Origin of the sequence: Streptococcus suis (assembly GCF_016743335.1) — a bacterium.
GTDB lineage: Bacteria > Bacillota > Bacilli > Lactobacillales > Streptococcaceae > Streptococcus > Streptococcus suis_Y.
Map to the genome: position 1 here is coordinate 1 of NZ_WCJE01000017.1, position 42253 is coordinate 42253.

A 42253-nucleotide genomic window follows, 5' to 3' on the forward strand; every position below is an offset into this window, starting at 1 on the left:
GATTTTAAACTGTATTCTACACGAATTTTGTATCAATTAAAACCAATACTAAAGAAGAATATAATCCCAAGTTTATGGTTATTGACAAGTGGTATTATCGGGCTTGCAATTGCGTTATTTACACGTAAACGTAAATTATAATAATCACCTAACTGATACAATTCTAAAGGATGAGAACAAGCCCTGTACTGCTTCTCTAGATTCGCATCAACATCTCCACAACTTCCAGAGTGTGACAGACTTAAAATCAACCACAAAGCCCTCGCTAAGCTTATACATCTAGCGAGGGCTTTATATTTATTTTTTATAATCTTTTAGTTTTCGGTTAGTATAGCCATTTCGTTTGCTTTTAGTACTCGCTTCAAAGGTTCAGGTAACCTTTGAAGGCTGGAGATAGTCGAAGCAAGTTTACCTCAATAGCTACAGGTTGCTAGAACAGCCTAAAGGTTGTTCTAGGTTGGAAATATTTCCTCGCTCGTCGAAGTAATAAAAGATAAACTAAATGATTATAATGTTTGATAGAGTGAGGGGGCGGAGTAATAAGATATCTTATCCGACTACTCCCATATTTATCACTTAGTTGATTTCCGTACTTTGATTCCGTGGTTAAGAACTACCTCACGGTTTTCCAACTCTTCCTTGTGCATGATTTTGGTAAGCATGCGCATAGCAATTGCACCAATATCATATAGTGGCTGATTGATAGAGGTCAGGTTTGGACGGGTAAACTTAGTCACTAGGGAATCATCACTTGTGATGATTTCAAAATCTTCCGGAACCTTGATGCCCATATCACTGACACCGTTCAATAGACCTGCAGCAATCTCATCTTCTGCAACATAAGCTGCAGTTGCTCCGGCATTCAAAATACGTTCTGCTAGAGCGTAGCCTTCCTCGTATTTATACTTGGATTCAAAAACCAATCCTTCGTTAAACTCGATTCCGTTGTCCTTCAAGCCTTGTTTGTAGCCTGCAAAACGAACTTTACCATTGATGTCATCTACAAGCGGCCCTGATACAAAGGCAATTTTCTTGTTGTTCTTAGCTAATAGATTGACTGCATCAACACTAGCGGCAGCATAATCAATATTGACGCTAGGTAATTGGTGCTCCAAGTCCACGGTACCAGCTAAAACAATCGGTGTACGTGAGCGTGAAAACTCCGCACGAATCTTGTCTGTCAAATGATAGCCCATGAAAATGATTCCGTCCACCTGTTTTGAGAATAGGGTATTTACCACATTGATTTCTTTCTCATCATTTTCATCACTGTTTGCTAGGACGATATTGTATTTGTACATATCGGCAATATCATCGATACCTTTGGCCAAGGTTGCAAAATAGGCGTTAGCAATATTTGGAATCACAACCCCTACAGTGGTAGTCTTCTTGCTGGCCAATCCACGTGCAACAGCATTTGGACGATAATCCAAACGATCGATGACTTCTAATACTTTTTTACGAGTATTTTCCTTTACGTTTTTATTCCCATTTACCACGCGCGATACTGTCGCCATGGATACACCTGCTTCACGGGCGACATCGTAAATCGTAACCGTATCATCAGTGTTTAACATAACTTTTGTACTCCCTTTCAATATTCTATTTCTATGAAAATTACGCTTTCACTCGATTATAGTGTATCACTTTTTGAAACCACTTTCAAGAGAAAAAACCTATTTTTTTGATAATACTTGCAATTTTTTTCATTTTTTGGAACAATAGTCTATATAATAAACGAAATTTTCACTTTTTTTACCACTACATGCTAGAAAGGGCTCCACTATGTCAAAATTACATCATGTTAAATCCTACTTAGAAGCCAACAAAATGGACTTGGCCATCTTCTCTGATCCAGTTAGCATCTATTATCTGACTGGCTATCATAGTGATCCTCATGAGCGCCACATGATGCTCTTTGTTATGCCTGACCACGACTCACTACTCTTTCTCCCTGCCTTGGATGTAGAGCGTGCGGTTGCGACTGTTGATTTTCCTGTAGCCGGCTATATGGACTCAGAAAATCCATGGCAGATTATCAAGAGCAAATTACCACAAAAAACATTCTCTGCTATCGGTGCAGAATTTGATAATTTGAATTTAACCCGCTACCATGGTCTTCAGTCTATCTTTAGCCAACCATTTTCAGACATTACGCCTCTGATTAATACTATGAAATTGATCAAGTCTCGTGATGAAATTGAAAAAATGCTGGTTGCTGGAGAGTTTGCAGATAAGGCTATGCAGGTTGGTTTCAATAACATCTCACTCGATGTAACCGAAACTGATATTATTGCTCAGATTGAATTTGAAATGAAAAAGCAAGGCATCTCAAAAATGAGCTTTGAGACCATGGTCTTAACAGGTGACAATGCCGCAAATCCACACGGTATTCCCTCAACAAACAAAATCGAGAATAACGCTCTGCTATTGTTCGACCTAGGCGTGGAAACTTTGGGCTATACGTCTGATATGACACGGACTGTCGCTGTCGGTAAACCTGATCAGTTTAAAAAAGATATTTACAACTTGACTCTGGAGGCTCACATGGCCGCGGTCAATATGATCAAGCCTGGTGTGACTGCTGGTGAGATTGACTATGCCGCTCGCTCTGTGATTGAAAAAGCAGGTTATGGCGAGTACTTCAACCACCGACTCGGTCACGGTTTGGGAATGAGTGTCCACGAGTTCCCATCTATTATGGAAGGCAATGATTTAGTCATCGAAGAAGGTATGTGTTTCTCTGTCGAGCCAGGTATTTACATCCCTGGAAAAGTTGGTGTTCGTATCGAGGATTGTGGTTACGTTACCAAAAATGGCTTTGAAGTCTTTACAAAAACACCAAAAGAATTACTGTATTTTGAAGGGTAAAAAACAAGCCTCCTACGATTTTGTAGGAGGTCATTTTGTTTAGAAATTTCTACCGTTTTTACCGTAACCATATTTTTCCATAAAGTCTTGACGGAATTCCAAAAGGTTGTCATCCATGATTGCTTGACGGACATTTTTCATCAAATTAATCAAGAAGTAGAGGTTGTGATAACTTGTCAAACGAATACCAAATGTCTCGTCGGCCTTAAGTAAATGGCGGAGATATGCACGTGTATAGTTTTTACATGTGTAGCAATCGCACTCTGGATCTAACGGTGTAAAGTCCTCAGCGAACTGAGCATTTTTCACTACAAGACGTCCACGACTGGTCATACAGGTTCCATTACGCGCAATACGTGTTGGTAATACACAGTCAAACATATCAACCCCACGAATCACGCCATCAATCAAGCTATCTGGTGCTCCAACGCCCATGAGATAGCGTGGTTTATTCTCCGGTAAAAGAGGGGTCGTGAAGTCCAGTACAGCATTCATTTCATCGTGTGTTTCTCCAACAGCCAATCCTCCAATGGAGTATCCAGGAAAATCCATGCTAACCAAATCATGGGCTGATTGGCGACGAAGATCTTCAAAACCAGCACCTTGGACAATACCAAATAAACCTTGGTCATGCGGACGGCGGTGAGCCTTGAGACCACGTTCTGCCCAACGACTGGTTCTTTCAATCGATTTTTTTACATAGTCATAAGGTTGATAGAACTGCGGACACTCATCAAAGCTCATCATAATGTCAGAGCCAAGATTGTTCTGAATGGAAATTGCTTTTTCAGGTGACAAGAACATTTTACTACCATTGAGATGATTTTTAAATGTAACACCTTCTTCAGTAATATTTCGGCTATCTGCTAGAGAGTATACTTGGAAACCGCCTGAGTCAGTCAGAATTGGTTGATCCCAATTCATAAACTTGTGCAAACCACCTGCACGCGCCACTAAGTCGTCACCTGGACGAAGCCACAGATGATAGGTATTGGATAGGATAATCCCTGATCCCATCTCTTTCAATTCTTCAGGCGACATGGTCTTTACCGTTGCCTGAGTCCCTACGGGCATAAACATGGGGGTTGGGAAGGTCCCGTGGGGTGTGATAATCTCCCCTAAACGAGCACCTGTGTGCTTTTCTTTCTTAATCAAGCGGTACTTGATTGGTACATCTGTCATAGTTACCTCCAACTAGGAAAAACAGTCCTAGGAATTTAGTCTTGTATGGTCAATCAGTTCATTTTACAAAATAATTACCAATCTCCACAGCATCTTCCAGTCTATCAAAAAAAAACTTTCTTGTCACTTAGAATTATGTTACAATGTTTTGGTAAGGAGATTATGTAGATGTTTACAATTTATAATATACGTGAGCGGGCTCGCCAAACACTAAACGAGACACCTGGTATCTATCAAGTGGCCGTCATCCCCGTCACTATTTCTGTTATCGTTCAGTTAATTTCTTTCTCTCGCAATAGCCTTGCTGGAGTAACAGCTGAGGAACTTGCTAGTCCTAGCTACTTTATTTCTACCTCCTTGTTTCCAATATTTTACGGATTGCTATTAGGACTACTGCACTTATCCATTATATGCACTATATTTCATCTTATCAAAGGGGTAAAAACTTCCACATCATTTAAAGATGTGCTGATGATTTTCAATCATAAAGATTTCTGGAAAATCTTTCGAACCTACATTTTAAAAAGTTTCTTGCTCTTCCTTTGGGGACTACTGTTTTACCTTGGCATCGGTCTACTTATCGGTGCTGGAACGATGATTACAATCATAGCTGCATCCAGTCAATCCTTAGACCCTGATGCACTTCCTATGGAAATCCTTGCCATACTAGGGCTAATGGCCATGGGAGGTATCCTACTTATGGTTTTAGGAATTGCTCTTTATATTCCACAATTCTATGCTTATTCACAGGTAGAATATATCTTGTTTGATCAATTAGAACGCGAAGAATATACAGGCGCTTTTTCAATCATTCGGTCTAGTCGAAAGTTGATGAAAGGCTACAAGTTTAAACGCTTTACACTTGATTTATCCTTCATTGGCTGGTTCCTTCTTGTCATTATTACATTTGGCCTGGCTGGTTTATATGTATGGCCGTATCACTATGCTGCACAAATACACTTCCATGAAGAAATTTTAGATGAGCAGGCTAAGAAAATGAGTTACGTATAAAAATAAGAGCGATATATGCTCTTATTTTTATATACACTTTTATGTCTATATTTAAGAAAAAAATATAGTAATAATTGGTAAAAACATTTGGATTGTGTTATACTATGACTGAGGAGCAACAAAGGACTATTTTAGCCTGCTTGGTATTGGAGCAGATTTCTTCCTTTCTATTTTTTACGCCATGTGTAGTAATTTGTTCCAATTCTAAGCGCTCCTCCTTAGAGTCATCCGGCAGTTCAATGGTTCATTGAACTGCTTTTTCGATGAAAAAGGGAGTGGGAAAGAACTCGACCAGTCTAAAAAGAGTTCGTCAACAAGTCCATATTTCTAGTTGTTGAGCTGAAACAGTCTATTCCCAGACTGTTTCACTCCCACCCCCGCATAGCTCCAACAGTCAGAGTAGTGACTGTTGGAGGTTGGAAATGAAGCGAACTCTGTTCGCATCAGTCATATAGGTCAGATTTGGAGTGTGAAACACGAACTGCTGAGATTTGCTTTGCAAATCTTATCTCCTACCTTTAACAGTCCACTGGACTGTTAAACCCAATCAACCACTGCGCTGAGATGTTGACACGAACTCTGAGAAGCAAGGATGGACTTTCTGCCCAGCCTCTATTAGTATTGTTCTTTCATTTCAAGATATTCAATCTTGATACATTTATTCATGACAATATCGTTACGACCTGCCTGACGCAATAGTTTTTCTGCTTCTTGACTTTCTAAACCAAGTTGAGCCCAGAAAACTTTGGCGTTCGACTGGATAAATTCCTGTGCTACCTCTGGTAAAAATTCACTTCTGCGGAAAACATCTACAATATCAATAGATTGGTCAATCTCTGCTAGACTACTATAGACCAACTCGCCTAAAATAGTCCCACCAGCAGCCTTGGGATTAACTGGAATAATTTTATAGCCCGCTTCCTGCATGAGCTTGGAAACGCGGTAGGCTGCTGTCTCTTCTCGACTAGACAAACCGACCACTGCAATGGTCTTAGCATTTTTCAGATAGTCAAAGATAATGTCCTGACTAGGATTTTGGAAGGAATAAGACATAGAGACCTCCTTTAATGTATATTAAATGTTAGAATCAATAAAAGCTTAATGAATAAGGTGTGCTATAACACAATCTTGTCAGTTTTAACTCGTTACTGATTATAGCTTGTCTACTTTGATTATTTTTTAGCAATTTGGTACACGACATCCTTAACTTGGCCGATAACCTTTTTAAGGTTGGTCCGATCTTTATCGGTTCCTGGATCTAAGGAATAATAGATTGAACCCACAACCACGGAGTCATCATAAGCAGCTGTTGATTCCATCCGATAAAAAGTCAGACGAGCTAATTTTTGATCTGTTAATAACTGTCGCCCAACCTGCCATTCCTGACCATTGATTGTGACAACCGTCTTTTCACTGAAAGAATGATTTGTTTCAAGCATCCGTGCTTCTAATTCCTCCGGCGTCATATTGCGACCGTCTTCCAATGGAGACTGATTAAAAGCATTGATATTATAGAGTTGAACCATGTAATTGCTGGAACCTTCTTTAACATCATAGACTGCAGCGACCGTCTCATCCTTAGTATTTTCTGCATTAATTGTCCAAGTAGATGGCACATCATAATAACGGAAATATTCCTTGATATTCCCATTTTCATCTTTTTCAGCAACACCATTATTGGCCGCATAAATCTTGTGGCCTTTTTGTGTTTCGTCAGCAGGTGGTGTACTATTAACAGCTATAAGCCCTGCATTTGCTAGAACATTGAACTGTTCGTTCGTAGTATCCTGCTTTTCTTGCAAAATCGGTAAAGTGGTTGAAAACTCTTCCCCTGAGGAAGCTGGTGTTTTCTCTGCCTTCTGCGCTGTTTTTCCACAACCTGCGAGCAGAAGACTACATAGACCAATACAAAGAACTATCTTTTTCATACTCTTCCTTTCTTACTTAGCTTCATACCATGTCGGTCCCTCATTTTCATCCGCAATCAATGGTACAGACAGGCTAATCGCCGATTCCATGGTCTCTTTTACCATGGCTTTTACCGTTTCTAGCTCTGCCACTGGGGCTTCCAAAACAATCTCATCGTGTACTTGCAATAACATACGTGTCGCAAGACCTGCTTCAGTCAAAGCCTTGTCAAGATTAATCATGGCTACTTTGAGAATATCTGCAGCCGAACCTTGAATTGGTGAATTGATGGCTGTTCGTTCCGCAAAATTACGGACATTGAAATTGCGAGAGTTTATATCTGGTAATTCACGACGGCGTTTGTAAATAGTCTCTACATAACCCTTATCACGTGCCTCACGAACAATGGTTTCCATGTAATTCTTAATTCCTGGGAAGCGTTCAAAATAGGTATCGATATAGGCTTTAGCTTCCTTACGTGTAATCCCCAAGTTATTGGATAGACCAAAATCTGAAATGCCATAGACGACACCGAAGTTTACAGCCTTGGCATTCCGACGGTCATTTGGTGTCACATCCTCAGCTTTTTCGATACCGAAGACCCGCATAGCTGTCGAAGTGTGAATATCTGCACCTTGCTGGAAGGCCTCGATTAAGTGCTGGTCCTGGGAAATGTGGGCCAAGACCCGCAATTCAATCTGGGAATAATCCGATGCCAAGAGGACACTATCCTCAAGCGATGGGATAAAGGCCTTGCGAATCAAGCGACCTTGTTCCAGACGAACAGGGATATTTTGCAAGTTAGGGTCCGTCGAAGATAGACGACCTGTTTGTGTCAAATCCTGTACATAGCGGGTATGGATCTTACCATCTTCTAAAATGGCATCCTGCAAGCCGACTACATAGGTTGATTGAAGCTTGGTAATCTGACGGTATTCCAAGATTTTTGAAACAACTGGTGCAATTGGCGCTAATCGTTCTAAGACATCTACTGCTGTTGAATAGCCTGTCTTGGTTTTCTTGGTATATTCCAATGGTAGTCCCATCTCTTCAAAGAGAATGGTCCCAAGCTGCTTAGGCGAATTGATATTAAATTCCTGACCAGCTAGTTCATAGATTTCCTTGGTCAACTGGTCAATCAAAACTTCGTTTTCAGATTGCATAGCTTTGAGAGTCTCAGCTTCCACTTTAATACCCGCAATTTCCATCTTAGCTAAAACATTTGCCAGTGGCAACTCCATGTCAAACAAAAGATCTAATTGCTGATTTTCTTCTAATTTGGTCAACATCGGCTCTTCTGTCTCAATCAAAACCTGAACCTTACGTGCCAAGTGTGGGAAAAAGATCTCGCGTTCTGGCAAGTCTAACTTAGCACCCTTACCATAAACTGCCTCATCTGGAACAAGACTGGTCTGACCATAGAGGTTTGCAATGGTTGTTAGGGAATTGTCCTCAACGGTGGAAAGCAAGTATTTGGCTAGACGGCTATCGAAAGTAGCTGGAGGTAGCGTAATCTCTTTTCGGTCGAGAAGAACTTTTCCACGCTTAAAATCATAGGTTTTTATGGTTTGGTTTTCTAAAAAGTCACGCAAGACTGGACTATCAAGTAGCTCAGGCCCTCCGACATAGATTTTCTCCTTATCTCCCCAAGCTAAACCAACCAAATCCTCTCGGTGATAATTTTCACCCAAGATTTCAAAATAGAAAAACTGGTCTTGTTTGAGCATAGCGGGGCTGATTTCCGTTACGATTTGGAAATCGAGTACCGCTTCCTCTTGCGAGCTGGTCGTACCTAACTGAGCCCTTAATTGCTTGAAGCCCATGTCATCATAAAATTGTCCCAGTTCATCCACCTTAGGGCCTTGATAAACAATGTCATCCAGACCAATTTCGATTGGAGCATTGGTGTCAATGGTAGCAAGTGTACGAGATAGGAAGGCCTTCTCCTTATCACCAATCAGGTTTTCTTTCATCTTAGAAGCCTTCATGTTGTCAATGTTTTCGTAGATACCATCCAAAGAACCAAATTCTGTCAGGAGTTTTAGACCTGTTTTTTCACCGATTTTGGTCACCCCAGGGATGTTATCGGACTTATCTCCCATTAGAGCCTTGAGGTCAATAAACTGAGTAGGGGTAATCCCCATTTTTTCCATGAGGTAGGCTGGGGTAAATTCTTCGAATTCGGCTACGCCTTTCTTGGAAATTTCGACTACGGTGTTCTCATCAGTCAGCTGGATCAAGTCCTTATCTCCGCTGACAATGGTCACATCGAAAGGAATCTCTGTCCGCTCTGCCATTTTGTCCAAGGTACCGATAATATCATCTGCCTCATACTGATCCAGTTCGTAATGCTTGACTCCCATGGCATCCAACATCTGACGGATAAAAGGAAACTGCTCACGGAATTCGTCTGGAGTCTTGGCACGACCTGCCTTATAGTCTGCATACATCTCCGTACGGAAAGTGGTCTTTCCAGCATCAAAAGCCACAAGAATGTGGGTCGGCTCAATCCGCTTCATCATGTGGTCCAACATGAGATTGAAGCCGTATATGGCATTGGTATGCAGACCATTGGCATTCTTGAAGCGGTCGATTTGGTTATAAAGTGCAAAAAAGGCACGGAAGGCTACCGAAGAGCCATCGATTAATAATAATTTATTTTTTTTCATGTCTCTATTATAGCATGGATGGGGGAGTTTTGTGGGACTTAGAGGGCTGGAATAACAGAAAATCCCAGTCAGCGACTAGGATTTTTCTTTGCGATAATAAATGTTCTTTGCGACTATTAAACTATGAGGTTTTTCGTATTCTTGATCTAGGTAAGATTGGTAGGTTCCTGGAGCAATGAAACCGCGCAAGCCTAGGACATCTGTTCCTGCTTGACCGATTACTGAATCAGCCAGAAGAACGCAATTAGTAGATAGGACGAAATAGGTTTTAAATTTAGACTTTCTAAATTTGAATAATTCCGCATGTATTGCCTCTTTCATTCGATAGGCATACATTTCAATCGGCTGGCCGTCTGCCGTTTTCGATACTTTTTCAGGACTTGGATTCCAAGGTAGGAGCAGATTATCAATTTCAGCCAATCGAGCCTCAACTGCTTCTTCCTGTTCAGGTGTCAGGCTTAGCTGATAACCCAACATAGTCATTCCTTCTTGATTACAGAAGTCAATATAGGCTTGGCGCTCTGCTTTGAACAAGACTCCATCACCAATCGCACCACCCAAACGCTCTGACAGGACATCGTATGAACCAAAACCGTAGACCTGCCCTTTGTAACTCAAATCAACATGGCCAACAGCTCCGAACCCTTCTTCTCCAACGTGTACAAAGACTTCTAATGCTGGAAGCTCCGCAATTTCTTTGTGGCGGTTATAGATAGATTGAGCCGTTTGTCCCTTATTATCCGCCAAATAATCATTGACTTTTTGCAGGGTCATACGAGGAATCAAAGCTGCTAAAAATAAAGGTAGGGGCAAACGGACATGGCGCTTAAGATTTTGTTGCTCAATAGCCTCCTCAAACAAGAAACCATCACGCAGATTAGTTAGTCCGTACAAGACCAGATAACCTCCGATGACAATGGTTTGAACAACCAGCTGTGTGCCTGACACAAATAGGGAAGCTGAACCTAGTAAGGATAACCAAATTCCATCTATTAAATAGCGAATCCGTGGCTGTACCCCATCTTTTCGATATAGGTAAAAAGTAATAAAATTAATGACTGCCGCAAAAAGCTGATAAATCCCAACAAAAATAGCCGCGAAATAGAGGGGAATTTGAACAGCTAAGTCGAGACTGGCTAGGATCCCGAAAAGAACAGCCTTCCCAACTAGCGCAATGACACTTTCACTCGAATTCTTCTTTCTGAAAAATATCATGCTCAATTCATATAAAGCTAAAAAGAATAGACCTGCATGAATGAACCGAAGAATCAAACCCGGAAATTGCCAGCCAGCAATTAAAAATCCAATACCAATGAAGACTAAGATTAGACCTTCTCCAACTAATTTTCGACCTGTTAATCCTAAATCACTTATTTTTTTCATGAGATGATTATAGCATATTTCTAGACTTATGTTTGCAAAAAAATCCTAGATGCACTAGGATTTTTTTGCTTTATAGCTGTGTTTCTCATATTTCAAATTAGTTCACAATACAAACTATCCGCTTCCGTGTTTTATGGCTCGGGTTAGAGGCTGGGCAAAAAGCCCAGCACCACTTCTTAGAGTTCGTGTCAACATCTCAGCGCAGTGGTTGATTGGCGGATTTGTTCGTGTTTTACACTCCAAATCTGACCATTACGACTGATGCGAACAGAGTTCGCTTCATTTCCAACCTCCAACAGTCACTACTCTGACTGTTGGAGCTATGCGGGGGTGGGAGTGAAACAGTCTGGGAATAGACTGTTTCAGCTCAACAACTAGAAATATGGACTTGTTGACGAACTCTTTTTAGACCAGTCGAGTTCTTTCCCGCTCCCTAATCAACTGACTTCAAGGCCTCCAGCATATCCACCTTTCTCAGATGGTGATTGACATACCAACCAAGAGCAGCCAAAATTCCACTAATGGCTAAGATAGGAATGAGATAGACTTCTAGTCCGACAGATGGATTGAAGCGGATACTGTCCGAGCCAATCATGGCAAGAAGGAGCTTGTGGAGATAAATACCGCCAACCAGTCCAACCAACATACCAATCAGCGAAAGGGCAATGGTTTCACGATAGATGTACATGGTCACCTCTTTATTGTGGAAGCCCAGTACCTTGATAGTGGATAATTCACGAATCCGTTCGGACATATTGATAATTGTAAGGTTGTAAAGAATAACCAAGCCAAGCAAGATGGATAGAATGACTAGAATGGTCATGATGGTCTGAAGCGAGCCCGCAATCGTGGTAAGCATGTCTATAAGAGAAGTATTTTGAACCAAACTTCTGACTGCTGGCATCGCTAGGAGTTGACTTGCAAGAGTCTGAATATGCCCCAACTGACTGTCTTTCAACTGAACCAGATAGGCATTGGCAGTCTTCTGCTTGCCGGTCACTTGTTCGTAGTAGCTATCTGTCATATAGATAAAATGCCCTGCGTACATATCAGCCACAGCCTCTACCCTGACTGAAACTTCCTTATCTTCCAAGGTCAGTGATAACTTATCACCAACAGAGACCCCGTAGATTTGCGCCAATTTTTCTGTGAGAACAATCCCCCTGTCACTCAGCTGGATAGCTTTACCAGAAGAATTTTCAAGACTGACTAGATTTCCAAAATCCCGACGGTCTGAAATGTAGAGACTAATCGATAAATTCTTTCTCTGACCGTTTTCTTCCACCGTTTGATGGAGCTGTTCAAAAGCCACTGGCAAGGATTGCCGAACCTGATCTGACTGAAGAAAATGTGTTAACTTATCCAACTCTTCCTCAGTAGCTCTGCTATTTTCCACCACCAACATATCATAATGGATCAGCTTCCCAAACTGTCGTTGGACAACTCCTGAAATAGAGGAACGGATACCCAGTCCTCCAAAAAGAAGGGCGACGGTCCCTGCTACTCCAAAGATGGTCATAAGCATACGAAGCTTGTAGCGGAAGATATTGCGGGCTGTCACCTTGTGGGTGAAGCTCAGGCGGGACCAGATAGCTGGCCATTTTTCTAGCCAAATGCTGGAGCCTGTAACCGGTGGCTTAGGTAAAAGTAGCTGAGCAGGTTTTTCTGTCAGCTCCCGACGAGCCACCAAGTAAGCTGGCAGGACCGAGGAAGCCAAAGACAGAAGCAAGGCTAAACCTGTCCAAAGGGGATAAAAATGAAGTTTAGCTGGTCCAATCACGGTTGTCTGCGTAATAATGTCGGAAATAAGTGGAGACAAGAGGAGATTACCTGCTATTATACCGACTATTGTTCCTACCAGACCTGCCGCTAAACCATAGAGAATGAACTTAGCCATAATCTGTCTATTCGTATAACCAACGGCCTTGAGGATACCTGACTGTGTTCGCTCTTCATCGACAAAACGGGCCATGGTGGTAAAAGTCACTAGAGCTGCGACAAGGTAGAGAACAACTGGGAAGACATTGCCCACTGCAGCAATAGACCTAGTCGCATTGCTATAGGTAGTATAGCCATCCCCACCTGGTAGGCTTGATCGAGTATAGACCTGATAGGGCGCTTTTTCCAGCTTACTTAAGTCGGATTTAGCCTGAGCAATCTCAGTTTGAGCTTGGCTAATTTCTTGATCGGCCGTGGCTTTCTTATCAGAAAATTGGGATTGAGCTTGACTTAACTCTTTATCAGCCTCCTCCAAACGGAGTTCTTCCTGACGGAGCAGTTGATTTGAAGACTCTAACTGACTCAGTCCCCATTCATAGTCTTCTACTCCTTTATTGTAGGCTACAATGCCTTGTTCATACTGACTCAAACCTGCTTGATAACGGGCCAAACCTGCCTGATAGTCTTGATTCCAAGTTTGGTACTGGGCTAGATTGCTATTGTATTCATTTTGTTTGGTTTGATAGTAATCATAACCTTGTAAATAGGCTTGGTTGGCCTGCTCATGTGCAGATTCCATTTGGTCTAATCGGCTTTTCTCAACATCCAAACCTTCCTGTCTAGCCAATAAGTCAGGATAGTCTGAGAGGGTTTGGCCTTCTTGCAAGTGATTGGCAATTTCAAGGTCTAACTCTTTCTGAGCTTGAAACCAACTAGCTCGCCCTGTGGAAATCTGAGATGCGGTCTGACTCAGTTGGGCATTTTGGGAATCCAGTTGCTGTTTGGCACTTTCCAAGCGTTGAGCAGTTTCAAGTAGTCCCTCGTGACTTACATCCAAAAAAGATTTGCTTTGGTCTAGTTTATCCTTCTGGCTGTCCAACTCTTTTTTACTTTCATCCAATTGAAACTTGGTTTGCAACAATTGAGCAAGGACGGTCCGCAATTCCATTTCCGACTGAACTAGTTTGGCCCTACCACGCGCAAATTCACTGCGACCACTTGCGAGCTGGTCTTTCCCAGATGCCAATTCTCCTGCTGCTTGATCCAGCTGAGATTGAGCTTGGCCTATCTCTGCTTCTCCCTTATCAATTTCCGTTTGCCCTTCTGCTTGAATGGTTTCCAACCGCTGTTCATCATTATCTGCTAATAACTTTTCGAGGTCTTCTTGGTGTTGGTCCAGTTTCTCTTGATAGGCCTGACTGTAATATGGTAAATCAACCAAATCATCATAGCGAATACGGGCAATAGTGTAAACTTCTGATTTGAAGGTATCCTGACTAACAAGGCCATAGCCACCTAACTGCCCATCACCACTTGCAGCCATGCCCATGGTTTCATTGTCCCAAATTTCTGCTGATGCGACAAAGCCCACAAGAGTAAAACTCGTCTGTGTCAAGATTTTTCCATCCTTATCAGACTCCATCACTTGAACAGTATCGTCCAATTTGTACCGATTTTTGAAAGAAGCTGATAGGGCTATTTGCCCCTTTTGACTGGGCATTTCCCCTTCTACTAGCTTATAGGTCGATAGGGTCTTGGGAGCTGAAAACAGCCGAATTGCAGTCTGGCCTTCATTAGTAACCACATCTTTAAAGTAGCCCGCTTCAAGAGTAGCACCTTCTATCGTTTCTAATTCGTCAAGGTCAGCTTGACTAAGTCCCAGACCTGAAATTACCGCCAAATCCATCGTTCGATGACTGGCTATATAGGCTTGGGCCGTCTTTTCCATATTGGGAGCTGTTACTTTCAGACCTGTCAAAGCTAGAGCTCCTAGCATCATCAGGCTAAAAATGGATAAAAAACGTCCCTTGGAAGAAAGCAGAGATTGTCTCATATCCTTCCAGTAGATTTTCTTTTTCATAGTTTCACCCACTAATATTCTAGACTAGCAATGTCCTGCGGATCTGCATTCATCTCTACCGAATGCACTCGGGCATCCCGCATCCGAATGACCCTGTCTGCAATAGGGGCCAGTGAGCTATTGTGGGTCACGATAATCACCGTAGCTCCTCGCTTGCGGGACATATTTTGCAGGATTTGCAAGACCTGCTTACCTGTTTGGTAATCCAGAGCGCCAGTTGGTTCATCGCAAAGTAAAATTTTAGGCTTTTTGGCAACGGCACGGGCAATGGCCACACGTTGCTGCTCACCACCTGAAAGCTGAGCAGGGAAATTATTGATTCGGTGACCGAGTCCAACTTGTTCCAAGACTTCCTCAGCATCCAAGGCATCCTTGACAATCTCGGCTGCCAGTTCCACATTTTCCTTGGCGGTCAGATTGGCAACCAAGTTATAAAATTGAAAGACAAAACCTACATCATCTCTACGATAATTGGTCAGTTCATGACTAGACAGCTTGGCAATGTCCACACCGTCCACCCAGACCTCCCCCTCATCGTTGCTGTCCATGCCTCCCAAGATATTGAGCAGAGTGGATTTACCCGCACCAGATGAGCCAAGAATGATGACCAGCTCACCCTGTTCAATCTCAAAGGACACGCTGTCATTGGCCACAATGGTCGCATCCCCCATCTGATAATATTTCGAAGAATTCTTTACTTGGATATAGGACATGGTACACCTCGCTTTTCTTAGTAATATTATAACATAAAGAGGCTGGGACAAAAGTCCTGGCCTCCTTAGTTTTTTTCAATAGTTAAACTTGACGCAGTGGTTGAGTGGGCTCTAATTAGCTGATTTTATCAGCTTTTACAGCCCTACTCAACTGTGCGGGGGTGGGCTAACGACTCATCGAACCCTGCGGGTTACCGATTTTTGTCCCACTCCCTTAACATCTATTATACTTGGGCAATGGCAGAGCCACCATAGAGTTTGAGTTCTTCTCTGATCGTTTGGTAGTAATAGCGATCGAAGGCCTGCCAAGCCTGCCTGCTAGTCTCACTCAACCGCAGGTCGCCCAGTCCAACTAGAAAACTGGTCGAACGATAAAATTTCTCAATCGCAATCAGTTCTGTATTGGTGACCATTTTAGCCTCCGACAATATGCGTGTCGTCTCTGTCAGATTATGTTGCAATCGCTGCTCATCAGCTGTCCCCCGCTTATCTGCTTGAAAGGCCTGATTCAAGTCTTGAATGAGGGCCAAAACGTCTTGAATAATCTGTGTCTTTTCCATAAAAGACCCTCCTTGTTTTTAATAAATTTAGTATATCAAATTAGACAAAAATATTCAAGTCCCTTACTTTTTCATAATATTGATGACCCCAGGATCAAATCCATCAGAAGTTCTCGTAACGGTTCGTTTAAGGGGAATGATTACTATTGCAATTGCGAGAAACAGACACACGAATTTAATTATCCGTTTCATACATACCTCCTTTTTAATATAACTAATTTTTCACTATATTTCCTTACCCATTGTTACTAAAAAATTCTTCAATGACAAATATAACTTTGTATTTCCTTGTAACTTGTATAAAACTAGTGCCTGCTCATACAGATCTAAAACTTCATCTTCTCTCAATAAGCCTTTGCTGATATTCCCCAACAAACATAGTAAATCTGGCAATAAAAAACTACTATTATAAGCATTCAATTGGTTGATCAGCTCTGTCACTTCATCTAAAGCTAAGTTCGTCTGTTTTCGTTTTAGAAGAAATCTAGCATAATTGTAACCAATCTTTATATAGGCTTGAAAGTCGGCATTGATTGATAAATCAAGCTTATTCACCTCTGATTTTACATTGCTGATTAACTCCATATATTTGTCATCTTCACCAACTTCACCTAGAAAAATAGTGTAACTGTTCAAAAAATCTAAATAAAAATAGTAATGAGGAGCGATAATGGCACTTAGTCTATCAAACTCTTTTGTCGCAAAATCCCTTTCATTGTATAAGTAAAATTGAACCAAGATAAAAATATAATCTAAATAAGCCTTATCTTCCTCATTCAATAAGTGCCTGCTTTCCACCTCTTTCACATACAATTGTTCTACAATTTCATAATTTCTGAGAAGCAATTGTTGGGATAAAATAGTTCGTATTTTTCCTATACTATGTCTACTTTCTTGAACAAATTCCTCAAAAAAATAATTCATGGTCACACCCAGCCTATTAGACAATAGGAAAAGGATTTCCGATGAGGGAGAAAGGTTGGTATTTTCGATTCTACTAATCAAACTCTGTTCACAAATATCCTTAGCTAAGGCACTCTGAGTCAGTCCAAGTTCTTTTCTTCGTTGCTTAAAACGACTACCACTTATACTATTCATAACATACTCCAAATTTATTTAAGAATATTATACACTATTTCGAAATGAATTTATTCATTTTTATATTAAAATTTTCATTTTTATATTGACTATATTTAAAAAGATTAATATAATAGTATACAGAAAAGAGGTTTTCTACAAAAGAATGGAGAATATAACATAAAAAAGATTGTTTTGTGTTCAGCCTTGCTACTATCTATCATTAGCCCTATGCTAGTAACAACTACAACTCTATCTGTAAATGCTGAAACCTCGCTAAGAGTTGCAGCAATCCCTCGTTCCTATTACATTAACAGAAAATTTTTTGTAGTTCGTAATCTAACTCAAACTAGATACTACGCTGAATATCCACACGGTGTAAAGTACGATGGCTCTTTACGCTTAACCGATTATCAAAAAAAACAGTGACGGTAGTTACTTAGCCTACTATTCAGGTACTATCTCTAGATAAAAATTAAAATCTTCCCCTACAATCTCTTCTCTTTTGGAGGTATCTATGTTTCAAATTGAAGGAAAGCTATTTTTCCGTAGCAAAAAAAACTTAGTCGCTATCTTGATCATGCTGATTGCAATCCTAGCTAGTTCCTTTCTAGCAGGCTACCACAATCGGCAAGCTAAATTAAAGGTCAACCAACACTATGAACAGTCTATCCAAAATTTTGAAAACATCATTCAAGATTTAGAAACACAATATCAGAATCAAGCCCTCAGCGAAGAAGATTATCAGGCTGAAAAAACATTCTTTACAGACTATATCGCCAACTTCCAAAAGGAGATTGAGGCGGTCAAGAAGGAGGACTGGACCTATTTTTATGAGAAAAATATCCAGCACTATCAGCAGGATGGTCAATACATCAGCCTTTCCTACCAAAGCTATGATTTTACCCCACAAACCATCGAAAATACCTTCTTGATGTCCAAGTATCTGTTAGAAAAGGAGATACCCTCTGCCTTTCCAACTGAGCTTTACCTAACAGCCTTTGAACATCCCAAAACACCAACAGACAGAGAAACCGTCAAGAGCCTGGGCCAGCAGGCCTTAAAAGGTACCAGTCATGAAATCTGGCAGGGGCAAAAACAACTGGGACTAATCATCTCCCTTCCCCTCTTTCTCCTGGCTTTCACCAATTTTTTCATCAAGGACCAGCAGGGAACTAGCCGACAGATTCACCTTTTACAGACCCTAGGGCTAACTAGGATTCGAATTACAACCAATAAATACCTAGCCTTCCTAACACTATATACTGCCCTCTTTCTAACCCTCTATCTGAGCCATTTGCTCATCGCTTTTTTACTAAATGGCAATAGTAGCTGGATTTATCCCGTCACCACCTATATTAGTAAGAGAATTGATTCCAGCCTGATCCAAACAGCTATCAAACCTATTTACCAGGTCATCTTGCTAGCCTGTGGCATGCACTATCTCTACCTTCTATTTTTGCTGGGAGTGGCACAGACCTTGGCTAGAGTCTTAAAAAATGGACTGGCTGGACTGGTTGTCACACTAGGCATAGCTATCAGTGCCAACTTCTATCCCCATATCTTAAATCCATTCAGCCTTTGGAATGCAGGCAATCTGGCAGACGGAAGTGCTATCATCTACCATCAATTGACAGGATACAGCATTCCAAAAGTCTTCACAGTCCTGCTCATCAGTAACCTACTCATCTATTGCCTGCAATTCTATCTCCTGACAAGAAAAAGTGAGGTCTAACCATGCGATTATCCATACACAATTTGTGCAAATCCTACGGGAAAAAGAAAATACTAGACCAGCTAAACCTAGAACTGATGGAGCCTGGAATCTGGGCCTTGATTGGACCAAATGGAGCTGGAAAGACAACCCTCCTAGACTGCATTGCCAACCTGCAATCCTTTGATTCGGGAGAGATTTCAATAAATGGCAAAAAGCACGATAATACAAATGTCTACCAAACCTTTGCCTACCTGCAGGACAACCGTGTCCTCTACCCTGAATTGACGGGGCTGGAACACTTGCGGTTGGTCCAGACTATCCAAGATTTACCCAAAGAGCGGATTGAGGAAGTCATCCAAGAAATCGGTATCCGTGATTATGTGAATATCCCTGTCAAAAATTATTTCCTGGGAATGAAGCAACATCTCCTGCTGGCTATCGGTATAATGAACAAGCCCCAGGTCATGCTCTTGGATGAACCCTTGAACGGCTTGGACCCGACCAGCTACATTCAAACCCGAAAATTGCTCCAGAAACTAGCCAAAAATGGTTCAACCATTATCGTGTCTTCCCACCAATTAAACGAAGTAGACCAACTAACCGACCAACTGCTCTTTCTTAAACAGGGAAAAATCATTGAGTGGAAACTGGAACAGGTTGGGCGACAATATGCCATTCAGACTAGTGACAATCAGACAGTTTATCAGAAACTTAGACAAGTAAATGGATTGACTTTGGTCAATGATAGCATTCAGGTAGACACCAGTGTTCATAGTCTGCATTTCTACCTAGACCAAGTTATGACGTGTCAGGTAGAAATTTTGGATATTAGCGTTCAGGAGCACCAGTCCGAAGAAATCTATAAAGAACTATTTGAATAGGGAGGTCTGACTATGAATCTACTGCTCCTTTTCATTCTACGACTGAAACGCAATGCTATTTTTCTATCCCTGATAACCGCTATCGCCCTTATCCCATTTGCCATGTCCTATCGGAATGTTCTAGAGGCCGAAAACCTACGATTTGAGGATCGATCCCGTATCATACAAGTCAAAAAAGAAGCTGAAATTGTCTTGTATGCTGACGATAAGGAAGCTCAAGCCTTAGACCAGGAAAGCATGGATTATTATAAAAAACTCTTGGAACTGACGACCACCTACTTAGAAAAGGAACATATCCAAGGAAAAAGTCAGGAGGTCTTGGAAACGGAGTTAGAACTCTACCAGACCATGCAAAACTGGGAGGCAAACGGGCACAATATCAACCATTTTACGAACAGCGAACTGGCAGAACGTATCACAGTCCATAAAAAAGTTCTAGAGCAAACTCTTACCTTTCACTACCCTACTGCTCCCAAGGATTTTTATCTGACCTTGTTACAATTTCTTCCAGCTAGTAACTACATGATTCCTCTCGTCATCTGCTGTCTCTTAGCTTGGCTCCTCATGACTGACCTTTCTAAACATCGTGGCCTCCTCTTTATCAATGGACTAACTCCTAGCCAATATGCCACTAGCCTGACCTTACTTGCTCTTCTCCTCCAAGTTGCTATCTATGCTCTCATCCTGTTCATGCTACTTCTATTGGCACATCAGTTCCAATTTACCTTCCAAGAAAACTATCCTCTACTAGTCGGCACAAATACTCTATCTACCATATCTGTCAGGGAACAATTACAGAAACTCCTGCTGGTAATGGCTGGTGTGACAGGTTTCTATCTGACCTTTATCCGATTAGCAACTGCTAAAGTCCTACAAACATACAAGCGAAAATAGGCCACCTCGAAAATGGTGGCTTTTTGAATGCAAAAAACGATGCCCATTCAGACACCGTTATATATTCTTTTATTTAACAGCCTGCAAAGCCGCATCATAATCTGGATGTTCGTTGACATTGTCCAGGTATTCTACATAGGTGATTTCATTGTCGGCATTAAGGACAAAGACCGCACGCGCCAGCAAATTCCACTCTCGCATGAGCACACCATAGGATTTACCAAAGGCATGGTCATAGTAATCAGACAAGGTGATGGCATCTTCCAAACCTGCGGCGCCACACCAGCGTTTTTGAGCAAAGGGGAGGTCAGCTGAAATAGTGATGACAACCGTATTGTCACGATCAGCCAGTTCCTGATTAAAGCGACGGGTCTGGGTATCGCAAATCCCTGTATCAATAGAAGGCACCACACTGATCACCTTGGTCTGCTTGCCAAAGTCTTTCAGACTTTTCAGGCTCAAGTCATTTGCCATGAGGACAAAGTCAGGAGCCGTATCTCCCACTCGTAACTGCGGACCTACCAAGGTCACTGGTTTTCCAATAAAGGTTGTCATATCTATCTCCCTTGCACTTAATAAAACTATTGTAAGCGTTTCTGTAAAAAAATACCAGTTTTTTGACTGGTAATTTTAGTAAGTTATCTATCAAAATTTGCATTCTCTAGGTCTTCCTCAAGAATTTCAATAAAACGCTTGGCTATTGGGCTCAACACCACTCCTTTTTTCCAAAGAAGCTGCAAGCTATCCGTTGACAAATCTAGAGGACGAAAGACCAGTCCACTTCCATCATAGCTTGTTTCAACAATTCCGTCCAAACAAAGAGCAATCCCAACCCCTGCTTTCACCAATAAAGAGGCATTATAGAGGAGATTATAAGTCGCTACTATTCGATAATCGCCTAATCCAGCAAAGATAGACTTATCAACATTGCTTTGGGAGGAAACAATCAAGGGATAGGCTAGAACATCGCTCAGCACTAGCTCTTCTTTAGAAGCTAAAGGATGAAAACGTGGGACTAGAATCCCCCAACTATCTCGGTTTACTAAAGGCAGACTGTCAAATTTTTTCGTTGAAAAACGGCCAAAGGTGATTCCAAGATCATGGATTCCATCCTGTAGTTGCTCTAAAATGTAATCTGCATTTCCACTTTGGATGTGCACTCTCGTATTGGGATACCGACTGGTTAAGCTTTCGATTGCTCTTGCAATAGGCTCCAAAGACTGACTTTCTGCTGCACCAATGTAAAGGTCACCAGAAATCATCTCCGTTGGGCGAAGAGCATCTTCTGTTTTTTTAACCAAACTGGTAATTTCCAATGCGCGATTATAGAGATATTGCCCTGCTTCTGTCAGCTGAATTTCTCTACTCCCACGATAAAACAAAATGGTGTCTAACTCTTGCTCCAATTCTTTTATTTGCCGTGATAAGGTGGGCTGAGTAATGTGTAAGCTCTGAGCCGCATTTGATATGGAGCCTGTTTGTACAATGGCAATAAAATAGGTCAATACACGAATATCCATCATCTACCTCCAACTTTTTTACTTTATTATACCATGCTCATAAGGCATATAAAACATATAAAATAGGTATTTGTAATATCTTTGTTTCCCTGATATGATAAGAGTCAAGAAATGGAGGAAGAAACATGAAATCAATAAAAATGACAGAAGAATGGGATAAAACATTTCCAAAGAGTGACAAGGTTGAACACCAAAAAGTGACCTTTCAAAATCATTTTGGTATCACCTTAGTGGCAGATCAGTACAAACCAAAACAGATTCAAGAGAAATTACCCGCCATTGCTGTTGCAGGTCCATTTGGAGCAGTTAAAGAACAGTCTTCCGGTCTCTATGCTCAAGAAATGGCGGAACGCGGCTTTTTAACCATTGCTTTCGACCCATCTTATACAGGAGAGTCCGGTGGTAACCCACGCTACATGAACTCACCTGACATCAATACAGAAGATTTTCAAGCAGCGATCGACTATCTATCTACCTTAGATGAGGTTGATACGGAAAACATTGCTATTATCGGAATCTGTGGTTGGGGAGGAATTGCCCTAAATGTCGCAGTCCTTGACCCTCGTGTCAAGGTGACCGTAGCATCCACTCTCTATGATTTGTCTCGCGTTACTAGAAAGGGTTATTTTGATGAATCCGATACAGAGGAGTCTCGCTATCAGATGCGTTTAGCACTTGCCAAACAACGGACTGAGGATTTCAAAAATCACAACTATCAACTTGCAGGGGGCGTGATTGACCCGCTACCAGATGATGCGCCACAATTTGTCAAAGATTATTATGCCTACTATAAAGAACCACGAGGCTACCATGAACGTAGCCTCAATTCAAATCAAGGATGGGCCATCCAAGCAGGTACAAGCCTCTTAAACACTCATCTACTAGATAGCATTGGAGAAACTAGAAATGCAGTCCTTGTTGTTCATGGTGACAAGGCGCATTCCTACTATATGGGCAAAGATGCTTTTGAACAATTGACAGGTGGCAACAAGCAGATGATAACAGTCGAAGGTGCAAGCCATACAGACCTCTATGATCAAATGGAAATTATTCCATTCGAGGAAATCGAGGCATTTATCCGCCAACACTTTGCATAAGAAAAGGAAAAGTTGCTATGATTGAAGCAGTTTTTAAGGAGTTTATTGATAGAGATCGCTTGGTGCCAGAAAAAGCTGGCCTACGCCAGCTCATATCCGATATTCAAAGAGAGAATCAGCCCCTTGTTCAAGAATTAAATACTTCCATTCAAACCGTTGACAGCACACGAAAACTCGTTGAAAAGCTCACATTGGAAAAGATTGACGAATCCGTTATCATCAATCCCCCTTTCCAAACAGATTTTGGCCGTCATATTCATTTCGGAAAGGATATCTACATCAACAAAGATGTCTTTATGGTAGACTTGGGAGGTATTTTTATTGAAGATCAGGTTTTGATTGGTCCCCGTGCTAAACTGATTTCCGTCAACCATCCCTTGAAAGCGGAGGATCGTCACAAGCTTGAACTCAAGTCTGTCCGCATCCAAGAAAATGCCTGGATAGGCGCAGATGCGACGATTTTACCTGGAGTGACAATTGGAAAGAATGCGGTGGTGGCTGCTGGTGCAATTGTCACAAAAGATGTACCTGACAATACGCTCGTTGCAGGCGTTCCTGCAAAGATAATAAAAACACTAATCTAAGAAAAAATCCCTGTAGACTGATAGAAGATAGGCTCTCCAGTCTGTAGGGATTTTTAGCAATGATATCTGTCAGAAAACTAATTGTCTATTTTCACCCTTTTCAATCGCAGAGCGTTCAAGACGACTGACACTGAGCTGAGGGCCATGGCTGCACCTGCAAACATAGGATTGAGCAGGGGTCCACCAAATGCATGTAACAGACCCATGGCGATTGGAATACCGATCACATTGTAGGCAAAGGCCCAGAAGAGATTTTGCTTGATGGTCCGCATGGTTGCCTGGCTGAGTTTGACAGCCTTGACCACATCCAAAATATCACTATGCATGAGGACAATGTCGGCAGACTCAATAGCAATATCAGTCCCTGAACCAATGGCTAGACCCATATGGGCTTGAGCTAGAGCTGGGGCATCGTTGATGCCATCCCCCACCATAGCGACTGTCTTGCCCTGTTCTTGTAAGTGCTTGACTTGGTTGGCCTTGTCATCTGGCAGGACCTGACTGACCACCTGCTCAATGCCGACTTCCTTGGCAATGGCTTTGGCAGTTTTTTCATTATCTCCTGTCAGCATGACCACTTCTAATCCCATAGCTTGCAGAGCCTGGACAGCCTGACGGCTGGTCTCTTTTACTTTATCAGCAATGGCAATGACTGCTAGTAATTCTTGCTGGCTGGCTAGGAAAACAGGCGTCTTAGCTTGATGGGCAAATGTTTCCGCAACTGCACGTCCTTTGGAAACATCAATTCCCTGTTCCCGCATCAACCGTTCATTTCCCAGATAGATGGTCCGCTCTGCTATTGTCACCGAAAGACCACGACCTGAAAGTGCCTGAAAATCGGTGGCAGGCAAGAGATCAATCTTTTCTGTCTGAGCTGCTTGCAGGAGGGCCAGAGCCAATGGATGCTCAGAAAATTGCTCGCTACTTGCTGCCAACTGGAGGACCTGCTCACGATTTTTAGTAGATAAGAGATGAACGTCTGTCACCTGGGGCTTGCCCTCAGTAATAGTCCCAGTCTTGTCGAAGACAATGGTGTTCACGCCTTGTAGGGTTTCAATAGCTTGACCAGACTTGAACAAAAGACCGTTTTCTGCCCCTTTTCCAGTCCCAACCATGATAGCCGTAGGGGTTGCCAGACCCAGAGCACAAGGGCAGGCGATGACCAAGACGGCGATGATGATGCTTAATGAAAAAATCCATGATTCTTGATCCAAGAAGTACCAGGCCAGACCGGACAAGAGAGCCAAGCCCATGACGACTGGTACAAATATGGCAGAAACTTGGTCAGCCAATTTGGAGATAGGTGCCTTAGACCCTTGAGCCTCTTCTACCAAGCGAATTATCTGAGCTAGAGTCGTATCACGACCAACCTTGGTAGCCTGCATGGTAATGGCGCCTTGCTGGTTAAGGGTGCCGCCAAAAACATTATCGCCTAGAGCTTTCTTCACTGGTAGGCTCTCACCCGTCAGCATAGACTCATCCACACGTGTTTGGCCTTCGAGAACCTGACCATCAACAGGAATCTGCTGACCTGGACGAACAATGACCTGGTCACCGACCACCACTTCTTCAATCGGCACTTGTATTTCCTGACCATTTCGCAAGACCTGAGCCGTCTTAGGAGCCAGATCCATCAATTTCTTAATGGCCTCAGAAGTCTGACCTTTGGCTCTAGCTTCAAAATATTTTCCTAGGGTAATCAAGGTCAAGATAACGGCGGCTGATTCAAAATACAGTTCTGGATGGTGACCGTGCATGGCCACTTCTTTCCCCATCAGAAGAAACGCAATCATCAAAAGACCTTGAACCAAGGCTGCCCCTGTCCCAACAGCAATCAAGGAATCCATATTTGGATGGCCTTGCAAGAGAGTTTTAAAGCCTTTTTGGAAAAAACTGCGTCCGATATAGAGGATAGGGATGAGCAAGATGACTTGGCTGATCGCATAGACTAGCGGTTGGTGGAGCAAAGCTGGTAATGGAAACCCACCCCAAGGCAACATAGGCCCCATAGCAATATAGAGCAATGGAAGAGTAAATGCTGCTGACCAGACAAATCGATGCCACAGCTTTTCTTCCTTGCTCGGTCCCTTGTCCGCAGCCTCTTCTACTTCTTCTGGTCGAATTAGCTGATAACCTGCCTGCTCAACTGCTCTTTCAAGACTGGCTGGATTTTGCCTATGACGGCTATAACGGATAGTCGCCTTTTCTGTTGCCAGATTGACAGTGACCTCTTCTACACCCTCTAGTTTTCCCAGAGCTTTTTCAACCGTCATGGCACAAGAAGCACAGGTCATACCTGCAATATCATAAGACTCGGTCACCAAGCTATCGACTAGCTGGTACCCCGCCTTTTCAACTGCCTGACGAATATCCTCTAGTCCCAAAAGCTTTTCATCATAGCTAACACTCAATTTTTCAGTCGCTAGGTTGACACTAGCTTCTTCCATTCCTGCTAATTTACCAACAGCCTTTTCAACTGTCAGAGCACAGGAAGCACAGGTCATACCTTGAATGGGATAGCTTGCTTGTTTCATAGGTTACTCCTTTTCTGACTACATCTGTAAACAAATTATACAATATACGACTACATTTGTAAACAAAATTGTTTCAAAAAAGTAGATTGAATTCAATCCAACCTACTTTTACATATTCATTTATTCTTTACTGGATTTTTTCCGATGAAGAAAAATTGCTGTTAAAATTCCTGCAACACCTAGCGCCACCAACAAGAGGCTGACTTGCTCACCTGTACTAGGAAGACTTGATTTACCTTTTTTATTGGTAGGTGTTACTTTCTTATCTGAAGACACTACTGTTCCGCTGGAGGAGGAAGTATCCGTAGCTCCTCCTGTGTCAGAAGCACTTGTAGACTGACTTGTACTGGTTGAGGTTTCGGTACCACTTGATGATGGCTCAGTGCTGGTCGATGGGGCAGTACTACTTGATGATGGTTCGGTACTGCTTGATGAGTCGGTGCTGCTGGATGACGGAGTTGTTGCTGCTTCAATTTTTGCCATCATTTCAGCTTCAACAGCTTTTAGTTGGGCAAAAATCTCTGCCGAACGAGCCAAGGTTTCCTCGGTTACAGTTGGAGCCAGGGCTACAGCTGCATCTTCTGAAAGTCCAGCATATTGAGCATCAAGAGCGACCTGTGCAGCAATCCAGTCATTTTCAAGAGCAATCCATTTTTCTTGAATCGATGTACCAAATAACTCTGGGTGTGAGATGGCCATCTTATCAATATTTTGTACCGTCCAGTACCATGAATTCGTGTCATAAGAAGCTGAGCGATTTTTAAAGGCTTCATAAGTATCCGTCACAATACCATAGAATGGAACATACGGTGTATTCCTTGTCTGAGCCAAGCCCAACCACACTGTACCACCGAAGGCTGATGGTAAGCTACTATTGATCTGATAAACATGGGCATCGATGACGTTTTCATTACCAAGAGCGTATTTATAAGTCGTATCTGCCGCTTGGTCATTCGCACCATTATCCCCTTGTTTTACCTTGCCTGCTTCATCGTCTGGACGAAATTCTGGAAGATGTTCAAAACGGTTACGTTGTAAGGCAAAGGTATCTTGTAAACTAAAGCGACGACTTGGATCTGTTGGCTGACGTAGCAAATCATACACAGCATCTTCATAGGTTACAGGCGATGCTGGATCCATCAATTTAATACCTGCATACACGCGGGAACGGTCTGCTTCAGCATAAGTTGCAGGACCGTATGATTTAGCGATATGGAACTGCCCATCGACTGTCACATAATTATCCGCTTGCTTGGCTACTTCTTCAACCTTTGCAGAAGCAATCACATTTTCTGTATCGGTAAAATCAACATGACCTAGATAGTAAGTATTTGCAAAAATTGCATACTTGTCTTCAGGGAACTTGATGGCTACGTATTGGTGTCCTGACAAGATTTCCATGTACCAAACTTCATTTTTGTCAGCAATAATAACAATATTCCCTTCTGCTGAGCCTTTTTCATCGATTGTCTTTGCAATCAACTCAACACCTTCACGCGCACTAGTGACCCTAGGAAGAACATAATCAATCAAAATTGGTTCTCCCAGCCCTCCAGCTTCAACTAGAGGATCAACTGCCAAGACTTTAGCATTTGGAATAGCTGTTACAGTAGCAGTCATGGATACGCCTTTTTCATTAAAACCATGCGCCCCATAATTACCATTTGAACCATCCCCACGCGCCGCATCAGGCGTAGAGGTGTACTTGAACTCATTTGCCAAGTGTGGTGCTGTAAAACCAAATGTCTCATCCACCAACATATCTCCCTCAGCATAGCTTGCTGCAGGAACCACAATATAATTTTTATTGTGCGCTCCATTATCTGGTGGATAGGGATAATCTTCCGTTCTACCATAAAGGATAGAACCATCCGTTGTCAACCCTTTCCCAATGATAAAGCCTGAGCAAGCTTGAACAAGTTGAGCAGGGAATAGGCAAACCAACATTAGAAATGTGGCTATACGAACAAAAGTCTTTTTCATAGACTTCTCCTTTCATATAATAAAATACCCATTTACACATATATTGTAACGCAAAAGCACCTGCCTTGCAAGTGCTTTCAGATATATTTTACACATTTTTTCTAGCCAACATGGTCGCAAACCGCATCTTAAGGAAATTGCCATTCTCATCACGCTTATGAAGTTGACCAAAATCTTCATTGTATTTGACCAGTTCCCAGTCACGGTAGTATTCCTTCAACTCACCTGCTCCAAAAGTAAAGGAGAAATTCATAGGACAGGGCGCATCTTCCGTATCCATAGCCGCCACAATCAAGTTATAGCCACCAGGTCGTGTCTGCTCCTGCATATTGTGGATAATGGCTGGCACCCGATCCCGCTCCAAGAACATAAAGACCACTGTTGAGATAATCCAGTCGTAATCCTGCTCCAGACTAGCTGAGTTAATATCGTAAGTCCCAGCCTGCAAGTCCAAGTCCTCCACTTCCTTGACCTGCAAGAGTGTCCGAATACTTGGCACATCCTTATCAACTGCCGTCACCTCAAATCCCTGCTGAGCCAAGTAGAGACTGTTCCTGCCATGACCACAGCCCAAGTCCAAGACCTTACAAGGCTCAATTCTCTTCAAGGCCTCTAAGACTTCCGAATGCGTCCGTGTATAGTCATACTTTTTGGCAAAATAGTCTTCTGGTTGACAGAAAAATTCCAAGAAAAACTCCGTATCCTCTGTCAATAAAGTCACCCGATGCCAAGCCTGTGGCTCAACAAAGGGAATCTCATCTGTCGGACCATAGACATATTCTCCCAAAATCTCATTATCATCTGAAATCGGCTCAAATTTGAGCTGACCTCTCAAGACCTTGATTTTGGCCCAAGTACCCACCTTGGTATTGTGCTTGGTCAAAAAATGCTGGGGAACCGTATCCTGATTCCAAATGGGCATGCGTTTGTAAGGAACTAAAACCGTCATTATCTCTCCTTTTCTTTCCGATACACTTAGTCTATCACAAAGGAAATATGAATTCAAACCCATTTTTTTCTTGACTTGGAGTGAACTCCAAGGTATATAATATTCATATCAATTAGAAAGGATATTTACTGACAAGTAAGTATGGGATGAATATGAAAACAGCTATTTATGAAAAAGCCGGTAAGATGACCGTTGCAGAAATCGAAAAACCAAGCCTTCAAGCTAAGGACGATGTCATTATCAAGGTCGTTAGAACCTGTGTCTGTGGGTCTGACCTTTGGGGCTACGGAGAAGACATTCACCATGACCACGGTGACACAAACTCTGGTCATGAAGCCATCGGTATCGTTGAAGAGGTAGGCGAAGACATTACAACACTTGTTCCTGGTGACTTCGTTATCGTTCCATTTACACATGGTTGCGGACACTGTGATGCCTGTCGTGCTGGCTTTGATGGTACTTGTGACAACCATCCAGGCTACACCAACTGGGGCAACAACTACCAGTCTCAATACATTCGTTTCCACTACGGCAACTGGGCCTTGGTCAAAATTCCTGGTCAGCCAAGTGACTACTCAGAAGGCATGATCAAATCTCTCTTGACTCTGGCAGATGTTATGCCAACTGGCTACCACGCAGCCCGCGTAGCAGATGTCAAACCTGGTGACAAGGTTGTTGTCATCGGTGATGGTGCAGTGGGTCAATGTGCCGTCATTGCTGCAAAAATGCGCGGAGCTTCTCAGATTATTATGATGAGCCGCCATGCAGACCGCCAGCAAATGGCTTTGGAATCAGGGGCTACTGCCATCGTAGCAGAACGGGGCGAGGAAGGAATTGCCAAAGTCCGTGAAATTCTAGGTGGCGGAGCTGATGCCGCCCTCGAATGTGTTGGTACAGAAGCCTCTATTGACCAAGCCCTCGGCGTGCTTCACAATGGTGGTCGTATCGGTTTTGTCGGTGTGCCACACTACAACAACCACGCCCTTGGCTCAACCTTTGCTCAAAATATCATTATCGGTGGTGGCTCTGCTTCTGTCACAACCTATGATAAGGAAATTTTGCTCGATGCTGTTCTCAAAGGCGACATCAACCCAGGTCGAGTTTTCACCCAAACTTACTCCCTAGAGAATATCGACCAAGCCTACAAAGACATGGCCAACCGTAAAACGATTAAAGCAATGATTACGGTGGATTAAGAAAATAGAACAAAACCCCAGAAGTTCATTACATAAACTTCTGGGGTTTCGTATAATTTATAGAAAGATAAAAACGGAACCATCCCACTCATTAGAACTACTAATACTCAACGGGAGTAGAAAGGTCCAGTTTCAACATTTGCAATAACAGAAGCAAGTGTTAAGCATGAATTTTTTTATCTGCAATTGCATCCGTGAGGGTCTGTGAGAAATTCAATCCTAGTTCACGTCCTAGAGTGTCTGCCCAGCGTGGGATAGTGAGTGTTTTCTTTACTGGCTCTTGACTGCCCAAATACTTTGCAACGTCCACCATCACCATGGAGATAAAAGACTTGCTAGAATCGTAAACCATCTCAAAATCCTCATTACGGAAAGGGTTATTATCTACTAATGACAAAGTGTTTATAGAAGACGGGGTAGGAATGTCTCTTCCATTCTCGATATAATCAGCTAAGTTTATGCCTAACCAATCGCTAGCCATTGCCATAGCGTCCGCCATATCCTCGCCTTGAGTTGCTGAATGCTCAAAATCAGGGAAAGTTACAAAGTAAGGGGCGTTAGCTCCGTCTGTATCATCAAAATAAAATAAAGCTGGATAAGTGACAAGCATAGTTTACCTCCAAAAGAAAACAAGCGGTAGGCTGTTGTTATAACAGCCCTGCTTGCTTTTTGATACCCCTTTCGGTGTATTTGTTTATTTCACCGTGGGGAATGGTTATAGGTCGCTCGCCTGCTTTTTCAAGTTTCACGTGTGACCCCTTACCGCCTTTGGTTTTTGTCCAACCATGGGCGGTAAGTAGCTTAACCATTTCTTTTTGTGTCATAGGCATAGCGCTTTTACCTCCTGACAAGATTATTATACCATACGTATTACACGTATTCAACTATAAAGAATCAGAAAATGTCTGAAATTTGTGACTGATACTCAATGAAAATCAAAATAAAAAAAGACAGTTCAGTAAACAAACTGAACTGTTCCATATTTTAAGACACATTATTTCCAAGTTCTTAATTCTGTCCATCCAATCGCATTACTAATAGTATAAGTCTTTCCAGCGTTGACATACTATTCGTACCTAGATATCTCACCTTAAGATCGTACTCATTCAAATTATAATTAGCTTTTACAATAATATGTCCATAAGTGTATAGAGGTACATTATGAGAAACCCTCTAAATTAACAGAAATTCCATATTATTTTTTAAAACTTTTGCAAAATAATATAGCTCCTATTGAAAAACTTAAGGTTTCTACAGGCCTCCAGAATAATTGATATACATAAAGTATGAGTGTATTCCAAAAATCACCACTAGTATCAATCCAAGTTGGTTTTATCATATAATTTAAGTATCCAAAGCACATTAAAATTATGCCACTTAAAAATAATGTATCCGGACTCCTTTTATTTTTCATAAAAACCACCATCCTTATTTTTCATATAAAATAAACAGTCTAGTCATCAGCATTATAGTTTCCTATGTTATTTTAACTCCTAGCTTGATGCTATATTATTTATATATTCGCAATATTATTATAACATTTATGGATTAAAAAATAAAGTTATTATTGGTTTATTTCTAAAAATCGTTTCAAAATTTCAAATTGAAATTTTGAATTATCCTAGTTAACATATTCATCAATAAATTTATATATAAAAACCAACAAAAAAGACCAGGATTTCTCCCAGTCTTAGCGACTATTGATAGCCTTCATGGTTCGTTTGATGTCACGGTCTTGCTCACGGCGTTTAATTGACTCTCGCTTGTCGTAGTCGTGCTTCCCTTTGGCAAGCCCAATCAAGACCTTGGCAAAGCCGTCCTTGATATAGACCTTGAGGGGCACCAGGGTCATCCCTGTTCCCTTGACCTCATTACCCAGAGATTCAATCTGCTTCTTCCGCAAGAGGAGCTTGCGGGTCCGTGTTGGCTCCTGATTCCAAATATTGCCCTCATCGTAGGGAGCGATATGGACATTGACCAGCCAAGCCTCGCCCTGCTTGATCTGGGCAAAGCCGTCCTTGAGGTTAATCCGCCCCGCACGAATCGACTTAATCTCCGTCCCCGTCAGGACCATCCCCGCCTCCACTGTATCGACAATGGTATAGTCGTGGCGGGCTTTTTTATTCTGTGCAATCACATTGCCCTCACCCTTGGCCATGCCTATCTCCTTTTCTTCTTGTTCTTTTTAGCTACTTCTTTGTAAAATGGTTTCTTTTTCTTGTCTTTTTTACCACTTTTTGACTTGTGGTCTTTCCCAGACTTGTGATGTTTGCTGTCGCGACCAGCAGCTTCTTGCTTGTGGTGCTTGCCCCGTCCTCGCCCTGACCGATCATCACGGTCACGGTTGGAGTGACTGGCCGTTCTCCGCTTGGCTTTCAAAGCCTTTTCCACAATATCCAGCTCGGACGGCACGTGGGCAAAATCAATCTCCCCTGTCATCTTGTCCGCCCGCGTTAGCTTGATACGAATTGGCTGACCGACACGGAAGACCCGACCGGATTTCTCACCCTGCAAGGTCAGAGTTCGCTCGTGGAACTGATAGTATTCGTTGAGGTTGGTGATATGAATCAGACCTTCAACCGTGTTTGGTAACTCGACAAAAAGACCAAACTTGACTACGCTAGACACGACACCGTCAAACTCTTGCCCAACAAATTCTTGCATGAACTCTGCCTTCTTCATGGCTTCGACTTCCCGCTCTGCCTCAATGGCACGGCGTTCTAAACTGGACGAAGACTTGGCAAGCTCAGGAATAACCTGCTCAAAATGCTCTGCTTTTTCCGCAGGATTGTGACCATATTCCCGTACCATACGGTGAACCAGCAGGTCGGGATAGCGGCGGATAGGGCTGGTGAAGTGAGTGTAGAACTCCGCACCCAGACCGTAGTGGCCGTGGTTGTGCTCCGAGTAGCGTGCCTGCTGCATGGAGCGTAACAACATCATGTTGAGGACATCCGCATAGGCTTCATCCTTGACCCGCTCCATAAGATCTTGAAGGGCATCCTGGCTGATAGAGCTAGCCGTACCGTAAACCGTCAGACCAAAGCTGGTCGCATAGTCGATGAACTTCTGCAACTTGTCTGACTTAGGCTCCTCGTGGATCCGATAGATGAAAGGCAGATCCAGCTTGGCAAAATGCTCGGCAACGCACTCATTGGCCGCCAACATGAAGGACTCAATCATTCGCTCGGCAATGCCCCGCTGACGTAGTTGAATATCGACTGGTAGACCATCCTTGTTGACGATGATTTTGGCTTCTGTCGTGTCAAAGTTGAGAGCCCCACGTTTGTAGCGCATGGTTTCCAGGGTTTCATGGAGTTTGACCATAAGCTCTACACTTGGCACGATTGCCTTGTATTTGTCCAGCTTTTCCTTGTTACCTGCAATCATATCATTGACATCGGAATAGGTCATACGGAAGGTGGTTTTGATGACCGTTTGGCCAATCCAGTGCTTGACTACCTTGCCCTTGCGGTCAATTTCCATAATAGCCGACTGGGTCAGGCGATCCACGTTTGGATTAAGGGAACAAATGCCATTTGACAAACGTTCTGGCAGCATTGGCACCACACGGTCGGTCACATAGACAGACGTTCCACGCTTGACAGCTTCCTGGTCCAAGGCAGAGCCTTCGGTCACATAGTAGCTGACATCAGCGATATGGACACCCAGTTCCAGATTGCCGTTCTTGAGTTGCTTGATATGGACCGCATCGTCCAGGTCCTTGGCATCTGCACCATCGATAGTAAAGATGATTTCATCCCGCAGGTCCAAGCGTCCTTCAAAGTCCTTCTCAGACGGACTTTCTGGTACTCGGTTGGCCTCCGCCAAAACTTCATCAGGGAATTCCGACACGATATCCATGGACTCCAAAACTTCCAAGACATCGATTCCCACATCGTCCTTGTGGCCCACCACGTCCCGAATGGTCGCAACAAAGTGGTCCCGTTTCTTGCTTGGATAGGCTTCGATATCAACTTTTAGGATTTCCGTTCCGGTCAATACCAGAGGTGACTTCTTGATGTAAATCTTCTGAGCGATTTTCTGGTTTTTAGACTTGATGTAGCCTGCATATTCAGGCTTATCTTCGTCAAAAACAATCAAGCCCACCGCTGTTTTCAGGCTATGTTCCAAAATATCAATGACTTCTGCTTCTGCAGCCGTTCCCTTGAGACGATCTGCAACCTTTTTGATTGCAATTTCAACTCTGTCACCTTCGATAGCAAAGTTGACATCGTCACGGCTGACAAAGAGATCATCTTCCTCCTCGTCAATGGTCACAAAGCCAAAGCCTGACTTGTGGGCACGGAAAATACCCTGTAAGGTTACCTTGTTTTTGGACACTTTTGGGACTGGCAGAGCAATTCGACCCGCATTGTCAAAGACAAGTTGACGACTACCTTCCATACTCGAAACCAGCTTGACCAAGTCTGTAAAACTCTTAGCAGAACTAGCTCCAAGCTGATCTGCCAGCTGGTCCATGGTCACAGGACCAACTTCTTTAATATAGTTTATAATTTCGTTTTTCATCTTGTATTTACCAGAGTGCAGGATAAAAACCTAGCACTATTTCTCTTTCAGTCCTTTAGTTTATCTTTTATTACTGCGACGTACGAGGAAACTCCGTTTCCCTATTTCCAACTTCAAATAATTTCATCATTATTTGAACTCGCTTTGTCGTACTTCAGTACAGTCTGCAGCTCGTTGCCTAGTACTAAAAGCAAACTAAAAGACTGTATTTTGCGTTATATCCAGACGCAGTGGTTGATTGCTCCAACAATCAAATGATTGTTGGAGGTGGGAGATAGGATTTGCAAAGCAAATCTCAATAGTTCGCGAATAACGCTCCGAACCATACCTATTCAACTTATGTGGGGGTGGGCAGACGAACTCTTTATATAGTCATTTGAATTATCTTTGATACATCGTCACTTTCGCCTTGCCATACTTTAGTATAGCCTGCGCCTCAGTTCCTTGTCTGAAAGCTAATTCATTCGACTATACTTGTCGAGTTCTGGCCCACTCCCAAAAAAATAGACCAAGAACAAGTCCCAGTCTGATTTATCTACTTACTTGAAATGATAACAAGCGCCAGCGCATCCAGCATCCAAAGAAAAACAAGAATAGCTGTAATGCGTTGCATCACCGCTTCAAAACCACGGGCCTTTGTACGTTCAAATAAGGCTCCACTAGAAGAGTCAAAGACGTTGCTAGACTGGTTTTTAGCCGGTTGAATAAAAATCACTACAATCAAAATAACAGATAAAATCAACAGAATTGCTAATAATGCTTGATACATATTTTTTTCACTTTCTACAATAACTTATGACATTATACCATAAAACCTACTTAGTTTCAAGGTGGAGGGTTACTTTTCTCTCTTTTGGGCAGTATTTAAGGACTTCAATCTTATCTGGATGAGTCTTGGCGTTTTTGCTAGTCAAGTAGTTCTTACTACCACATTCTGAACATTGTAAATTGATTTTAACTCTCACTAAACATCCCTTACTTTCAAATAGTTTCTAAAATTGGTCAAAGACCAGATAAGGTTAAAGAGGACAAGTCCGCTCGACAGATAGAAAACCCAGTCATAACCCATGTGAGCAGCCACCGCAGACCCCATCATGGGACCAACAACAGAACCTAGATTATTAAAGAGTTGGTTGTAGGAAAATATCCTTGAAATCCCTTCTTTTGGGGTCAACTTGGTCAAAAGAGAATTGACCGAAGGCAACAATGCTCCTGTCCCAAAACCATACATGAATCGCAACAAACCAAGCTGGAAAGGATCTTCTGCAAAAACACAGAAAACATTAATCAACAGACTGTAAGTTAAAGCAATTAACAGGAGGCGATGGTTGCCAATACGATCACCAATTTTCCCTAAATAACCGGATGTCACTAGCGATGCCATACCAGGCAAGGAAATGATAAAACCAGCAACAAATAACAGATTATCTGTCTGTCCCAAATGCCGCACATAGAGGGTCAATATAGGAACGACAGCCTGAGCAGCTGCAATAATAATCATAGAAGTCACAAAAAGCCCAACCAGCATCTGCCGATCTTTCACCTGCTCAAATACCTCTTTAACCGACATTTCTTCGCCTTTTTTGACTGGAACAAAATCCTCTCGAATATAGAAAACTGTCAGTAACACAACGATAGCATAAAGAAGTCCCACCAGCAAAAATACCATATGTACGCCAAACATCTCTGCTAAGATACCACCCAGGGTCGGACCAATCAAATTCCCCGCTACCGCACCTGTTGATAAGGTCCCCAGAGCATACCCCGTCTTATCCTTTGGAACCTGACTGGCAATCAAGGCAGTCGCATTGGGAATGTACCCCGTAAATACCCCGTTTAGGACACGTAAGGCAAGCAACCAAAAAACATTTGGTACAAAGGCCATCCCACCCATAGTAAAAATCATCGCAAAAGCAGCCCGCACCATCATGGGCTTGCGACCGTAGCGGTCTGCCAAACTACCCCAGATAGGAGCCATAACTGCCGCTGCAAAGGCATTGGCCGACACTGCCAGCCCTGCATAGTATTCCACCTGTCCAGGTCCCACTCCCAACTCTTCTACAAAGACCGAGATAAAAGGCATAACCAAGGTAAAACTCGTCCCTGTTAGGAAATTTCCCAACCAAGCCACCTTCAAATTCTGCTTCCAATAACTACTACCGTCGTCCATCCTTTAATTCCTCCAAAAGTTGCGCAACCTGTGCTAAGGTCGCCTCAACCTCTCCGCTATTATCAATCACCACCTGGGCTTGCGACCGTTTTTCCTCTAAAGAAAGCTGAGCAGCCAGACGATTTTCCGCATCTTGAACAGCTAAGCCATTGCGTTTCATAAGCCGTTCCAACTGCTGCGCTCTATCGACATAAACTAGCCAGACTTCATTTACTTCCCCGCTATAATCCGCCTCGTAGAGCAGAGGAATATCCATGAAAATTACCTCTTCAGTCTGCTTGAGAGCATCCCTTCTTGCCAGCAATTCTTGCCTGATAATCTGGTCTTGCAAGACAGACAAACGAGCCCGCAACTTGCTATCCGCAAAAACAGCCCGACCCAGCTTAGTCCTATCTAGACTACCATCAGCTGACAGGATTGCTTCCCCAAACTCAGCAAGCAAAACCTGGTAGAGTTTGCCGCCTTTAGCCTGTAATTCATGCACGACCGCATCCGCATCGATGACTGGATAACCTTGTTCTCTCAGAAAAGCTGTAATGGTTGATTTTCCAGAGGCGATGCCACCTGTTATTCCGATAACTTTAGCCATGTTTCACCTGACACTTGGGACAGAAATGTGTCCCCCGTCCGCCCAACTGGATTTTGACAATCTCTGTCTGGCAACGGGGACAAGCCTGTCCTGTCTTTCCGTAAACTTGTAAATAATCCTGCATGGTCCCGTCCATGCCCAAGGCATTTTTGTAGGTCCGAATGGTTGAGCCTCCTTTTTCGATACCCAGTTGCAGGACTTCAATGGTAGCTTGGCGAAGGCTAGTTACCTGCTCTGCCGACAGCTGATTACTCGTTTGAGCAGGATGGACTTGAGCCCTGAACAAGACCTCATCGACATAAATATTGCCCAAACCAGCCACCAAAGACTGGTCCAAAAGATGCGACTTAATGGGCTTTTTCGACTTAGCTAACTTGAGTGCAAATTCTTCTAGGACAAAATCTTCCTCCGTCGGCTCAGGACCAATTTTTCGACTGATAAAATAGGCACCCACATCTGCCTTGCCCAGCAGTTCCATTGTGCCAAACTTGCGGACATCCTGATAAACCAAGGTCGAGCCATCTGAAAAAGTAAAAAAGGCATGGAAATGTTTGTTGGCAGGCACCTGGTCAGGAAAGAAATTGTACTTACCTTCCATCCGCAAATGAGAAATGAGGACATGGTCTGTCAGGTAAATCAAGAGATACTTGCCACGACGGTCCACATCTAAAATCTCCTGACCAATCAAGTCTTGGCAGAAGGCATCCACACCTGTCTTAATCATGGGAGCATAGGTTACCTCCACCTTGGAAATAACCTTTCCCTTAACCAACCGATTTAAACCACGACGAACCGTCTCAACCTCAGGCAATTCTGGCAATGTACGATACCAAGAGCGTAAAAAGCGACTGAAAATTAGGAGAGCGACGCTGTGTGACTTGCACACAAGAAGCTCTATCTATTTTCCGAGCTTTTAGCTCGGGTTCAAGTACGCAAACACTCGTCCTTTCTAACAAAATTACAAAGCAAATAGAAACCTGACCGACGGTGCTTCGACACCTAGGTCACGGTTGTGATTTTCAAAGAGGCCTAGGCGAATTCAAGACAACGCCTAATCGGCTTTCCTTTCTTAACTAAATTTTTGATAGAGATACTTTTATTCACTATTCAAATCTCGAACATAGTGAACGGTTCGACTAACTTCTCGGAAGCCATGTTTGATATGAAAATTCTGGCTCAGTAGATTATCCAGTTCCGCATCAGATCCTAGTTGGCATATCCCTTGACTTTTAGCCCAATGCTCAGCAAAATTCAACAGTTCTTTCGCAATCCCTTGACTACGGTAATTCGGGCTAATAAAAATCCCTTCTAAATAGGCAACTGGACTCGCCTGACATCCTTCTACATAGTCGTGGCGAAGCGACAAATTAATCCACGCTATCGGCTCCTCACTTTGAGAATAGTACAAAAACTCAAAAGGAAACTCATTATTTGAAAATTTCTCTATCAAAACTTGCTCACTTGTCTGCCAAACCTGACTTGCAAAGAGAGTCCAAGTAGGAAGAGATCGTTCAGTAACTGCTCTAATCGTCATTATATCTCACCGTAACGACGCAAAACACCACAAAAGTGGTGCTTTACGCTTGAAATTAATTCATTCTATTCTGTTGAAGAAAGTCCCCAGACTACCTCGCTCTCTGGTTTTCAAGCTCGGGTTAAAAACGTCCCTCGGACGTTTTTAATACTCTTTCTCATTATAACCAAAGTCGGCGAGGTCGAGTTTTTTGTCTCGCCAGTTTTTCTTGACCTTGACCCAGGTTTCGAGGAAGACCTTGTCACCTAGCATGAGTTCAATATCACGACGAGCCATGGAGCCGATTTTCTTGAGCATGGCTCCTTGCTTACCGATGATGATGCCTTTCTGGCTATCACGCTCTACCATAATCGTAGCACGAATGTGGACCTTGTCAGTAAACTCATCACGTTTCATGGAATCGATGACAACGGCCACAGAGTGCGGAATTTCCTCACGAGTCAGGTGTAGAACCTTCTCCCGAATCATCTCAGATACTAAGAAACGTTCTGGGTGGTCAGTGATTTGGTCCGCAGGGAAATATTGGAAGCCTTCGTCCAGGTTTTCCTTGAGAATTTCCATGAGTCGGTTGACATTGTTCCCTTGGGTAGCAGAAATAGGCACAATTTCCTTGAACTCCATCTGTTGACGGAAATCATCAATCTGTTCCAAAAGCTGGTCTGGATGAACCTTGTCAATCTTGTTGACAACGAGGATAACGGGAACCTTGGCCTGTTTAAGGCGTTCCATAATCATGTCGTCACCCTTGCCTCGTTTTTCATCGGCTGGCACCATAAAGAGGACCGTGTCCACTTCACGAAGGGTACTATAAGCAGATTCCACCATAAAGTCACCCAAGGCCGTCTTAGGCTTGTGGATTCCTGGTGTGTCAATGAAGACAATCTGCTCTTCTTCTGTCGTATAAATGCCCATAATCTTGTTACGGGTTGTTTGAGCTTTATCGCTCATGATGGCAATTTTCTGCCCCATTACATAGTTGAGAAAGGTTGATTTCCCAACGTTTGGACGACCTAAAATCGCCACAAAACCTGACTTAAATGACATGTATTCTCCTTATATTCTAAAAAATAAAGTCCCAAATTTTCGGCACAAAGATAATCAATCCTGTCAGCAAGGCAAAGCCTGACACAAATAAGACTGCCCCTGCTGCCATATCTTTTGCATTCTTTGCCAACATAGAAAAATGATAGTCTGACGCCAAATCCACCACATTCTCAATAGCCGAATTCACAATTTCAAAAGCGATAACCAGACTAATACTGAGCAAGAGGAAGAGCCATTCTGCCACAGATACTTGGAAAATAAGTCCCGCAAGCACTACAAGAATAGCTGAAGCAAGGTGCTTCTTCATATTGCGTTCTTCCTTGAAAGCCGTCAACAAACCCGTTACTGCAAATTCTAGACTAGCAATCAGCTCTCGATTTTTCCAGCGATTTTTTGAATTATTCTCTTGTAAGTCCATAGGCCGTCAAAATTTCTTCTTGTAAACCAAACATTTCTGCCTCTTCTTCTGGCGTATAATGATCATAGCCATTGATATGCAGAAAACCGTGTACAGCTAAAAAGCCCATTTCACGCTCGTAGCTATGACCATAATCTTCAGCTTGCTCACGCGCCTTATCGATAGAAATATACAATTCACCAATATAGGCATCGAAATCTTCCATCATTTCAGCCAATTCAGGATTGTCCAGTAAGTCTTCCTCATCAAAAACAATCTCCGACTCTGGCTTATACTCTAGACTAACAACGTCTGTCGGACGGTCAATTCCTCGGTACTCCAAGTTAACCTCATGGACACGCTTATTGTCCACAAAAGTCACAGCCATTTCCTTATTCTGCTTGCCAATTTTTTCGGCAGCAAACTGAAGCAATTCCGTAATCTGCTCCTGCATTTGAGCAGAAACCTGCCCTGTTTCATCAATCATTTCAATATACATAATCTTACATTCCTTTTACGTTTCCATTATATCATAAAACCTATCAATGAGGGGTTTTTAGTGGTATAATGTCCTCAGAAGCTATCAAGAGGAATGGAAAATGTTACAAACACCGAAACACATCACTGCCATCATTGAGTCTCATCTGGATCAGATGACTAGACTTGAAAAGCAGATTGCCAGTTATTTTACTCAGTTAGACCCATCTAGCGCCGATCTTAGCCAAGAAAACACTATACAGCAACTCCACATTTCTCCATCTGCTCTTACCCGTTTTGCCAAAAAATGTGGATTTTCCGGTTATCGAGAATTTGTCTTTGCCTTTCAGAATAACCAAGAATACTTGGATAAACATTTTGAAAAATTACAGCGGAGCCTAACAAAAAAAGTCTTGGTAGACTATGAGGAAATCCTAACTGCCACTAATAATCTGGTAGATGAGGAAAAATTGGAAGAAATTGCTAAACTGATTGACAGTAGCAAGCGTGTCTACTTCTATGGAATAGGCAGTTCTGGCTTAGTGGCCATGGAATTCAAGTCCCGTTTTATGCGACTGGGAGTCGTTTGTGATGCTATTACAGATAAAAACAACCTCATTTGGACAACTACTATTTTAGACCCTAGTTGCCTGATTATCGGTCTTTCTCTGTCTGGTCAGACAGAAGAGGTCATGGAGCATCTCCAGCTGGCTGCTCAAAAGGGGATTCCTACCGCCCTGTTAACAACTAAGAGTTTTCCCCATCCGACTTTTGACCAAATCATTCCAGTCGCCTCTGTCCGCCACCTCAATTACGGCAATCGTATCTCACCCCAAATTCCCCTGCTCATCATGCTAGATATTATCTACGCCTATTTTTTAGCTATTGACAAGGAGAAAAAAGAGAATATTTTCAAGCAAACTATTAGAGAATAATTCATCCGTCTTTCTATTTCACAACAATCTTAATAAGACAAAAAGCATT

37 protein-coding genes are annotated in these 42253 nt (G+C 42.6%); 9 read left to right on the forward strand and 28 right to left on the reverse strand.

The window, feature by feature from the left end; genetic code table 11:
* Nucleotides 1–572: 572 nt before the first annotated feature.
* Nucleotides 573–1577, reverse strand: a complete 1005-nt coding sequence (gene ccpA / locus F9856_RS06300; protein WP_004298830.1) for a catabolite control protein A — start codon at nucleotides 1575–1577, stop codon at nucleotides 573–575.
* Nucleotides 1578–1785: 208 nt separating this feature from the next.
* On the opposite strand from ccpA, the gene F9856_RS06305 reads away from it, so the two are divergent.
* On the forward strand, nucleotides 1786–2871 hold the full coding sequence (locus F9856_RS06305; protein WP_202106086.1) for a M24 family metallopeptidase: 1086 nt from the start codon (nucleotides 1786–1788) through the stop codon (nucleotides 2869–2871).
* 39 nt (nucleotides 2872–2910) lie between these two features.
* Here F9856_RS06305 and tgt read toward each other — a convergent pair whose 3' ends face one another.
* Nucleotides 2911–4053: a tRNA guanosine(34) transglycosylase Tgt gene (gene tgt, locus F9856_RS06310; protein WP_099871480.1), complete on the reverse strand. Its 1143-nt coding sequence runs from the start codon at nucleotides 4051–4053 to the stop codon at nucleotides 2911–2913.
* A 168-nt stretch (nucleotides 4054–4221) separates the two neighbouring features.
* Between tgt and F9856_RS06315 the strand changes: the two genes are divergently transcribed.
* Nucleotides 4222–5064 (forward strand): DUF975 family protein, encoded by an 843-nt coding sequence (locus F9856_RS06315; RefSeq protein ID WP_099871478.1) that lies wholly within the window; start codon nucleotides 4222–4224, stop codon nucleotides 5062–5064.
* Nucleotides 5065–5679: 615 nt separating this feature from the next.
* On the opposite strand, the gene F9856_RS06320 is transcribed toward F9856_RS06315, so the two are convergent.
* From F9856_RS06320 to F9856_RS06355, 8 genes are all read right to left on the reverse strand, one after another.
* On the reverse strand, nucleotides 5680–6117 hold the full coding sequence (locus tag F9856_RS06320) for a CoA-binding protein (RefSeq protein WP_024376621.1): 438 nt from the start codon (nucleotides 6115–6117) through the stop codon (nucleotides 5680–5682).
* Nucleotides 6118–6236: 119 nt separating this feature from the next.
* Nucleotides 6237–6992 carry a glucose-6-phosphate isomerase gene (locus tag F9856_RS06325; protein ID WP_202106087.1) on the reverse strand — a complete coding sequence of 252 codons (756 nt, stop codon included), beginning with the start codon at nucleotides 6990–6992 and terminating at the stop codon, nucleotides 6237–6239.
* A gap of 12 nt (nucleotides 6993–7004) precedes the next feature.
* The gene (gene polA, locus F9856_RS06330; RefSeq protein ID WP_202106088.1) at nucleotides 7005–9641 is read right to left on the reverse strand and encodes a DNA polymerase I; all 2637 of its coding nucleotides are present in this window, start codon (nucleotides 9639–9641) and stop codon (nucleotides 7005–7007) included.
* 75 nt (nucleotides 9642–9716) lie between these two features.
* The gene (locus F9856_RS06335; RefSeq protein WP_236659564.1) at nucleotides 9717–11024 is read right to left on the reverse strand and encodes a hypothetical protein; all 1308 of its coding nucleotides are present in this window, start codon (nucleotides 11022–11024) and stop codon (nucleotides 9717–9719) included.
* Nucleotides 11025–11457: 433 nt separating this feature from the next.
* The gene (locus tag F9856_RS06340; RefSeq protein ID WP_236659565.1) at nucleotides 11458–14823 is read right to left on the reverse strand and encodes an FtsX-like permease family protein; all 3366 of its coding nucleotides are present in this window, start codon (nucleotides 14821–14823) and stop codon (nucleotides 11458–11460) included.
* Nucleotides 14824–14834: 11 nt separating this feature from the next.
* Complete coding sequence (locus F9856_RS06345) at nucleotides 14835–15536, reverse strand: ABC transporter ATP-binding protein (RefSeq protein ID WP_202106090.1); 702 nt, start codon at nucleotides 15534–15536, stop codon at nucleotides 14835–14837.
* Between the two features lie 224 nt (nucleotides 15537–15760).
* A complete protein-coding gene (locus F9856_RS06350; protein WP_099872358.1) occupies nucleotides 15761–16096 on the reverse strand; it encodes a helicase BlpT in 336 nt (111 codons plus the stop codon).
* A 225-nt stretch (nucleotides 16097–16321) separates the two neighbouring features.
* Entirely contained in the window at nucleotides 16322–17194 is an 873-nt protein-coding gene (locus F9856_RS06355; RefSeq protein WP_202106091.1) for a helix-turn-helix domain-containing protein, read from the reverse strand.
* A gap of 496 nt (nucleotides 17195–17690) precedes the next feature.
* Here F9856_RS06355 and F9856_RS06360 point away from each other — a divergent pair, with 496 nt between their 5' ends.
* Genes F9856_RS06360 through F9856_RS06370 form a run of 3 tightly spaced genes read left to right on the forward strand, consistent with a single transcriptional unit; the run spans nucleotide 17691 to nucleotide 20665 of the window.
* The gene (locus tag F9856_RS06360; RefSeq protein ID WP_202106092.1) at nucleotides 17691–18908 is read left to right on the forward strand and encodes a hypothetical protein; all 1218 of its coding nucleotides are present in this window, start codon (nucleotides 17691–17693) and stop codon (nucleotides 18906–18908) included.
* A gap of 2 nt (nucleotides 18909–18910) precedes the next feature.
* Complete coding sequence (locus tag F9856_RS06365; RefSeq protein WP_202106093.1) at nucleotides 18911–19771, forward strand: ABC transporter ATP-binding protein; 861 nt, start codon at nucleotides 18911–18913, stop codon at nucleotides 19769–19771.
* Between the two features lie 12 nt (nucleotides 19772–19783).
* Nucleotides 19784–20665: a hypothetical protein gene (locus tag F9856_RS06370; protein ID WP_202106094.1), complete on the forward strand. Its 882-nt coding sequence runs from the start codon at nucleotides 19784–19786 to the stop codon at nucleotides 20663–20665.
* A 69-nt stretch (nucleotides 20666–20734) separates the two neighbouring features.
* On the opposite strand, the gene tpx is transcribed toward F9856_RS06370, so the two are convergent.
* Together tpx and F9856_RS06380 are read right to left on the reverse strand one after the other, a co-directional pair.
* Nucleotides 20735–21220 carry a thiol peroxidase gene (gene tpx / locus F9856_RS06375; RefSeq protein WP_044759406.1) on the reverse strand — a complete coding sequence of 162 codons (486 nt, stop codon included), beginning with the start codon at nucleotides 21218–21220 and terminating at the stop codon, nucleotides 20735–20737.
* Nucleotides 21221–21303: 83 nt separating this feature from the next.
* The gene (locus tag F9856_RS06380; RefSeq protein WP_202106095.1) at nucleotides 21304–22185 is read right to left on the reverse strand and encodes a LysR family transcriptional regulator; all 882 of its coding nucleotides are present in this window, start codon (nucleotides 22183–22185) and stop codon (nucleotides 21304–21306) included.
* Between the two features lie 125 nt (nucleotides 22186–22310).
* On the opposite strand from F9856_RS06380, the gene F9856_RS06385 reads away from it, so the two are divergent.
* Nucleotides 22311–23282, forward strand: a complete 972-nt coding sequence (locus F9856_RS06385) for an alpha/beta hydrolase (protein ID WP_202106096.1) — start codon at nucleotides 22311–22313, stop codon at nucleotides 23280–23282.
* 17 nt (nucleotides 23283–23299) lie between these two features.
* The gene (locus F9856_RS06390) at nucleotides 23300–23866 is read left to right on the forward strand and encodes a sugar O-acetyltransferase (protein ID WP_202106097.1); all 567 of its coding nucleotides are present in this window, start codon (nucleotides 23300–23302) and stop codon (nucleotides 23864–23866) included.
* A 77-nt stretch (nucleotides 23867–23943) separates the two neighbouring features.
* Here F9856_RS06390 and F9856_RS06395 read toward each other — a convergent pair whose 3' ends face one another.
* From F9856_RS06395 to tehB, 3 genes are all read right to left on the reverse strand, one after another.
* Nucleotides 23944–26400: a heavy metal translocating P-type ATPase gene (locus F9856_RS06395; protein ID WP_202106098.1), complete on the reverse strand. Its 2457-nt coding sequence runs from the start codon at nucleotides 26398–26400 to the stop codon at nucleotides 23944–23946.
* 120 nt (nucleotides 26401–26520) lie between these two features.
* On the reverse strand, nucleotides 26521–28383 hold the full coding sequence (locus tag F9856_RS06400) for a C69 family dipeptidase (RefSeq protein WP_202106099.1): 1863 nt from the start codon (nucleotides 28381–28383) through the stop codon (nucleotides 26521–26523).
* 88 nt (nucleotides 28384–28471) lie between these two features.
* Nucleotides 28472–29332, reverse strand: coding sequence for an SAM-dependent methyltransferase TehB (gene tehB / locus F9856_RS06405; protein WP_202106100.1), 861 nt, complete (start codon nucleotides 29330–29332; stop codon nucleotides 28472–28474).
* Nucleotides 29333–29484: 152 nt separating this feature from the next.
* On the opposite strand from tehB, the gene F9856_RS06410 reads away from it, so the two are divergent.
* Nucleotides 29485–30528 carry a zinc-binding dehydrogenase gene (locus F9856_RS06410; RefSeq protein ID WP_202106101.1) on the forward strand — a complete coding sequence of 348 codons (1044 nt, stop codon included), beginning with the start codon at nucleotides 29485–29487 and terminating at the stop codon, nucleotides 30526–30528.
* A 160-nt stretch (nucleotides 30529–30688) separates the two neighbouring features.
* Here F9856_RS06410 and F9856_RS06415 read toward each other — a convergent pair whose 3' ends face one another.
* From F9856_RS06415 to ybeY, 13 genes are all read right to left on the reverse strand, one after another.
* Complete coding sequence (locus tag F9856_RS06415; protein ID WP_105112165.1) at nucleotides 30689–31138, reverse strand: type II toxin-antitoxin system HicB family antitoxin; 450 nt, start codon at nucleotides 31136–31138, stop codon at nucleotides 30689–30691.
* Nucleotides 31139–31175: 37 nt separating this feature from the next.
* On the reverse strand, nucleotides 31176–31358 hold the full coding sequence (locus F9856_RS06420) for a type II toxin-antitoxin system HicA family toxin (protein ID WP_014637653.1): 183 nt from the start codon (nucleotides 31356–31358) through the stop codon (nucleotides 31176–31178).
* An 860-nt stretch (nucleotides 31359–32218) separates the two neighbouring features.
* Entirely contained in the window at nucleotides 32219–32686 is a 468-nt protein-coding gene (gene smpB / locus F9856_RS06425) for an SsrA-binding protein SmpB (protein ID WP_002935771.1), read from the reverse strand.
* A gap of 2 nt (nucleotides 32687–32688) precedes the next feature.
* Nucleotides 32689–35058 (reverse strand): ribonuclease R, encoded by a 2370-nt coding sequence (gene rnr, locus F9856_RS06430; RefSeq protein WP_202106102.1) that lies wholly within the window; start codon nucleotides 35056–35058, stop codon nucleotides 32689–32691.
* Nucleotides 35059–35593: 535 nt separating this feature from the next.
* Nucleotides 35594–35827: a preprotein translocase subunit SecG gene (secG, locus tag F9856_RS06435; protein WP_002935768.1), complete on the reverse strand. Its 234-nt coding sequence runs from the start codon at nucleotides 35825–35827 to the stop codon at nucleotides 35594–35596.
* Between the two features lie 46 nt (nucleotides 35828–35873).
* The gene (gene rpmG / locus F9856_RS06440; protein WP_012775228.1) at nucleotides 35874–36023 is read right to left on the reverse strand and encodes a 50S ribosomal protein L33; all 150 of its coding nucleotides are present in this window, start codon (nucleotides 36021–36023) and stop codon (nucleotides 35874–35876) included.
* Nucleotides 36023–37228 (reverse strand): multidrug efflux MFS transporter, encoded by a 1206-nt coding sequence (locus tag F9856_RS06445; RefSeq protein ID WP_202106103.1) that lies wholly within the window; start codon nucleotides 37226–37228, stop codon nucleotides 36023–36025. The genes rpmG and F9856_RS06445 overlap by 1 nt, the downstream gene beginning before the upstream one ends.
* Nucleotides 37215–37817 carry a dephospho-CoA kinase gene (gene coaE / locus F9856_RS06450; protein ID WP_202106104.1) on the reverse strand — a complete coding sequence of 201 codons (603 nt, stop codon included), beginning with the start codon at nucleotides 37815–37817 and terminating at the stop codon, nucleotides 37215–37217. The genes F9856_RS06445 and coaE overlap by 14 nt, the downstream gene beginning before the upstream one ends.
* Nucleotides 37810–38637, reverse strand: coding sequence for a DNA-formamidopyrimidine glycosylase (mutM, locus tag F9856_RS06455; RefSeq protein ID WP_202106109.1), 828 nt, complete (start codon nucleotides 38635–38637; stop codon nucleotides 37810–37812). Before mutM ends, coaE begins: the two co-directional genes overlap by 8 nt.
* Nucleotides 38638–38913: 276 nt before the next feature.
* Nucleotides 38914–39351, reverse strand: coding sequence for a GNAT family N-acetyltransferase (locus tag F9856_RS06460; RefSeq protein ID WP_202106105.1), 438 nt, complete (start codon nucleotides 39349–39351; stop codon nucleotides 38914–38916).
* Nucleotides 39352–39495: 144 nt separating this feature from the next.
* Nucleotides 39496–40395, reverse strand: a complete 900-nt coding sequence (gene era, locus F9856_RS06465) for a GTPase Era (RefSeq protein WP_202106106.1) — start codon at nucleotides 40393–40395, stop codon at nucleotides 39496–39498.
* Nucleotides 40396–40411: 16 nt separating this feature from the next.
* Nucleotides 40412–40813: a diacylglycerol kinase family protein gene (locus F9856_RS06470; RefSeq protein ID WP_024398961.1), complete on the reverse strand. Its 402-nt coding sequence runs from the start codon at nucleotides 40811–40813 to the stop codon at nucleotides 40412–40414.
* Nucleotides 40794–41291, reverse strand: coding sequence for an rRNA maturation RNase YbeY (gene ybeY, locus F9856_RS06475; protein WP_002935749.1), 498 nt, complete (start codon nucleotides 41289–41291; stop codon nucleotides 40794–40796). The genes F9856_RS06470 and ybeY overlap by 20 nt, the downstream gene beginning before the upstream one ends.
* 100 nt (nucleotides 41292–41391) lie before the next feature.
* Here ybeY and F9856_RS06480 point away from each other — a divergent pair, with 100 nt between their 5' ends.
* Nucleotides 41392–42204: a MurR/RpiR family transcriptional regulator gene (locus tag F9856_RS06480; protein ID WP_202106107.1), complete on the forward strand. Its 813-nt coding sequence runs from the start codon at nucleotides 41392–41394 to the stop codon at nucleotides 42202–42204.
* Nucleotides 42205–42253 lie beyond the last annotated feature (49 nt).

Excerpts from the sequence above, each read along its gene's own strand:
- ccpA (WP_004298830.1), bottom strand. The coding sequence starts at position 1,577 with ATGTTAAACACTGATGATACGGTTACGATTTACGATGTCGCCCGTGAA.
- F9856_RS06305 (WP_202106086.1), top strand. The coding sequence starts at position 1,786 with ATGTCAAAATTACATCATGTTAAATCCTACTTAGAAGCCAACAAAATG.
- tgt (WP_099871480.1), bottom strand. The coding sequence starts at position 4,053 with ATGACAGATGTACCAATCAAGTACCGCTTGATTAAGAAAGAAAAGCAC.
- F9856_RS06315 (WP_099871478.1), top strand. The coding sequence starts at position 4,222 with ATGTTTACAATTTATAATATACGTGAGCGGGCTCGCCAAACACTAAAC.
- F9856_RS06320 (WP_024376621.1), bottom strand. The coding sequence starts at position 6,117 with ATGTCTTATTCCTTCCAAAATCCTAGTCAGGACATTATCTTTGACTAT.
- F9856_RS06325 (WP_202106087.1), bottom strand. The coding sequence starts at position 6,992 with ATGAAAAAGATAGTTCTTTGTATTGGTCTATGTAGTCTTCTGCTCGCA.
- polA (WP_202106088.1), bottom strand. The coding sequence starts at position 9,641 with ATGAAAAAAAATAAATTATTATTAATCGATGGCTCTTCGGTAGCCTTC.
- F9856_RS06335 (WP_236659564.1), bottom strand. The coding sequence starts at position 11,024 with ATGAAAAAAATAAGTGATTTAGGATTAACAGGTCGAAAATTAGTTGGA.
- F9856_RS06340 (WP_236659565.1), bottom strand. The coding sequence starts at position 14,823 with ATGAAAAAGAAAATCTACTGGAAGGATATGAGACAATCTCTGCTTTCT.
- F9856_RS06345 (WP_202106090.1), bottom strand. The coding sequence starts at position 15,536 with ATGTCCTATATCCAAGTAAAGAATTCTTCGAAATATTATCAGATGGGG.
- F9856_RS06350 (WP_099872358.1), bottom strand. The coding sequence starts at position 16,096 with ATGGAAAAGACACAGATTATTCAAGACGTTTTGGCCCTCATTCAAGAC.
- F9856_RS06355 (WP_202106091.1), bottom strand. The coding sequence starts at position 17,194 with ATGAATAGTATAAGTGGTAGTCGTTTTAAGCAACGAAGAAAAGAACTT.
- F9856_RS06360 (WP_202106092.1), top strand. The coding sequence starts at position 17,691 with ATGTTTCAAATTGAAGGAAAGCTATTTTTCCGTAGCAAAAAAAACTTA.
- F9856_RS06365 (WP_202106093.1), top strand. The coding sequence starts at position 18,911 with ATGCGATTATCCATACACAATTTGTGCAAATCCTACGGGAAAAAGAAA.
- F9856_RS06370 (WP_202106094.1), top strand. The coding sequence starts at position 19,784 with ATGAATCTACTGCTCCTTTTCATTCTACGACTGAAACGCAATGCTATT.
- tpx (WP_044759406.1), bottom strand. The coding sequence starts at position 21,220 with ATGACAACCTTTATTGGAAAACCAGTGACCTTGGTAGGTCCGCAGTTA.
- F9856_RS06380 (WP_202106095.1), bottom strand. The coding sequence starts at position 22,185 with ATGGATATTCGTGTATTGACCTATTTTATTGCCATTGTACAAACAGGC.
- F9856_RS06385 (WP_202106096.1), top strand. The coding sequence starts at position 22,311 with ATGAAATCAATAAAAATGACAGAAGAATGGGATAAAACATTTCCAAAG.
- F9856_RS06390 (WP_202106097.1), top strand. The coding sequence starts at position 23,300 with ATGATTGAAGCAGTTTTTAAGGAGTTTATTGATAGAGATCGCTTGGTG.
- F9856_RS06395 (WP_202106098.1), bottom strand. The coding sequence starts at position 26,400 with ATGAAACAAGCAAGCTATCCCATTCAAGGTATGACCTGTGCTTCCTGT.
- F9856_RS06400 (WP_202106099.1), bottom strand. The coding sequence starts at position 28,383 with ATGAAAAAGACTTTTGTTCGTATAGCCACATTTCTAATGTTGGTTTGC.
- tehB (WP_202106100.1), bottom strand. The coding sequence starts at position 29,332 with ATGACGGTTTTAGTTCCTTACAAACGCATGCCCATTTGGAATCAGGAT.
- F9856_RS06410 (WP_202106101.1), top strand. The coding sequence starts at position 29,485 with ATGAAAACAGCTATTTATGAAAAAGCCGGTAAGATGACCGTTGCAGAA.
- F9856_RS06415 (WP_105112165.1), bottom strand. The coding sequence starts at position 31,138 with ATGCTTGTCACTTATCCAGCTTTATTTTATTTTGATGATACAGACGGA.
- F9856_RS06420 (WP_014637653.1), bottom strand. The coding sequence starts at position 31,358 with ATGCCTATGACACAAAAAGAAATGGTTAAGCTACTTACCGCCCATGGT.
- smpB (WP_002935771.1), bottom strand. The coding sequence starts at position 32,686 with ATGGCCAAGGGTGAGGGCAATGTGATTGCACAGAATAAAAAAGCCCGC.
- rnr (WP_202106102.1), bottom strand. The coding sequence starts at position 35,058 with ATGAAAAACGAAATTATAAACTATATTAAAGAAGTTGGTCCTGTGACC.
- secG (WP_002935768.1), bottom strand. The coding sequence starts at position 35,827 with ATGTATCAAGCATTATTAGCAATTCTGTTGATTTTATCTGTTATTTTG.
- F9856_RS06445 (WP_202106103.1), bottom strand. The coding sequence starts at position 37,228 with ATGGACGACGGTAGTAGTTATTGGAAGCAGAATTTGAAGGTGGCTTGG.
- coaE (WP_202106104.1), bottom strand. The coding sequence starts at position 37,817 with ATGGCTAAAGTTATCGGAATAACAGGTGGCATCGCCTCTGGAAAATCA.
- F9856_RS06460 (WP_202106105.1), bottom strand. The coding sequence starts at position 39,351 with ATGACGATTAGAGCAGTTACTGAACGATCTCTTCCTACTTGGACTCTC.
- era (WP_202106106.1), bottom strand. The coding sequence starts at position 40,395 with ATGTCATTTAAGTCAGGTTTTGTGGCGATTTTAGGTCGTCCAAACGTT.
- F9856_RS06470 (WP_024398961.1), bottom strand. The coding sequence starts at position 40,813 with ATGGACTTACAAGAGAATAATTCAAAAAATCGCTGGAAAAATCGAGAG.
- ybeY (WP_002935749.1), bottom strand. The coding sequence starts at position 41,291 with ATGTATATTGAAATGATTGATGAAACAGGGCAGGTTTCTGCTCAAATG.
- F9856_RS06480 (WP_202106107.1), top strand. The coding sequence starts at position 41,392 with ATGTTACAAACACCGAAACACATCACTGCCATCATTGAGTCTCATCTG.